The following is a 57,326-nucleotide window of genomic DNA, read 5'->3' on the forward strand; positions in this document are numbered from 1 at the left end:
CCGCGACCTTGCTGTCCTTCGGATTGTTGGCCATGTTGTACATGTAGGTCCAGTTCAAAGCGAAGGCGGCATCGCCGTTTTCGAAGACCTTGCGGACGTCCTCTTCCAGGAATTCCTTGGAGTTCGGATTGGTCAGGCCCGAGGAATAGCTGGAGACCATGTATTTCAACGCATCGAGGCCGCCGCCGGTCTGGAAGGCCGGCTTGCCGTCCTTGAGGAAATCGCCGCCATAGGCGCTGACGAGCGTGGTGTAGTCGCAGATCGCGGCCTCGGCCTGCGACCAGCTCCAGGCGATCGGCGTGGCGAGCAGGCCCTTGTCCTTGATGGTCTTTGCCTGCTCGGTCAACTCGTCCCAGGTTTTCGGCGGCGCCTTGATGCCGGCCTTTTCAAGGATTTCTTTGTTGTAGAACAGGTATTTGGTGTCGAGGATCCACGGCATGCCGTAATATTTGTAGTCGTACTGCACGGTGGTCCAGGCGCCCGGCAGCACGCCCTTCTTCATCTCGTCGGTGACACGAGAGGAGACGTCGACCAGAACCTTGTTGGTGGCGTATTCGGCCGGCCAGATGACGTCGAAGAGGACGACGTCGTAACCGCCGCCGGACCCTTGCGCCAGCACCGTCTTGTCGTGCAGGCCTTCATAGGGAACGAATTCGAGATTGACCTTGATGTCGGGGTTCGCCTTGGCGAAGGCGTCGGTCATGGCGCGCACATCGGCCTCGCTATAGGCGGCCTGTGCCATGAAGAGCGCGTTCAGCGTCGTTTCGGCGAAAGCGTGCGGCGCAAAGGATGCGCCGATCAAGGCCGCACCGAGAAGCGTCTTGTTAAGGGATTTCAGCATTGCAGCCTCCAGTTTTTGACATTTACGCATTGCCGAGGGCGGACTTCGCCGCCCTCGGCGTTCGAGAAGGCGCGTGTTGAAAACGTGCCAGTCCATCATCTCGGAGCGTCGTCGGAGGCCTCGCTGGGCTTCCTGCGTTCCCTGGGACTCTCCGGTCCCTCATTAAGTCAAATGTATTGACTTAATACTTCTTCAACATTCTAATGGAGTCAAGAGGCAATTGCAGATGAATGACAGTCGACCGATCCGGGCCAAGAGCGGCACCAATCACGAAGGCACCAGCGCCCATAACCGGCGCGTGATGATCGATGCCCTAAGGATCAACGGTGCGCTTTCACGCGCCGATCTGGCGCGGGCGACGCGGCTGACCAAACAGACGGTGTCCAATATCATCGAGGAACTCGAACGCGACGGTCTCGTCAGTTCGCAGGAGGCGGTGCGGAAGGGCAGGGGCCAGCCCTCGACGCCCTACGGCCTGGTGCCCGAGGGCGCCTTTGCGATCGGTCTGCAGATCGACCGGCATGTGACGCGGGCGGTCGCCGTCGATCTGGTCGGCAGCGTTCTCGTGCGTGACGAGGCCGGCCTGCCGCCAGGCGGTCCGTTTAACGGGACGAAGGTCATCCTTGATCTCGTCGCCGGCGTGCGGTCGAAGCTCGCCGGGATCGTCCAGCAATCGGAAAAGCGGCTGGTCGGCCTCGGCGCCGCCATGCCCGGACCCTTCGGGGTCGCCGGCAGCGGCGACGATCCGTGGATGATGGAGGCTTGGCAGAAGTTTCCATTGCTGGAAACGCTGGCCGCCGGCACCGGGCTCGATGTCGGCCTGCAGAACGATGCGGCCGCGGCGGCGACCGCCGAACGTATGGTGGGAGCCGCCCATGGCCTCGACCATGCCGTCTGCCTCTTCGTCGGCTATGGCATCGGTGCCGGCCTCATTCTGAACGGCGAGCTTTACCGCGGCGCCAACGGCAATGCCGGCGAGATCGGCATGGCATTGCTGTTTGCCGACGGCAAATCGACGCCGCTCGAACATCGCGCCTCGCTCGCCTCGCTCTACCAGCATCTGTCGATCGATCCCGCCGATCCTGACCTTTATGCGCGGATCAACGAGCTTGCCTTAAGGGGCGATCACAGCATCCACGCCTGGGTCGAGGCGGCCGCAGCGGACCTGCGCTGGAGCATCCATCTCCTCGAGACGCTGTTCGATCCGCAGACGGTGATCCTCTGCGGCAGCGCGCCGGAAGCGCTGGTAAGCAGGCTGTTTGCGGCGATCGGCCCGCTGCTGCCGTCGATCGCCGAGCGCCGCGGCCGGACACTGCCGCGCCTGCAGCCGGGCATAGCCGATCCCTGGTCGGTGGCGCTGGGTGCCGCCGCCGGGCCGATCAGCCGTGCATTCGATCCACGTTTTGCCGCGATCCTGAAGGATTCCCTTCAATCCTGAGGCTGGAGCCAGTGTTGCACACCAGTGGAACGCAAAAAATGCCGGCTGTTGGCAAGTTTCGTTAGGAGGGTGCGGGCGAATAAATCCGTCCGGCCGAAATATAAATAAATATTGAACTCCCCCTAAAATTCCATTGTTTTGAATATAATAGAAATTTCCTCGTAATATGCTAAAGAACTCTTCGATATATCTATAAATATTTCTCCGATATCAGCGAATAACAATCGTGTGAATTTTTTATGACAACTGGATTTCGATCATTTCATGTCATGGAATATTCATTGGCCGCGGCAATTTGAACCCGCTAATAGGGCGTGCGCTGAAAGTGCGCATCCCTTTTACGTTCGAGGTTCTCATGCAAGCCAAGCTTCTCGGCGCCGTTGGCGCCCTTCTCGCTACAGCGTTTCTTGCTGGTCCCGCTGCCGCCGCCGATAAGACCAAGATCGACTTCTGGTTCGGCAACTCCGGTGACATTGCCAAGCGTGTCCAGGAACAGTGCGATCGCTTCAACCAGTCGCAGGCCGATTACGAAGTCGTCTGCACCAGCCAGGGCAGCTACGATGCGTCCTTGCAGAACACCATCGCTGCCTTCCGCGCCGGCAAGCAGCCGACCATCGCCCAGGTCTCCGATGCCGGCACGCTCGATATCATGCTCTCCGGCGCCTATTATCCGGCCAACAAGCTGATGGCCGACATGGGTTATACCGTCGACTGGAACGATTATTTCTCAGGTATATCGGGCTATTACGCGACCTCGAAGGGTGAGATGTACTCCTTCCCCTTCAACTCCTCGACCGCTCTGCTCTACTGGAACAAGGACGCCTTCGCCAAGATCGGCAAGGATCATGCTCCGGCAACCTGGAAGGAAGCAGGCGAAGACCTCAAGGCTCTGAAGGATGCAGGCTATGCTTGTCCGCTCGGCTTCGACATCTCCAACAACGAAGTCTGGCAGTACATCGAGCAGTTCGAAGCGGTCAACGGCGAAGCCATCGCCACGAAGAAGAACGGCTTTGAAGGTCTCGACGCCGAGCTGGTGTTCAACAAGAACCCGCTTCTGGTCAGCTATATCAAGGACCTCAAGTCCTGGTATGACAACAAGCTTGCCGTGATCAAAAACAAGGCCGTCGGCCAGACCTTCGTCGAAGCCTTTGCCGCCGGCGATTGCCAGGTCATCCTGACCTCGGTCGGCGACCATGGCAATGTTGGCCGCACCGCCAAGCAAGGCATGAACTGGGGCGTTTCCATGCTCCCGACCTACGGCGACGCAACCCGTCACAGCTCTTACGTCGGCGGCGCTTCGCTTTGGGTTCTGAAGGGCCATTCGGACGCTGAATACAAGGCTGCCGCTGCCTTCTTCAACTTCATCGCAAAGCCGGAAGAGGCTCTGACCTGGTCGACCGTTACCGGCTACATCCCGGTTCGTAACTCCGGCTTCGAATATCTCAAGAAGCAGGGCTTCTACGACAAGGCGCCTTATGCCGGCCGCGAACTCGCCATTCAGAGCCTGACCGCATCGCCTGCCGGTGACGCGGCTCCGCACGGCATCCGCCTCGGTGGCCTGCTGCAGGTCCGCACCGAAATCGCCAATGGTCTGCAGGCCATCTTCGTCAACAATGCCGATGTCCAGGCTTCGCTCGACGGCGCTGCCGCACGCGGCAATACGCTCCTGCGCCGCTTCCAGCAGACCTATAAGAACGTTCAGCTCCCCTGATCGCCCGATATATGCCGCACCCGGCCCGCGTCGCGCGCCGGGTGCGTCCTTGTAAGTTCCCTTATCGGCCGAGGATGCGTACTCGCCGCCCGCGTCTAAAGCGCGCCGCTCGCGCTTTAGATCTTTATTTCGGCGCATGTCGTTACCGCAAAACCGCTGCACACTTTTGCGCGACATGCTTTAAACCAAACCAGGACGAAAACGACCACTCATGGAAAAGCGCGTCACTTTCTCCTCGACGACGATCGGACTGCTCTTCGCATTTCCGATGCTGCTGCTGATCTTCGTCTTCTTCTATTGGCCAAGCGCGCAGGCGCTCTATTGGGCGTTCACGCTTGAGCAGCCATGGGGCGGCGGCAATGTCTGGGTCGGTTTCGACAATTTCAAACAGTTGCTCACCGATCCGATCTATTGGGACTCGATCACCCGTAGCATGATCTTCGGCTTCAGCTCGACGGCGATTGCCATGGGACTGGCGCTCATCCTGGCGCTTTTGACCGATCGTGAACTGCGCGGCCACAAGGTCTACCGGTCGGTGTTCATCTGGCCTTACGCAATTGCCGCTCCCGCTCTCGGGCTCGCCTTCCGCTTCATCCTGGCGCCGGAGGCCGGCCTGCTGTCGGTCATCAATCACGTCTGGCCCGGTCTCTGGAACCCGGCGCTCGACGGCAAGGATGCGATGATCGCCGTCATCGTCGCCTTCTCCTGGAAATATATCGGCTACAACTTCATCTTCTTCCTCTCGGCGCTGCAAGGCATTCCGCGCTCGCTGATCGAGGCGGCGGCCATGGACGGTTCGGGGCCGATGCGCCGGATCTGGGATATCCAGCTGCCCTTGCTGACGCCGACGCTGTTTTTCCTGCTCGTCATCAACATCACAGAGAGCTTCCAGGATTCCTTCGGTATCGTCGACGTCATGACCCAAGGCGGGCCGGCGCGCGCCACCGAACTCATGGTCTACAAGATCTATTTCGACGGCTTCAGAGGTCTCGATTATTCCGGCGCTGCGGCGCAGTCGATCATCCTGATGGTGCTCGTCGTCCTTCTCACCATCTTCCAGTTCCGCTTCATCGAGCGGCGCGTGCACTACAAGTGAGGTCGCGGACATGATCGAACGCACGCCGATATTCAACTTCATCTGCTATACGCTTCTTGCGCTCGGCATGGTGATCGCGCTCCTGCCTTTCGCCATCGTCATCATCGCGTCGACGCTGGATCTGGAAACGGTCAATCGCGTGCCGCTGCCGCTCACGCCGGGCTCGCATTTCTGGGAAAACGCCGAGGCCGCCTGGGTTCGCGCCGACCTCGGCAACAAGCTGTTCCACAGCATCATCTTCGCCACGACGGTCGGTGCCGGCAAAGTCATGCTTTCTTCCATGGCGGCTTTCTCGATCGTCTACTTCCGCTTCCGTGGCCGCTATGTGATTTTCTGGATCATCTTCATCACGCTGATGCTGCCGCTGGAAGTCCGCATCGTGCCGACCTATTCGATTGCGGCCAACGCGCTGCAGCCTTTCCAGACGATCCTCGACGTCACCGGGATAAGCTGGCTCGTCTCGCAGATCACCGGCATTCAGATCAAGCTCGAATGGGGTCTGCTGAATTCCTATCCCGGTCTCGTTCTGCCGCTGGTCGCCACGGCGACCGGCACCTTCCTTTACCGGCAGTTCTACCTGACGGTTCCGGACGAGCTGGCCGAAGCCTCGAAGATGGACGGTTCGGGCCCGGTCCGGTTCTTCTGGGATATTCTGCTGCCGCTTTCGCGGCCGAATATGATCGCGCTGTTCACCATCATGTTCGTCTGGGCCTGGAACCAGTATCTCTGGCCGTTGCTGATCACCACCGATCCGAATTTCGGCATTGCGGTGACGCAGTTGAAGACCCTGATCCCGTCCGAATTCGGCCTGCCCGACTGGAACGTCGCCATGGCTGGAACCCTGATCATCATGTCGCCGCCGCTGGTGCTCGTCATCCTGATGCAGCGCTGGTTCGTGCGCGGCCTTATCTCCACCGAGAAGTGAAGGAGTACTCCCTTGGCACCGATCTCCATTCGTGGCGTGAAGAAGAACTACGGCAAGACCCCCGTCGTCCACGGCGTCGATCTCGACATCCAGTCGGGTGAGTTCATCGTCATCCTCGGCCCGTCCGGCTGCGGCAAGTCCACGCTGCTGCGTATGATCGCCGGCCTCGAGGAAATCAGCGGCGGCGAAATCGCCATCGATGGCCGTGTCGTCAACCAGATGGAGCCGCGCGAACGCGGCTGCGCCATGGTGTTCCAGAACTACGCGCTTTACCCGCATATGAGCGTCGCCGAGAATATCGGCTATGCCTTGAAGGTGGCCGGCGTTTCGACGGCGGAGCGTACGCGGCGCATCGGCGAAGTCGCCAAGGCGCTCAGCCTCGAACCCTTCCTCGACCGTCGGCCGGCCGCCCTTTCCGGCGGCCAGCGGCAGCGCGTCGCCATGGGCCGCGCGATGATCCGCGAGCCGAAGGTGTTTCTCTTCGACGAGCCGCTATCGAACCTCGACGCCAAGCTGCGCATCGCCATGCGCGCCGAAATCCGACGCCTGCACCGCCGCCTCGGGGCCACCTCGATCTTCGTCACGCATGACCAGACGGAGGCGATGACGCTGGCCGACCGGCTGGTGGTGATGAATGGCGGCAGGGTGGAGCAGGTCGGCACGCCGGAAGAGGTCTATCATCATCCGGTCTCGCGCTTCGTCGCTGGTTTCGTCGGCACGCCGGCGATGAACCTGCTCGAAGGCACGATCAATGACGAGGGCGTCTTCGTCTACGACCAGAGCCGCAAGGTCGTGCTGCCGCGCGAGCGCGCCGCACCGCTTAAAGGCAAACGCGTCGTGCTCGGCATGCGCGCCGAAGCCGCCCGGCTGGTGGCCCCGGATGCGCCGGGTGCCCTCACCGCAACGGCCGATTTCATCGAAGAGCTTGGCGCAAGCCGTGTCGTCCACGCCGATTTCGACGGGCTGCCCTTTGCCGTGGCGCTGACCGAGGCGGTGAAGGTGAAGTCGGGAGATCCGATCGGCATCGCGATCGATTACGACCAGATCCACCTCTATGCCGCCGATACCGGCCGAATCATCGAGAACACTGCCATGAGCGGCGCCGGCGTCGTCCACGCCTGAGCGCGCCGCAACCGTTTCCGATCCCATGTGAGCGCCCGATATCAGCGATGGATCGGGTCGATCCACGGGACGTCTTCCGGCTTTTCGACCGGCTCGATGTCGAGATTGACGACGACCGGTTCCTGGCCCGAGCGGACGAGCACGCATTCCAGCGTCTCGTCGCGGCTGGCGTTGATCTCCTGGTGCGGCACATAGGGCGGAACATAGATGAAATCGCCGGGGCCGGCCTCGGCGGTATATTCCAGATGTTCGCCCCAGCGCATGCGGGCCTTGCCCTTGACCACGTAGATGATGCTTTCGAGATCGCCGTGGTGATGGGCGCCGGTCTTGGCGTTGGCATGGATCGTTACCGTGCCGGCCCAGATCTTTTCGGCGCCGGCACGCGCATTGTTGATCGCAGTCGCGCGGTTCATGCCCGGCGTCTGCGCGGTATTCGGATCGAGCGAATTGCCGGGAATGACCTTGACGCCATGTTCGCGCCAGTCGACATGATGGTGCTCGTGGTCGTCGCTCATACCTTGCCTCCCGCTTCGATCTGGTCAGTCTAGGCCGGCGCCGGGCGGCAGCCAAGCGGATTTGCCCGCACAATATCTCGGCGCCCCGATAGCTTCTGTGCACAAAGGAAAGAACGGACCCGATGAGCCACCTCCCGCAGATCGACTACGATACCGCTTCGGAAGAGATTCGTGCGGCGCATGACGAAGAAATCAGGCTGCGCGGACGGATGACCAATATGAAGCGGACGCTCTTACATTCGCCCGCCGCCCATCGCATCTACGCCGAATGGTTCACGCTGCGGGCCGAACTCGATCCTGCTGTCAATGACCGGGCGATCTGGATCTTCTCGCATGCAATCTCTAAGGCGGCGCAATCGAAAATCGCCATCACCTTCTTTCGTCGGGCGCTGATCAACAATGGTTTCAATCCGGACGCACTGGAGCTTTCCGAGGAGGAAGCGCTGCTCGACGCTTTCGGCAAGGCGATCGTTGCCGATTCCAACGCCGTACCCGCCGAACTCTGGGCGAAGCTGAAACAGCGCTACGAGATCAAGGTGCTTGTCGATCTCGTCGCCTTCGCCGGCATCATGCTGGCGACCGCCGTCTTCAACAATGTCGTCGACGTCGATTTCGACCCCGAGCTTGAAGCTTTCGCCGAAGGCGCCAATTCCGCCTAACCGAGTGCGGCGATCGCGCCCCTGACGGCGTCCGCGCCGGGTCTGGTCGGCCGGTATTCCAGACCGACGGCGCCGTCGTAGCCGTTGGCGAAGATCCAGTCGAGGCGATGGGCAAGGTCGATTTCGCCAGAGCCCGGTTCGTTGCGGCCGGGGTGATCGGCGACATGGACGTGGATGATGCGATCGAGGCGGCCATCGAGCACGTCCTCGGTGCGCTCGTCCATCACGGCGGAGTGGTAGATGTCGTAGACGATGCCAATCTCGGGGCGGGCGACGTCATCGATGATGTCGAGGCCTTCGCGGGTCGAATCGAGGAAATAGCCGACATGGTCGATGCGGATGTTGAGCGGCTCGACGCCGAGGCGCACACCGCTGCCTGCAAGAATATCGGCGCCGGCCTTCAGTGTTTCAGTCAGCGCCCGGCGCTGTTCTTGCCGGCTCAGGGCCGGGAGATCGTCGCCCGCCTGGGCAATCAGCACCGGCGCGCCGAGACGCCTGGCGACAGTGACGGATTCGGCAAGGCCTTTCAGCCAAGCCTGCCGGTTGGCGGCGTCGGTCAACGCGATCATCGGTTCGGCGACGAGGCTGGTGACGGCAAGGCCGGTTTCCTTCAGTGTCGCCTCGATCGCGTCCAGATCCTTGTCGCTCCAGCGCCAGAATTCGATTGCCGTCAGGCCGGCAGCATGGGCGCGGCGGATGCGGTCGGGAAAGCGGTCGCCCTCTTCGGCAAACAGCCACTCTATGCAGGCTGAATAACGTGGCATGAAAACTCCTCCCATCCTGTTGATGTAGGCATGCGACAGATCGCAGCCTCTCGCAAGAGGCGTTCGGGCGCTTGACGCCCGGGTTCATTGGCGGAACACTCAGCATATCAGGCCGGGATCTCCGGCCGTTGCGGAGGAAGACATGGATCTCGGATTGAAGGGAAAGACTGCCGTCATAACAGGCGCGTCGGTCGGTATCGGACTGGCGATCGCCGAGGGGCTGGCGGCTGAGGGCGCCAATCTCGTGCTGGCGGCCCGCGGCGGCGATCGGCTCAAGGCGGAAGCCGCCCGTATCGCCGAGAAGTACGGTGTCGACGCCATCGCTGTTGCCGCCGACGTGGCGACGGCTGGGGGAACCGAGGCGATCATTGCGGCGGCGGCCGAAAAAGGCGGGGCCGATATCCTCATCAACAATGCCGGCACCGGATCGAATGAGACGGTGATGGAGGCGCCGGACGAGAAGTGGCAAGCCTATTGGGACCTGCATGTGATGGCCGCCGTGCGGCTTGCGCGCGGCATCGCGCCGCAGATGAAGGAACGCGGCGGTGGTGTGATCCTGCACAACGCCTCGATCTGTGCCGTTCAGCCGCTGTGGTACGAACCGATCTACAATGTCAGCAAGTCGGCGCTGATGATGTTTTCGAAGACACTGTCGACCGAGCTCATCAAGGACAATATCCGTGTCAACTGCGTCAATGCCGGCCTTATCCTGACGCCCGACTGGATCAAGACCGCCAAGCAGTTGACGGCCGAAACCGGCGGCAACTGGGAAGGCTACCTGCAGAGCGTCGCCAACGAACACGCCGCCTCCAAACGCTTCGGCACGCCGGAGGAACTGGCGAATGTCTTCGTCTTCCTGAGTTCGGAGCGCGCGAGCTATTGCATCGGCTCGACCTATTTCGTCGATGGCGGCATGCTGAAGACGATTTGACGGCGGCCGCCGGCAGGGCTCGGCAAGTCGATCTTTCGCAAGACTGCCGGGCCGGCCTGTGGACGTTGCCGATACAAGCTATAAATAATAGCTATTTTGTTGTATGTTCACGCTTTTGACGCTATTTGCCTGCTATTGGCAGGATAAATACTGCGATTCTACAAGGCGACGACGATGCTGACGAAAAAGGGAAAATACGGGCTGAAGGCGCTGGTCGATCTGGCGCGGCTGGCGCCGGGCGAGACTGCCTTCATCAACGATATCGCGGCCCGCAACAATATCCCGAAGAAGTTCCTCGATACGATCCTGCTGGAACTGCGCAATGTCGGCATCCTGCGCTCGAAGAAGGGGCCGGGCGGCGGCTATTCGCTGTCGCGGCCGGCCTCGGAAATCCGCATCGGCCATGTCATCCGCACGCTCGACGGGCCCCTAGCACCGATTCGCTGCGCCAGCCGGACGGCGTACGAGGCCTGCGACGACTGCGCCGATCCTGAGACCTGTCAGGTGCGGCGCTCGATGACCGATGTTCGGGACGCGATCGCCGCCATTCTCGACAATATGACCCTCGAGCAATTCGTCGCCGACGGCGGCCGCATCGAAGGCGCTAAGGAACAGTTCCCGATCTCCGCCGCCAGCTGATTAGGCGCCACCGACCTTCGACATGTATTCGCCTGCGGTATGCACCAATCTATCCCGCGGCAGCGAAAGCGCGTGAATGCGGGCATTCCGCCAATGGCGGTCGAGATTGAGCCCGATGCCTGCTGATGTTCCCCCTGCAAGTTCGAACAGCGCGTTTGCGGTGTCGAGCGCCGTTTCCCCGGCAAGGATCGCCGCCGCCGAGGCGGAGAAATGCGCGTCCGCCATCGCTGCCTCGACAGGATTGACCTGGGCAATGTCGAGCTTGCGGCCAGCCCGTTCCAAGGCTGCCGCTGTCGCTTCGATGCGGATGGCGCGTTCGCCGATCCGGGGAAGAACCGTTGTGCTGCGATCGCCGATCGCGGTCATCAGGTCGCTCCATGCGGCTCGCGCGATGCCGAGGCCGACGCCGGCCTTGAGCAGCAGGCCGAGCGAGATGCCGGTCGAATGTCCGGACGAAGGGGCAGGCGCAACCGCATCGGCATTGACATGAAGCGTGCCGACGAGCGCCGTCGCCGATCCATTGGTGCGTTGGCCGAAGCCGTCCCAATCGTCGACCACCTGCACGCCTTCGTCATCGCGTGCGAGGTAGAGCGTCACCGGGCGGCTGGGCGGAGCGGTGGCGGCGGCGGCGATCCAGTCGGCGAACAGAATACCGGGCACTTGGCGCGTGCGCCCGCTGAGGCGATAGCCCGGGCCTTCGGCCGTAAGCTCGGCCTCGTCAGTAAAGGCGGCGCCGGCGAAGCGGTCGCCGAGCAGCACACGGGCAAACAGCGATGCCTTCAAATCCTCGCCGGCCTGGGTACGGAGCGTTTCCAGTGCGCAAAAATGATTTTCCAACGCCTCGCCGATCGAGGCGTCGCCCTCGGCGATGATCGCAACGATTTCGGCGAGCAGGGCGTTCGACACGTCGAGCCCTTCATGGTCAGGCGGTACGGCGATTGCCGTCAGCCCCGATACCGACAGCGCATCGAGCTCGGCAAAGGGCAGGATGCGGTTGATATCGCGTTCGCTCGCCTGGTGCCGGAATGCGGCAGCGTGGTCGCGGGCCGCGGATATCGCCTCCTCTTCGCTTTCGATGCGATGCGCGGGAGGCCTCAAGCTCTCATGAAACTGCGATACCGTTCCCATCGGTCACTCTTTCCTCGACGGATACAGGAGTGAGGGATTAGCCCTCGAATGATAAGACCGGTTTTTCTACAAAACCCGAATGGTTTGAATTTTCTTACCAGCTTGATTGCCCTGTTCTCCACGCTACTTACGGTGAAGTGGGGCTTCCTTGATTGAGAAACATGATGAGCGACTCTCGTGCTCGCAACAGCGAGGTTTCGAAAATGGCGCGCCAGCCGAGACCGCGTCTGACGCTGGATATTGCCGCTATCCCAACCTATGCGATCGGCGACATTCACGGCCGGTACGATCTGCTTGTGAAAGCCGAGGAAGCGATCCTGCGTGATGGCGCGCGGCTGCCCGGGCGCAAGCTGATCGTCACGCTCGGCGACTATATCGACCGCGGCCCGGAATCGGCACAGGTTATCGGCCATCTCATGGAGCCACCACCTGATGGATTCGACCGCATCTGCCTTGCCGGCAATCACGAAATCGCCATGCTCGACTATATCGACGGCTGGATCTCCTATGACGATTGGATGCAGATGGGGTCGGCGGAGCTGCTCAAATCCTATGGGCTCGATCCGGACCACCTGCCCCTGGTCTTCCCCACCGGCGCAAAACTCGATGCCTTCATCCGCCAGTCGTTGCCGCGTACGCATATCGATTTCATGCGGGCGATGCCTGTCCTGCTGGAAACCCCAAGCGTGATTTTCGTGCACGCCGGCATCAATCCGAAACTGCCGCTCGACAGGCAGACGGACGAGGATCTGGTCCTCATCCGCCAGCGATTTCTCGAAAGCCGGGTGCCGTTACCGAAACTCATCGTTCACGGCCATACGCCGAACGACAAACCCGATATACGGCCGAGGCGGCTCAATATCGATACGCGCGCCTATCGCAGTGGCAAGCTCACCGTCGCGCGCCTGTGGCAGGGCCAGGTGCATCTGTTTTCGACCTGACTTGCGCGCGTGTTTCTTCAGAGCCGGGTGGGTCGTCTCAGACGACCCCTTCATCGACCGGCTCCGTCTTTGCCGGTTCTACCGTAGCCGGCCGGTTGCGGCGCCAGCCGCGCAGCACGACGTAGAAGACCGGCGTCAGGAACAGACCGAAGATCGTCACACCGAGCATGCCCGAGAAGACGGCGGTGCCGAGCGACTGGCGCATTTCGGCGCCGGGGCCGGTGGCGATGGCAAGCGGCAGAACTCCGAAGATGAAGGCGAATGCCGTCATCAGGATCGGGCGCAGGCGAAGATGGCTGGCCTCGATGGCCGCTTCCACCGGCGACTTGCCTTCCTCTTCCGCCTGCCTGGCGAACTCGACGATCAGAATGGCGTTTTTGGCCGCAAGACCGATCAGGACGATCAGGCCGATCTGCGTCAGGACATTGTTGTCCATGCCCCGCAGGGAGACCCCGATCAGCGCCGCGAGCACCGCAAGCGGGACGATGAGAATGATCGCGAGCGGCAGAACCCAGCTTTCATATTGGGCCGCCAGCGCCAGGAAGACGAAGACGACGGAGAGGGCGAAGATGTAGATGGCCGTGTTGCCGGTGTGGGTCTCCTGATAGGCGAGTTCCGTCCATTCGAAGGTCGTGCCCTGCGGCAGGATCTTCGCAGCCAGCGCTTCCATCTTGGCGATGGCATCGCCGGTCGACGTGCCCGGCGTCGGATTGCCCTGAAGCGGCACCGAGACGTACATGTTGTAGCGCTGGACAAGCGCCGGGCCGCTGGCATCCTGAATGTCCATCAAGGTTCCAAGCGGAACCAGCGCGCCGGTTGCCGATCGAACCTTCAGGGCGAGAATGTCTTCCCTGTCCATGCGATATTGCCGGTCGGCCTGGGCGCGGACCTGGTAGACGCGGCCGAACGCATTGAAATCGTTGACGTAGGCGACGCCGAGATTGATGGAAAGCGCGTTGAAGATATTGGGGATCGGCACGTTCAGGAAGCGTGCCTTGTCGCGGTCGAGCGCCAGGAAGTATTGCGGGCTTGCATCGGAGAATGTCGTAAAGACGCCCGTCAGCCCTTCGGTCGTCGCCGCCGCACCCATCATCTGGCGGGCGAGGCCGAGCACGCGCGTCATGTCAGCGTTTTCGAGATCTGATATCTGCATCTTGAAGCCGCCGGAATTGCCGACGCCACGCACGGATGGCGGCGGGATGGCAATGATGAAGGCTTCCTGGATGCTTTGCAGCTTGCCGTAAAGCTCGCCGATGATCTTATTGGCGTTCTCTCCGCCTTCTTCACGTTCGGCAAAGGATTTGAACGGAACGAAGACGACGCCGGCATTCGAAGCATTGGTGAATGTCGCCCCGCTGAAGCCGGCAAATTGCACGGCGTTGCCGACGCCGGGCACGGTGCGGGCGATATCGCCCACCTGTCTGACGACGGCATCGGTACGCGCAAGCGAGGCGCCGTCCGGAAGCTGGATGACGATGATCGCGTAACCCTGGTCCATGGTCGGGATGAAGCCGGCGGGAACTTTCGTTCCCATGTACCAGGTGGCCCCGAGCAGGCAGACGAAGGCGGCCATCGCGGCTGTCAATCCCACCCAACTGCTGACCAGATGCCGAACGGTCCATGAATAGCCCGAGCTCAGCCGATCGAATCCACGATTGAAGCCGTTTGCAAGTCCTCTTCCCAGGCGCGTGGCGACGTTCGTGCGCCTGGTTTCGTGGTCATGGGTTTTCAGCAATATGCCTGCAAGGGCGGGCGACAGCGTCAGCGAATTCAATGCGGAAATTGCCGTGGTGACAGCGATCGTCACCGCGAACTGCCGGTAGAACTGGCCTGAGATGCCGGGAATGAAGGCGGTCGGCACGAATACGGCAATCAGCACCAGCGAGATGGCGACGACGGCAGTTCCGACTTCGTCCATCGTGACGTGGGATGCCTGTTTTGGCGTCATGCCGCGGGCGAGATTGCGCTCGACATTTTCCACCACCACGATCGCGTCGTCGACGACGATCCCGATCGCGAGCACGAGGCCGAACAGGGTGAGCATGTTGAGCGAGAAGCCGAAGGCCAGCAGGACGGCGAAGGTGCCGATCAGCGATACAGGGATGGCAATGATCGGAATGATCGCCGTTCGCCAGGATTGCAGGAAGACGAGAACGACAATCGCCACCAGGATGGCCGCCTCGGCGATGGTTCTATAGACCTCGGTGATCGAATCCGAGATGAATTCGGTCGTGTCGTAGACGATGCGATATTCCAGGCCCTGCGGGAAATTCTGCGAGAGGTCCTTCATGATCGACTGGACCTGATGGGCGGTGTCCAGGGCATTGGTTCCCGGCCGGGCGAAGATGCCAAGAGCAACGGCCGGGTCATTGTTGAGATAGCTGTTGGTGACGTAATCCTGCGCGCCGAGTTCGATACGGGCGACATCCTGCAACTGCACGAGCCGGCCCGATGTCGTCGATTTCACGATGACATATCGGAACTCGCGCACATCGGAGAAGCGTCCATCCGTTCGCACCGTATATTCGAACGCATTCTTGCCGGTCACCGGCGGGGCACCGATCTTGCCTCCGGACACCTGGACGTTCTGGTCTCTCAGCGCGGCGACGACGTCATCGGATGTCATCCCGTAGGCGGAGAGTTTTTCCGGATCCAGCCAGATTCGCATCGAATACTGGCGTTCGCCGAAGAGCTGCACGTCGCCGACGCCGTCAAGGCGAACGAGAACGTCACGGATTCGGTTGCGGGCGTAGTTCGAGACATAAAGCTGGTCATAGCGGTGCGACGGCGACAGCAGATGCACCACCATCATCAGATCGGGCGAGCTTTTGTCAGTGGTCACCCCAAGCCGCTGGACTTCCTCGGGAAGACGGGGCAGGGCGATGGAAACGCGGTTCTGAACGAGCACCTGCACCTTGTCGAGATCGGTGCCGAGCTTGAAGGTGATCGTCAGCGACATGGCGCCGTCGGCGCTGGAATAGGACGACATGTAAAGCATGTCTTCGACGCCATTGATCTGCTGTTCGAGCGGGGTCGACACGGTATCGGCGATCGTCTGCGGATCGGCACCCGGATATGACGTGCGCACGACGATGGTTGGCGGCGCTATCTCCGGATACTGGGATACCGGCAATTGCGTATAGGCAATGCCGCCGACGACCAGAAGAACGATCGAGATGACGGCCGCAAAGATCGGCCGGTCCACGAAAAAATGAGCAAATCTCATTGTCCGTTCTCCGCGCCGGCGGTTTCGGGCGCAGTGTCCTGCCGCTCCTTGGGCAGTTCGGTCATCTGAGGTGTGATCTTGGTACCCGGCCGGGCGCGGATCAGGCCGTTGACGATGATCGTCTCGGTCCCGTCAAGGCCTTCGCGTATGACGCGGTAGCCATAGAGCCGGGGTCCGGGTCTCACCGGCTTGGTCGAAACCGTGCCGTCCTCGGCGACGACATAGACGACGCGCTCATTCTGGTCGGAGCCGATTGCCTCGTCGGGAACGAGAATGGCCTGGTAGGTGTTGGAGGCTTCGACCTGTATGCGGCCGAAGAGGCCGGGCTGAAGGACGAGATCGGGGTTGGGGAAGCGGGCCCGCAGACGAATGGTGCCACTCTCATTGTCGACCCGGTTTTCGGCGAAATCGAGCTTTCCCTTGAATGGTTTTGCATTGGGATCCGAGATCGTGACGGAGACATCCAGACCGCCGCCGCCCTGTTGGAGATCCTTGCCGAGCTTGCGCGCCGTGTCGGCGAAATTCAACAGGCGGCGCTCGTCGACGTCGAAATAGAAATCGATCGGATCGAGCGAAACGATTGTTGTCAGCACGGTCTGGTCGGTCTGCACGAGGTTGCCGGCCGAAATCAGCCGGCGATCGATGCGGCCGCTGAGCGGCGCCTTGATCTCGGTATATTCCATGTCGAGAGAAGCGCGATCGGCTGCGGCCTGCGCGCCGCGGACATTGGCCTCGGCCGAATCGAATTCGCGGCGGCGATCATCCAGCGTCTGCGCCGACTGGCTGCCGCTCGAAGCAAGCGATTGCGTGCGCTTATATTGCGCATCGGCAAAGACCAAGGCGGATTGCGCCGATTCGAGTGCGGCCTTTGCCTGATTGAGCGCGGTGACGAACGGCCTCTGGTCGATGACGAAGAGCAGGTCGCCCTGCTTGACCAAGGCGCCGTCCTGGAAATGGATTTCCTGCAGGTACCCACCGACGCGCGAGCGAACGGAGACTTCGTCGACCGGCTCGAAGCGGCCGATGAATTCGTCGCTGTCGACGACATCGCGCACAACAGGCTTGGCGACGGTGACGGGCGGGGGCGGCGGGGCGCTCTGAGCCAGCGCGGCCAAAGGCATGAATGCGGCGATAGAGCCAAACACCAGCATCTGTCGAAGCGCGTAGGTCATACCAGTCCTCCAATCTTGGCAGCCGATTAACTAGCCGCCAACCTCAAGATGAAGTGATGCTGTTCAGGTCTTGCTGCTTTGAACGAAGGCCTCTGCCCCCGGGGATTTCTCCGGCGTCCGATCCCTTGGAAAGGAAGGCCGGCAGGCAATGTCGATCAGAAAAATCGTAACCCTATGGAATTGGACTATAAACGGCAGCGGCGAAAAATTGCAAATGCCAATTGGTTACGATTTTCGAATCCATCAAAACTTCACAGAGCGCGTCAGCTCTCCACAATCTCGTCTCTGCCCGGCGGCAGGGCGCCGAGTTCGGCCCAGTCGAGTTCCTGTTCCAGCATGTGAAAGACATCGTCGTCGATCTCGCCGGCGCGGCGCATTGCCGCCAGTCTGCGGCGCTTCGCAACGATGACATTGCGGCGCTGCTTGTCGAGCCGGCTGACCTCGCGCGGATGTTTCCCGTCCACGGCGATCTCGCGCTCGGAGGTGTACACGTCGCGCAGGATGCGGGTGGATTTGTCTTCGCCGCCGGCGAGTTCGGCAAGTGCTGCATCGATCAACGTGACACGGGCTCTGGCGAGGTCGCGGTCCACGGAGGTGTCCGGTTCGAATTTCAGGAAACGGATCAGCGGCCCGAGCGTCAGGCCCTGGACGATGAGCGTGCCGAGAACGACGGCGAGCGCGCTGAGCAGGATGATGTCGCGATCGGGGAAGTCGATCGGCAGGGCGAGCGCGGTGGCCAGCGTGACGAGGCCGCGCATGCCGCACCAACCGGCAAGCAGGCTCGTCGCGAAGGTGGGAACGGCCTGTTTCGTGCGCCCGCGCGCGGCAAGAAAGTTGATGACGCGGTTATAAAACAGCACCCAGGCCAGCCGGACGAGAATGACCGTGACGAAAACCATGGTGGCGAAGGTGATTGCGAAATCCAGGCGGCCGGGATCGAGGTCGAGGACGATCTGACGGGCCTGCAGGCCCATCAGCAGGAAGGCCAGCACGTTGAGCAGAAAGACCGCGGCCTCCCAGACCGAATAGGAATGGATGCGGTGGCGGGCCGTCTGCCGCTCGGGCATGTAGCGGGCGATGACCATCGCGTAGACGACGATCGCCAGTATTGCCGAAAAGTGTAGCCGCTCGGCGATGATCCACGTGCCGAAAGTGGCGACGAATTCAAGCAGGGTGCCGCCGAGCGTGCCGGCGAGCCTCAGGCCGACGACCATGTAGAGACGGCCCATGAGGTAACCGAGGATGAGGCCGCCCGGCACGGCGAGCGCCAATTCCGCCAGGGCACCGGCGAAGAAGGCGGGGCTCGCGGCGGCTGCCACCGCGGCGCTGAAGATCAGGAGCGCGACGGCGTCGTTCAGGAGGCTTTCGCCCTTCAGGATCACATAGGTCTGGCGCGGCAGGGTGAAGCGGTCGAGCATGGCGGTCGCCGCCGCCGCATCCGGCGGCGCGACGATGGCGCCGAGTGCGACGGCCGCGGCAAGCGGCAGGCCGGCGATCGTCACGCTGACGGTGGCGACGGCGGCGGCCGTCAATATCACGGCGATGGCGGCGAGCGAGAGGAGTGGCAGCCAGTTGTGCCTCAACGTCCTCGGCGGCAGATCATAGGCGGCGTCGAAGAGCACGGGCGCGATCAGCAACGCCAGCGCAAGCTCGGGATCGATTGCGACCTCAGGCGCCCAAGGCACGGCGGCGACGATGACGCCAGCGATCGCCAGCATTGTCGGATAAGGGATCCGGAACTTCCTGGAGAATTGCAGAAAGACGATCGCCACCAGCAGCAGCGTCAGCATGCTTTCGAAGAACGCCATCGAGCTCCCCAATGCGGCGCCTCCGGCGGAGGCGACGACTACAGGCAGAATTAGGGCGGAGCTAGGCCGCGGCTACCGTCTGGCGTCTGCAACCGGCGAAAGGAAGAACTGCAGGACAAGCCTGAGCCGGCCTGCGGCATTTTCGCCGCTGCTTCCGAATCTGGCATCCCAGCTCTTGTGTGGCGTGCATGCTCAATATATGTACCGATATCATAAGTATGCTTATAAATAATGATCGCAGGTTTTCATGAGCGCCACTCCGACCCTTGGCTTCCTTCTCCACGACGTCGCACGGCTGCTGCGCAAGCGGTTCGAGCAGCGCGCGAAGTGTCTCGGGCTGACCCGGTCGCAATGGCAGACGCTTGCCTATCTCTCGAACAATGAAGGCATTCATCAAGGCGGCCTTGCCGAAATCCTCGAAGTCGAACCGATCACACTGGTGCGCATTCTCGACAAGCTCGCCGAACGCGGGCTGATCGAGCGCCGCCAGCACCCGACCGACCGTCGCATCTGGCTGCTCTACATGCGCGACGAGGCGCACCCGCTGCTCGCCGAAATGCGTGAGCTCGGCGACACCACCCGCGCAGAAGCGTTGGACGGCGTCTCCGTCGAGCAGCGCGAGCAGCTTTTCCACATCCTATCCGTAATGAAGACGAACCTGGTTCAGGCATGCCGGAACCCGGTTGACGAGAACGAGACGAACGATGGCTGATAAATTCCCCCTCCGCGTCGTTGCCGACGCCAATGCCAAGACTCCTGTCGAAGAAACGGAAGCGAAACAGCAGGAAACGGTAGCCGAAGCGCCTTCATCCAATTCAGCGCCGGCTGCCGCCGTGGCTGCGCCTGGCGGCAACAAGGTCCGCCGCCGGCGCAGTCTCACGCGGCCGATCCTGTTCGCCCTGCTGCCGGTGGCGCTCGTCGTCGGCGGTTACTATTACGTCAATGGCGGCCAGGTGATGTCGACCGACAACGCCTATATTCAGGCCGACATGGTCGGGCTTACCACCGATGTCTCGGGTATCGTCGAGCAGATCGACGTGCATGAGAACGAGGCGGTCAAGGCGGGGCAGGTGCTCTTCAGCCTGCGGCCGGATTCCTTCAAGATTGCGCTCGATGGCGCCAAGGCGCAGCTCGGCGCGCAGCGCAACCAGATCATGAATCTCAAGGCCAGCTATCAGCAGTCGCTTGCCGAGATCACGCAGGCGCAAGCCGATCTGCCCTATTATCGGGATCAGTTCGATCGGCAGCAAAACCTCGTCAACAACGGCAGCGCGACGCAGTCGGCCTATGACGAAGCCAAGCATAATCTGGAAGCCGCTGAGCAGAAGGTTACCGTCGCCAAGGCGGAAGCCGCAACGACGCTCGCCCAGCTCGGCGGCTCCGCCGATCAGCCGATCGAGGAGAATCCGCTCTACCTGCAAGCCAAGTCGAATGTCGACAACGCCCAGCGCGAACTCGACCACAGCGTCGTCAAGGCGCCGTTCGACGGCATCGTCACCAATGTCAACGCGCTGCAGGTCGGCTCCTATCTGCAGGCGTCGCAGCAGGCCTTCTCGCTTGTTGCCACCGATCACCTTTGGATCGCCGCCAGCCCGAAGGAAACCGAGCTCACTTACGTCAAGCCCGGCCAGACGGCCGAGATCTATGTCGACACCTATCCCGGCGTGAGATGGAAGGGCAAGGTCGAGAGCATCAGCCCGGCCTCCGGCTCCAGCTTTTCGCTGCTGCCGGCGCAGAATACCACGGGCAACTGGGTGAAGGTCGTGCAGCGCATTCCGATGCGCGTCAGCATCCAGGAAACCGAAGGCAAGCCGCCGCTCCGCGTCGGCATGAGCACGGTGGTCGATGTCGAGACCGGCCATGTCCGCGGCCTGCCTGATTTCGTCAACAAGCTTCTGGGCCGGCCTCAGGGCGGGGATCATGAGTAGCGCTTCTGCATCTGCGGCGACGCCGGTTGCCAATCGCGGTGCGATCACGGCCTGCGTCATTCTCGCCGTCATCATGCAGGCGCTGGACACGACGATCGCCAACGTGGCGCTGCCCTATATCCAGGGCAGCGTGTCGGCCTCCGCCGACCAGATCAACTGGGTCTTGACCTCCTATATCGTCGCGGCGGCGATCATGACGCCGCCATCGGGCTTTCTCGCCGCCAAGTTCGGCCGCAAGCGCGTGCTGCTCGTCGCCATCGCCGGCTTCGTGGTTGCTTCGGTGCTCTGCGGCCTGGCGCAATCGCTGAACCAGATCGTTGCCTTCCGCCTGCTGCAGGGCCTGTTCGGCGCATCGCTGGTGCCGCTTTCCCAGGGCATCCTTCTCGATATCTATACCGTGGAGGAGCGCGGCTCGGCCATGGCGCTTTTCGGCGTCTCGGTCATGGTCGGACCGGTCCTCGGCCCAGTCATCGGCGGCTGGCTGACCGACAATATCAGCTGGCGCTGGGTGTTCTACATCAACGTGCCGATCGGCGCGCTTGCTTTCGCCGGTATCGTCATCTTCGTTTCGGAAACGAAGAGGGATGCGCTCGCCAAACTCGATTGGTTCGGCTTCGGGATGATGAGCCTGTTCATCGCCGCGCTGCAGCTCTTCCTCGACCGCGGCGAGCAGCTCGACTGGTTCTCCTCGGGCGAGATCATGCTCGAAGCGATCGTCTGCGCCGCCGCATTCTATCTGCTTCTGGTGCACACGCTGACCGCAGAAAAATCCTTCGTCAATCCGAAGCTGTTTCTCGACCAGAACTTCACGGTCAGCATGATCTTCATCTTCGTGGTTGGCGTCACCTACCTCGCATCGCTGGCGCTGATGACCCCCTATCTGCAGACGCTGATGGGTTATCCCGTCATCACCGCCGGCATCGTCATGGGGCCGCGCGGGCTCGGCACCATGCTGTGCATGTTCATTGTCGGGCGGCTGATCGGCAAGGTCGATACGCGCTTGCTGCTGGTGCTCGGTCTCGGCCTAACCGCCTGGGCGATGTACGACATGACCGGCTGGACGCCCGATGTTTCGCAATGGACGATCGTCTCGGTCGGCTTCATCCAGGGCGCCGGCCTGGGCTTTCTCTTCGTGCCGCTGACGACCATCGCTTTCGCGACGCTGCCGGCCCATATGCGCGGCGACGGCACCGGCCTCTACAATCTGTCGCGCAACATTGGTTCGGCGGTCGGCATCTCGATCGTCTCGGCCCTGATCGTCGAGAACACGCAGAGCAACCATGAATCGATCGCGGCCTATGTGACGCCGTTCAACCATGCCTTCAACGCTGTGGCGGCGCAGGGCCTCAGCCCGGTAACGGCGGCGGGGCGTGCTTCGCTCAACGAGATCATCACGCTGCAGTCGACGATCATCGCCTATATGGACGATTTCAAGCTACTGATGCTGATGTCGCTTGCGGTCATCCCGCTGGTGCTCTTGCTACGCAAGCCGAAGGCGCCGCCCGCCGTCGACCACAGCGCAGTCATGGAATAGTCAGCGAAACGGCTTGCTGAGATAACGCGATCCCTGAATGCCGAAGCGCCACGGAACTTCGGCATTCTTCGTAATGCCGATGCGTTTTCCCGAAACTATAGGCACCGGCGCGGAGGGCGTGAGTGTGTAGGGCGGGCGGTCGAGCAGTCTGTCATTGATCTCGATATCGATGCCGAGCGCCTGACAGAGCTTGCCGGGGCCGCTGCAGAGCGACGTCAGCGCATCGGTGCCGCGTCGCTCCATCATCACGGGGATTCCGGTTTCCGGCTCCAGGGCGCGGATGAGGGCCGCCGAGCCCGGATGGCAGACGAAGTTCAGGCACCAGTACATGCCGTAGATGCGGTAGATATAGACATTGCCCGGCTTGCCGTACATGGCGCCGTTGCGCTTGGTCGGGCCGCGGAAGCTGTGCGAGGCCTCGTCATCGGGGAAATAGGCTTCGGTCTCGGTGATGCGTCCGCCGACGCCATTCACGGTCAGATGGCAGCCGAGCAGGTCGCGGGAGACGGCGATCGCATCGCGCTCGAAAAATGCCCTGAGGCTTTCGCCGGCGAGCGTGCCGGCGCCGATCGCGCCTGATATCGTTCCACCATCGGTCATATCAGACGCAGATAACATCCAGTGTGGCTGCCGTCATCCCAAAAGGCATCAGTGGCCGGCATTCGGATCGCGCATCGGGATCGACGACGATGTGACCGAGACCGGGTCACTCGCCGGGAAGGAATCTTCCAGACCCTCCTCCAGCTCTTCTTCGAGCAAGGCGGGATCCTTGCTGCGCGCGCCGTCGCTATGGGCCGGTTCGATGGCTGCTGCGAGCAGGGTCTTGGCGCGCATGGCGGCGTTTTCCGAGGTCAGCTCAGGCGTGCTCCGCAGCGTCACGGCAATGCTGTCTTCGCCTTCGCCGCCGAATTCGACGACGAAACCGTCTTCCGTCTGGTAGACGGTGATATCGTAGAGTGCCATGGCCGTTCTCCGAGGGCGCGCATATTAGCAGGGCGCATTTTAGTGAAGCGCGTTTTCGGAATTTTGTCGAGCGAAGACCTTCACCAGCCAGTCGATGAAGACGCGCACGCGCGGTGAAAGCTGGCGGTTGCGAGGGTAGAGCAGGGAAACCGGCGTCGGGGTCAGTGGAAAATCCTTGAGCACGTGGATCAGCGCTCCCTCGGCAAGGTCCTTTTCGGCGTGATAGCGCGGGATCTGGATCATGCCGAGGCCCATCCTCGCCGCTGAAATATAGCTTTCAGCGGCGTTGACGGCGACGGTGGCGGGAATGGTGATCTCACGCACCGTGCCGTCGACGATGAATTCGAGCGGCAACAGGCTGCCGGTGCTGCTGGACCGGAAGCCGACCATGCGGTGGCCGGCAAGCCGATCCGGGTGCTGCGGCAGGCCATGGGTGGCGATATAATGGGGAGAGGCGAGCGTGATCTCATCCAGCATGGCGACGCGCCGGGCGACCATGTCGCTATCGCCCAACGTGCCGACGCGCAGCACGCAATCGATGCCTTCGCGCACCAGATCGACCAGCCGGTCGCCCTCGCTCATGTAGAATTCGATCTCTGGATAAGTCTCGAGAAAGGACGGCAGGCTCGGCAGCAGGAAATGGCGGGCAAGCGTGCCGTGCACATCGACGCGCAGCAGGCCCTTCGGTTTGGCGCCGGCAAAAGCGCCTTCGGCATCCTCGATATCGGCAAGAATCGACAGGCAGCGCTGGTAATAGGCTTCGCCATCGAGCGTCGCACTGACATGACGTGTCGTGCGCTGGAGCAGGCGCACGCCGAGGCGGGCTTCGAGCTGCTTTACCGCATCGGTAACGGTCGAGCGCGGCAGGCCGGTGTCTTCGGCGGCAAGCGTGAAGCTGCGACGTTCCACGACACGGCAAAACACGCGCATGGCATCGAATCTGTCCATCTATTTGTTCGTTATTCCCGGATAGTTATGGCGAAGAATGCACGATTATCCGCTTTTGGGAAAGGCGCATCTTGTCCTCATCGAAAACGCGCTGCGGCGCAGGATGAAGGAGAAGGACAATGGCTTCCAACGAAAACGGCAAGGTTGCACTCATCACCGGTGCTTCCCGCGGCATCGGCGCAGCAGTCGCTCGACGCCTCGCCAGGGACGGTTTCACCGTCGTCATCAATTATTCCGGCAATGCGGCTCCGGCCGAGGAACTGGCCCGGGAGATCGAGCAGGCCGGCGGCAAAGCGCTGACGGCGAAAGCCGATGTCAGCGAGGCGCAGGCCGTCCGCCGCATGTTCGATGCTGCGGAAACCGCCTTCGGCGGGGTCGACGTGCTCGTCAACAATGCCGGCATCATGATGCTCGCGTCGCTTGCCGAGGCTGACGATGCCAATTTCGACCGCCAGATCGCCGTCAATCTCAAGGGTACCTTCAATACGCTCAGGGAAGCGGCCAAGCGCCTGCGCAACGGCGGCCGGGTCATCAACTTCTCGACCTCGGTCGTCGGTCTGAAGCTCGAAACCTACGGTGTCTACGCCGCCACCAAGGCCGCCGTCGAAACACTGACGGCGATCATGGCCAAGGAGATGCGCGGCCGCAACATCACCGTCAACGCCATCGCGCCCGGCCCTGTGGCCACGGATCTTTTCCTCAGCGGCAAGTCGGACGAACTCATCGCCCGCATGGCGAAGATGAACCCGCTGGAACGTCTCGGCACACCCGAAGACATTGCATCTGCGGTTGCCTTTCTCGCCGGCCCGGACGGCGGCTGGATCAACGGCCAGACGCTGCGCGCCAATGGCGGGATGATCTGACGACAGACCGGCGGCGGCTTCCAGACCGCCGTCATCGCAATTATGTGAACGTGATTGCGGAATTTTTCCTTACAATCCTGCGGAGAGTGCGTATATCTGTTTTATCGCGAGAGAGTGGAATTCCCTGCCGCTCTCTTCCGAACCTCCGGAGCCTGCCGCGCCCATCTGCGGTGCGACAGGCTTGATGTTCAAAGTTGTAAATTGCGGCCCGTCGAAGGTTTTCCCCTGCCTTCCGGGCCGTATTTGTATTGGCGCTTAGACGTCGTTCAGTCTCGCCTCTCCCAGAAGCTTCACCAGCCAGTCGACGAAGACGCGCACCTTGTTACTGAGATGGCGGTTCGGGGGATAGACGACGTAGAGCGGCAGCGCATCGCGGCGCCAATCCGGCAGCACGCGCACGAGCTCGCCCTTCGCAATCGGCTCGCGCGCCATGAAGATCGGCACCTGCGCGATGCCGAGACCCGTCAATGCAGCTGTCAGATAGGTGCGGCTATCGTTGACCGAGGCGATGTAACGCGGACTGGTCTCGATCACCTCCTCGCGCCGGCGAAATTCGAAGGGCAGCGTTCGGTTGTTTTGGGCGCGGAAATAGTTGACGGAGTAGTGGTCAGACTCCAGATCCTCCGGCCGCTCGGGCATGCCGAATTTCTGGATATAGCTCGGCGAAGCACAGGTGATCATCTCGACTTCGGAGACGCGTCGCGCAATCAATGACTGGTCGGCCGGCGTGCCGGCGCGCAGCGCGCAGTCGACATTTTCCGCAAGATAGTCGACCGTGCGGTCGCCGACACCGAGGTCGATGCGGATATCGGGATAACGCTGATAAAAATCGCAGAGTGCGGGAACGACGATCCAATCGGCGAAAGCACCAGCCATCTCGACGCGCAGCCGCCCGCTCGGCAGGCTTTGTGAATTGGAGAGGCTGCCGTCGAGTTCTTCCAACTCCGAAATAATCTGGGCGGCGCGTTCGTAATAAAGCGCGCCGTCCGTGGTTACCATGACCCGGCGCGTCGTACGATTCAAAAGCTTGGTGCGCAGATGCGCCTCAAGGCCCTGGATGAGATTGGTCACTGTTGCCTTGGGCATGGCGAGCATGTCGGCGGCGCGGGTGAAATTGCCCGTCTCCACGACGCGAATGAAGACGCGCATTGCCGAGAGTTGATCCATCGGTTTCAAATCCGCAGTTTGCGTTGCACCATTGTTCGAGATCTGGAACAGTGTTATCGCGATATAGCTTCTTATTCCTTGGTTGGAATAACAATATCTTTTTTATGGAAAATGCAAGCGGCAGCTGTTGTCTGCCTGCGGCCGACGCAAAGAGACCGGAAGCATGACGGTGGAATGGAAAGATATGTTGCTGGATAAGGTGGCCATCGGCCCCGTTTCCGCACGCATCTACCAGGGCGCCGATTACGGCAAGGGGCCGCCGATCGTGCTTTACCTGCATGGCGGCGCCTTTCTCGACAGCGAGAAGAACGTCGACCGGCCGGTGGCGATGAGTCTGGCCAAGGCCGGCGCCATCGTCGTCGCCGCCGACTACAGCAGCCTGTCCGGCAATCTGTTTCCGCAGGCGCTGGAAGTCTCTTTCTCGGTTTTCACTTATCTCGCCAACAAACGCGCCGGTCTTGGCGACCGCAAGTCGCTGCTCTTCGTTGCCGGCGAAGAGGCAGGCGGCAATGTCGCTGCCGGTGTGGCGCTGAAGGCGCGCGACCAGATGCCGGATGCGCTCGACGGCCAGGTGCTGATTTCGCCGCTGCTCGATCCCTTTATGGGTACGTCGTCGATCCGCAAGGCCGAGGCCATCGGCATGCGCCAGCGCTGGACGGAAGGCTGGAGCCATTATCTGAGCGGCGGCGGTTGCCATCCTTATGCGGCGCCGTGCCTCTGTTCGCGTATTTCCGGCGTCGCGCCGGCGCTGATATTCACCGCGGAGGATGATCCTCTGCACGACGAAACAATTGGTTACGGTGCCCGCCTGAAACAGGCCGGCGTCGGTGTGCGCCAGCATGTTCTTCCCGCCGGGACGGGCTGGCCCTCGATTTATGGTGGGAAATCCGACGGAGCGCCCGACTGGCAGGAAAACGTCAGCCGCCATTTCGGAAGCTTCCTTCGGGACGTAAGCGTCCAACCGCAATTGCATTGAAGAAGACCTGATATTTCGGCGGCCTGGGGCCGCAAGGAGAGTACTCATGACGTCCAGAAGTAAGCGCTGGGCCCTGTTGGGCGCCGGCATAGGCCTTGTTGCGTCCGTTTCCGGGGCCGCATTGTTTTTCGAACTGCCGATGAGCACGACCGCCACGGCCGCTTCCGCCCCCGCGCAGGCTCCCGCTGTGCCGGTGACGGTTGCCGTCGTTGCGGCGCGCGACGTGACGGCCTGGGAGAATTTCTCCGGCCGTCTCGAAGCGGTCGACCGGGTGCAGGTGCGTTCCCGTGTTGCCGGCGCCATCCTGTCGGTGGCTTTCCGTGAAGGGGCGCTGGTCAAGCAGGGCGACCTGCTCTTCACCATCGACCCGGCCCCCTACCAGGCGAGCGTGGCGCAGGCGCAAGGTCAGGTCGCTTCGGCCGAAGCCAAGGTCAGTCTGGCTCAGACCGAACTCGACCGCGGCCGCAGGCTTTCCGACAATCGCACCATCTCCCAGAGCGATCTCGATCAGCGCCAGAGTTCACTGGCCGAGGCTCAGGCGGGGCTGCGTTCGGCGCAGGCCGCCCTGCAGTCGGCCCAGCTCGATCTCGATTACACCGAGGTGCGGGCTCCGGTTTCCGGCCGCATCGGCAAGATCGAGGTGACCGCCGGTAACCTCGTCGCGGCCGGTTCGACCTCGCCGGCGCTGACGACGCTCGTTTCCGTCGATCCGATCTATGCGAGCTTCAATGCCAGCGAAGAGATGGTGACGCGCGCGCTCGCCCAGCTTCCGCAGACGGACAGCGCCCTGCCTGCCGTCGAAGAGATCCCGGTCGAGGTCGGCACGCTGACCGACAGCGGTACCCCGATCAAGGGCAAGCTGCAGCTGATCGACAACGAGGTGGATGCATCAAGCGGCACGATCGGCGTGCGGGCCGTCTTCGACAATCCGGGCGGACGCCTCATCCCCGGCCAGTTCGTGCGGGTGCGCATGGGCCAGCCGAAGGCCGAGAACAAGATCGTCATCAGCGACCGTGCCGTCGGCACGGACCAGGACAAGAAGTTCGTCTTCGTCGTCGATGGCGAGAACAAGGTCGCCTATCGGCAGGTCCAGCTCGGCACGCTGGCTGACGGCCAGCGGGTCGTCGAAAGCGGCCTGAACGTCGGCGAAAAGATCGTCGTCAACGGTCTGCAGCGCATCCGTCCAGGCGCCGTCGTCGCACCTCAGATGGAAGAGAAGGTCGCGACCGCGCAGTAAAGACTTTGCCTTCCCCTCCGGGGGAAGGCCAACACCCGAAATGATATGACCCGCCGGCGGCTCCCAAACCGCCGGAGAGGGACGTTGTATCCATGTTCACCCCGGAGAGGGCTTTGATATGAACATCTCCAGATTCTTTGTCGACCGCCCGGTCTTTGCCGGCGTTCTTTCGGTCCTCATCCTGGTTGCCGGCTTGATCGGCCTGCGCGCGCTGCCGATTTCCGAATATCCGGAGGTCGTGCCGCCGTCGATCGTCGTGCGCGCCACCTACCCCGGCGCCAATCCGTCCGTCATCGCGGAAACGGTGGCAACGCCGCTCGAAGAGCAGATCAACGGCGTCGAGGGCATGCTCTACATGTCCAGCCAGGCGACATCGGACGGTGTGCTCAACGTGACCGTCACCTTCAAGCTCGGCACCGACGCGGACAAGGCGCAGCAGCTCGTGCAGAACCGCGTCAGCCAAGCCGAACCGCGGCTGCCGTCGGAAGTCCGGGCCCTCGGTATCACCACGGTCAAGAGCTCGCCCGACTTCATCATGGTCGTCAACCTCGTCTCTGACGGCGACAATCACGACATTACCTATCTTCGCAATTACGCGACGCTGAATATCAAGGATCGGCTCGCCCGTATCGCAGGCGTCGGTCAGGTGCAGGTCTTCGGCGCCGGCGACTATTCCATGCGGGTCTGGATCGATCCGCAGAAGGCGGCCGAGCATGATCTCGCCGCCAGCGACATCAGCAACGCCATCAGCTCCCAGAACGTTCAGGCCGCCGCTGGCATCATCGGCGCTTCGCCGAGCCAGCCGGGTGTGGACCTGCAGCTGAATGTGAATGCCCAGGGCCGTCTGCGCACGCCCGAGGAGTTCGGCAGCATCATCGTCAAGACGGGCGCCAATGGCGAGATCACCCGCCTTCGCGATGTCGCCCGCATCGAGCTCGGTGCTGCGGACTATACGTTGCGTTCGCTGCTTGACGGCAAGCCGGCCGTTGCCGTTGCCGTCCTTCAGGCGCCTGGTTCGAACGCGATCGAGATCGCGGACAATGTGCGCGCCACCATGGACCAGCTGCAGCTCGCCATGCCCCAGGGCGTCAAATACGAGATCGTCTACGATACGACGAAGTTCGTACGCGCCTCGATCGAGAAGGTCATCGACACGCTGCTCGAAGCCATTGCGCTCGTCGTCCTCGTCGTCATCCTGTTCCTGCAGACGTGGCGCGCCTCGATCATTCCGCTGATCGCGGTTCCGGTATCGATCATCGGTACCTTCGCGGTCATGTATGTCTTCGGCTTCTCGATCAACGCGCTCAGTCTGTTCGGGCTGGTGCTTGCGATCGGTATCGTTGTCGACGACGCGATCGTGGTGGTGGAAAACGTCGAGCGCAATATCGAACATGGCCTGTCGCCACGGGCTGCGACCTACAAGGCGATGAAGGAAGTCTCCGGTCCGATCGTTGCGATCGCGCTGGTCCTCGTCGCCGTCTTCGTCCCGCTCGCCTTCATCTCCGGCCTGTCGGGACAGTTCTATCGCCAGTTCGCGCTGACGATCGCAATCTCGACCGTCATCTCGGCCTTCAACTCGCTGACGCTCTCTCCGGCGCTGGCTGCTCTTCTCCTGAAGGGCCATGATCAGCCGAAGGACTGGCTGACGCGATTCATGGACGCCATCTTCGGCTGGTTCTTCCGCGGCTTCAACCGTGTCTTCGGCGCGGGTTCGAATGCCTACGGCAAGGGCGTGGGTGGGCTCTTGTCGCGCAAAAGCATCGTCATGGTGATCTATCTGGCGCTGGTTGGTGCGACCTACAGCATGTTCAGCACGGTCCCCGGCGGCTTCGTGCCGTCTCAGGACAAGCAGTATCTGATCGGCTTCGCCCAGTTGCCGGATGCTGCAAGCCTCGACCGCACGGAAGACGTCATCAAGCGCATGACCGATATCGCGCTGGCGCAGCCGGGCGTTGCCAATGCGATCGCCTTCCCGGGGCTGTCGATCAACGGCTTCACCAACTCCTCGAATGCCGGCATCGTCTTCGTGACGCTGAAGGACTTCGAAGAGCGCAAGACGCCGGATCTCTCGGGCGGCGCAATCGCTATGGCGCTGAACCAGAAATTCGGCGCCATCCAGGATGCCTTCATCGCCATGTTCCCGCCGCCGCCGGTCAATGGTCTCGGCACGACAGGCGGCTTCAAGCTGCAGATCGAGGATCGTGCCGGCCTCGGCAACCAGGCGCTCGACGAGGCCACGAAGGCAGTGCTTGCAAAGGCCTACCAGACGCCTGAGCTTGCGGGGCTGTTCTCCAGCTTCCAGATCAACGTGCCGCAGCTCTATGCCGATCTCGACCGCGCCAAGGCCGAGCAGCTCGGGGTTTCCGTCACCGACGTCTTCCAGACGCTGCAGATTTATCTCGGTTCGCTTTATGTGAACGATTTCAACGCCTTCGGCCGCACTTACAGCGTCCGTGTGCAGGCCGATGCGAAATTCCGCGCCCAGCCGGAAGACATCGGGCAGTTGAAGGTCCGTTCGGCATCGGGCGAGATGATCCCGCTTTCGGCGCTGCTGAAGGTGGAGCCAAGCACTGGTCCGGAGCGTGCGAACCGCTACAACGGCTTCCTCGCTGCCGATATCAACGGCGGTCCGGCACCGGGCTTCTCGTCCGGCCAGGCGCAGGCGGCAATCGAGAAGATCCTTCACGAGACCCTGCCGGCGGGCATCGACTTCGAATGGACGGATCTGACCTATCAGCAGATCCTTGCCGGCAATTCGAGCATTGTCGTCTTCCCCCTGGCTCTGCTGCTCGTTTTCCTCGTGCTGGCCGCCCAGTATGAAAGCCTGACGCTGCCGCTTGCGATCATCATGATCGTGCCGATGGGCGTTCTGGCCGCACTGACGAGCGTCTGGCTCACGGGTGGAGACAACAACATCTTCACTCAGATCGGTCTTGTCGTCCTTGTCGGCCTATCGGCGAAGAACGCGATCCTCATCGTGGAATTCGCCCGCGAACTGGAGTTCGAGGGAAGGACACCGCGGGAGGCCGCGATCGAGGCCAGCCGCCTTCGCCTTCGCCCGATCCTGATGACCTCGCTCGCCTTCATCATGGGCGTCGTGCCGCTCGTCGTCTCCACAGGCGCCGGCTCGGAAATGCGCGCCGCCATGGGGGTCGCGGTCTTCTCGGGTATGATCGGCGTGACCTTCTTCGGCATCTTCATGACGCCGGTTTTCTACGTGCTGCTGCGGCGGCTGACGGGCAACCGTCCGCTCGTCCAGCACAAGCCGGACGAACACAAGGAAGAAGAGGCGGAGGTTATCCGGCTCGCGGCGGAATAAACGGAATTCAACCTTCCTTTGTCGAGTAAATCGGGCGGGAACTTCGGTTCTCGCCCGTATCGTTTGGGGCGTTCGATAAAAATGCGCTACGTCCGTCAAAACGGTTTGCATCGCGGAACGAGGGGACTATCAAAGGTGGACAACGGTTTGGGAGGACTGAATGACGAGTTCGAGAAAAGGTCATGACGGCAGGCGGATCGCCTTTCTCGGCACCGGCCTGATGGGGGCGCCCATGGCTCGCCGGCTGCTTGCCGGAGGCTTTGCCGTCATCGTCTGGAATCGCGATTCCAGCAAGGCCGAGGCGCTTGCGGAAGACGGCGCGGTTTGCGTGAAAACACCTGCGGATGCCGTTTCCGGCGCCGACGTCGTCATCACCATGCTGACCAATGCCGGGGCGGTGGAGGACGTGTTGTTCGACCGGGGCGCGGCCGATGCGATGGCGCCGGGCACCGCCGTCATCGACATGAGTTCGATTGCCCCGCATTTCGCCCGCGATCATTCGGCGAGGCTTGCCGAACTCGGCATCCAGCATGTCGATGCGCCGGTATCCGGCGGTGTCGTCGGGGCGGAAGCCGGTACGCTCGCGATCATGGCGGGCGGCGACAAGGACGTGATCGACGGACTTGCGGATGTCTTTGCGCCGATGGGGCGGGTAACCCGCGTCGGTCCGAGCGGGGCGGGCCAGCTCGCCAAGCTCGCCAACCAGCAGATCGTTGCCGTGACGATCGGCGCCGTCGCCGAAGCGATGTTGCTGATCGAGGCGGGCGGCGGCTCGCCGGCGGCCTTCCGAGACGCCATTCGCGGCGGCTTTGCCGAGAGCCGCATCCTGGAACTCCACGGCAAGCGCATGGTCGAGCGGCAGTTTACTCCAGGCGGTTCGTCCAGCAACCAGCTGAAGGATCTGAACGCCGCCATGGCGACGGCCAAGACCCTGTCGCTGACGCTGCCGCTGACGGCGGCGGTGCATGCCGAATTCAGCGAATTCGTCGCCAACGGCAATGGCGAAAAGGATCACAGCGGCCTGCTTCTCCATCTCGAAGAGAAGAACGGCCGGCCGGGAGGAAAGCAGTGACGGACAGCCATTCGCCGCAGCGGCGCCTGCGCTCGCAAGATTGGTTCGACAATCCCGATCATATCGACATGGCGGCGCTCTATCTCGAGCGTTTCATGAATTACGGCATCACGCCGGAAGAGCTGCGCTCCGGCAAGCCGATCATCGGGATTGCCCAGAGCGGCAGCGATCTCACGCCTTGCAACAGGGTGCATGTCGAACTTGCCAAACGCGTGCGCGACGGCATCCGCGACGCCGGTGGCATTCCAATCGAGTTTCCGACGCATCCGATCTTCGAGAATTGCAAGCGCCCGACGGCCGCACTCGACCGCAACCTCGCCTATCTCGGTCTCGTCGAGATCCTCTACGGCTATCCGCTCGACGGCGTTGTGCTGACCACCGGCTGCGACAAGACCACACCTTCGGCGATCATGGCGGCTTCGACGGTCGATATTCCGGCGATCGTGCTCTCCGGCGGCCCGATGCTCGACGGCTGGCATGAAGGGGAACTGGCCGGCTCCGGCACGGTGATCTGGCGGATGCGGCGAAAATATGCGGCAGGTGAGATCGACCGGGAAGAATTCCTGCAGGCCGCACTCGATTCGGCTCCCTCCGTCGGCCATTGCAATACGATGGGCACCGCTTCGACGATGAATGCATTGGCCGAAGCGCTCGGTCTTTCGCTGACAGGCTGCGGCGCCATTCCGGCCGCCTACCGTGAGCGCGGCCAGATGGCCTACCGCACCGGGCGGCGCGCCGTCGAGATCGTGTTCGAGGATCTGAAGCCGTCGGACATCCTGACGCGCGAGGCTTTCCTCAATGCGATCCGCACCAATTCGGCGATCGGCGGCTCGACCAACGCGCAGCCGCATCTGGCTGCGATGGCCAAGCACGCCGGCGTCGAACTCCATCCGGACGACTGGCAGGTGCACGGCTTCGATATCCCGCTGCTGGCCAATGTCCAGCCGGCCGGCGTCTATCTTGGCGAGCGCTATCATCGCGCCGGCGGCACGCCGGCGATCATGTGGGAACTGCTGCAAGTGGGGAAACTCGATGGTAACTGTCGCACGGTGACCGGCAGGACGATGGCCGAGAACCTGGAGGGCAGGCAAGCGCGCGACCGCGAAGTCATCAAGCCATTCGCCGAGCCGCTGAAGGAGCGGGCGGGCTTCCTCGTTCTCAAGGGCAATCTCTTCGATTTCGCCATCATGAAGATGAGCGTCGTCTCAGAGGATTTCCGCCGGCGCTATCTTCAGGAACCCGGGCACGAAGGCGTCTTTGAGGGCAGGGCGGTGGTCTTCGACGGTTCCGAGGACTATCACAAGCGCATCAATGAACCCGAACTCGGCATCGACGAGAATACCATCCTCGTCATCCGCGGCGCCGGGCCGATCGGCTGGCCGGGTTCGGCTGAGGTCGTCAACATGCAGCCACCGGATCACCTCCTAAAGCGTGGTATCCGCAGCCTGCCGACGATCGGCGACGGTCGCCAATCGGGCACGGCGGACAGTCCCTCTATCCTCAACGCCTCGCCGGAAAGTGCGGCCGGCGGCGGCCTCGCCTGGCTTCGTAGCGGCGACATCATCCGCATCGACTTCAACGAGGGGCGCTGCGACATGCTGGTCGATGACGCCGAGATCGAACGGCGCAAGGGTGAGGGTATTCCGCCGGTACCGGCGGATGCGACGCCGTGGCAGCAGATCTACCGTCGAACGGTCACGCAATTGTCGGACGGCGCGGTGCTGGAGGGGGCGACGGAATTCCGCCGGATCGCGAAAAACCCGCCGCGGCACAACCATTGATCTCGAGATACGGTAGACTGCAAGTTCCTTGATCCAAAAGGGGAAAGTCGTAACGAACAGTTCACCTAGTCACGAGTTCGATCATCAAGACAAGGCTTCATTAATGCCGGCCTGAGACCATATTGCAGTTATGCAAGCTTCTAAGGCTAGACCGCGTTGCCAGAAAATAAACCCACACGATCCGAACAAGAGTTTCAGGATCTTCTGCGCCGGCTCGAACTCGCTCTCGATGCATCGCGGATCGGTGTCTGGGAGCACAGTATCGCGAAGAACGGGATCTTATGGGACGCGCAGATGCACCGGCTCTACGAGACCGGCGAGTCGTTCCGGGAGGTGCCGGCATGGCTCTGGTCGAATGCCATCCATCCCGACGATCGCGAGCAGGCCGAACGCGACTTCGACCACGCGATTGCGACACGGGGCGCCTATAATTCGCAATTCCGGATCGTGCTGCCGAGCGGCGAAATCCGCCATCTGCGCTCGCGCGCGCATTTCTACGTGGATGCGGAGGGGTCGCCTTCCTTCATCGGCGCCGAATGGGATGTGACTGCCGACGTACAGCTCAACGCGGAGCTGGCGCGGCAGAAGCTGGTGGCCGAGGCGAGAGCGCTGGCGCTCGAGGAAAGCAATGCGCGCATCGAGCATGTCGCCGATCACGATTATCTCACCGGCTTGTCGAACCGGCGCCTTCTCGACAAGCGGCTCGCGGAGCTGCCGGCCGACAAGAGCATCACGACGCTCGCGGTCCTGCATCTCGACCTCGACCAATTCAAGCAGATCAACGACAGCCACGGTCATGCGGCCGGAGACGCCGTGCTCAGGGCGGCAGCTCTTCGCATTACCGCTGCCATTCCCGCGAATGGCATGGTCGCCCGCGTCGGCGGCGATGAATTCGTCATCGTGCTGGTGAATTTCACCGATCTCACGGAACTGAAGCTGATCACCGAGGACCTCCAGCGCCGATTGCGCAAGAAGATCCGCTTCGGTCAGGAGATGCTGCAATCCGGCGCCTCGATCGGCGTATCCTGGAGCGGCGATCGGCGAGCGCGCAACCTGCTGGCCGAATCCGACCTGGCGCTCTACCAGGCCAAGAAGCTCGGGCGCAATCGCGTCGAATTCTTCACGCGGCAACTGCAGGAGGATCTGCGGGCCAAGCGCCGGCTAGCCGAAGAGCTGAAGCTCGGGCTGGAGCGCGGAGAGATCGTTCCCTATTATCAGGTGCAGCTCGACGCTAGGACACGGGAGGTCATCGGCTTCGAGGCGCTGGCGCGGTGGAAACATCCGGAAAAGGGTGTGCTCGCCCCGGGGATATTCCTGAAGATTGCCGATGAGCACGGACTTGCGGCGGAGATCGACGCGGCGATCCTCAAAAACGTTCTCCAAGACCGGCTGTTCTGGCTGTTGCGCGGCTTTGCGGTTCCGCGCATCGCCGTCAATATCTCGGCGTCGCGCCTTGCCGATCCGGCATTGCTCAACAAGCTGAGGAAACTCGACATCCCGCCCGGTGTGATCGTTTTCGAACTGGTCGAAACGATTTTTCTCGACGACAGCGACGAAAAACTGCTCGAGCATATCGGCGATATCAAACAGATGGGCATCGACATCGAGATCGATGATTTCGGATCGGGCCATGCCTCGCTCATCGGTCTCGTCAAGCTGCGGCCGAAGCGGCTGAAGATCGACCGGCAGCTCGTCACCGAGGTCGTCAGCTCCGCCGAGCAGCGGCGGGTGGTGGGGTCGATCGTGGAAATCGCCAAGGCGCTCGATGTCGAGGTGATCGCCGAGGGCATCGAGACCGAGGCGCATGCCGTCGTGCTGGCGCAGCTCGGCTGCGACGGCCTGCAGGGTTATGCCTTCGGTTATCCCGCCCCGGCCGCAGAGACCGACCGTCTTTTCGCATCGACGGCGAGCGGCATCGAAAAGCAGAAGACCGCGACGGGCGGTTGAACGGCCGGTGATCCTTTTTGCCGGCTGGCGAAAATGATTTCGGCCGGAATGCTCTCCTCGCCTTTCGGATCAGGCAGGCGATATCCTGTCGGCGCGGCACTTTATTTGCCGCGGCAGGAAGATAAATGGGACACAAGTAATTTGCTTGAGCTTGCAACCGCATTGTTTCATGGTAAGGCGGAAACGAAGCTTTCTGCATTGCATCGAAAAATGATTATACGCGTCGTCAACACCATGAGCGCGGTTCTCCATCATTGACAGATGCAATCGGGGCGCTTGGGGCCTGACAATTGCTTTGCCGTTGCTGGGATGGACTTGCGGGACATTCAATCTGGGAAGGTCGCATGAATTCGGAATTTGCCGTTCGTTCGATGCGGCCCGGCGAACTGGAACTCGTACTCGAATGGGCGCGTCAGGAGGGCTGGAACCCGGGCCTCGATGATTCGCTTGCATTTCTCGAGGCCGATCCGTCGGGATTTTTCGTCGGCTCCATCGGTGAAGTCCCCGTCGGATCGATCTCGGTCGTCAAGTATGGCGAGAGTTTTGCCTTCCTGGGCCTCTACATCGTCCATCCCGATTTCCGCGGCAAGGGTTACGGCAAGGCGATCTGGGAGGCCGGCATCGCCAGCGCGGGAGACCGGACGATCGGTCTCGACGGCGTTGCCGCACAACAGGACAATTACCGCAAGGCGGGCTTCGAGCCTGCCTCTTCCACCATTCGCTACGGCGGTGTCGCCACCTCCTTGCCGGTTTCGACGCTGGTCGCGCAGCCGGTGCTCGATTCGCGTCTCGAAGGCCTGCAGCGGTATGATTCGGCGATCTTTCCGCAGCCGCGCGATGCCTTTCTTGCCGCCTGGTGCACCGGCCGCAAGGGCCGTCGCTCGGCGGTGGTGCGTAAGAGCGGCAAGATCCGCGGTTACGGCACGATCCGCCGCTGCTACGAGGGCTACAAGATCGGCCCGCTCTTTGCCAACGATGCCGACAGCGCCGCGGCGCTGCTTGCCGAATTGATCCCCGAGGCGAAGGGGGCTGCGATCTTCATCGACATTCCGGCGGAGAACCACGAGGCGGTCGCGCTTGCCGAAGGCCTCGGCCTTCAACCGGTGTTCGAGACGACGCGCATGTATCGCGGGCCGGCGCCGGCCATCCCGCTGAAACACGTCTTCGGTGTGACGACGCTGGAGCTTGGTTAGGGCCTAATCCAGAGGTGAGGCGGTTACGGTCGGAGCCGAGGCTTTCGGCCGGCCCTTTTCGGCGATTGCGATGCCGCCCAAAGTCAGTACCAGCGCGATGACATGGAAGGACTGCAGCGTCTCGCCGATCAGAGCTACGGAGAGCAGCGTCCCGAATACCGGCACGAGATTGATGAACAGCCCGGCCCGGTTGGCGCCGATGGCTACGACACCCTTGATATAGAGGATCTGCGCCACCAGCGAGGGGAAGATCGCCGTATAGAGCGTGATGACCCAACCGGCCTGGTCCGGCCACTGTGCGGCGCCGCGTTCGGCCTCCCAGATGAGCAGCGGCAGCGAGGTCAGCATGGCGCCAAGCGCCGGGACCGCCATCAGCGTTCGCCAGTCGAGTGGCGGCTTCCAGCGCAGGAAGATCGTGTAGACCGAATAGGCGGCAATGGCGATCAGCATCAGTCCGTCGCCGCGGTTAAGGCTCAATTGCAGCAGCGTTGTGAGGTCGCCATGGGCGGCGGTCAGAGCAACGCCGATCAGCGTCATGCCGAAGCCGAGACATTGCGCCAGCGAGATGCCGGTGCGGAAGAACATGAAATTCAGCAGGAAGATCAGCATCGGGATGCCGGCCTGCTCGATGGCGACGTTGATCGCCGTCGTATATTGCACGGCCGAATAAAGCATCGCGTTGAAAAGCGTGTAGCCGATGACGCCGTAGAACAGCAGCAGCGGTAGGTTCTTCCTGACCACCGGCCAGTCCTTGCGCAGTTGCGGCACCGAAATGGCGACGATCACCGCCACGGCGAGGAACCAGCGCAGGAAGGTCAGCATCATCGGGCTGACATGCCCGAGCGCGAGTTTGCCGGCGACGGAATTGCCGCCCCAGCAGAGGGTGGCGATAACGAGGCAGATATAGGCCGTGGCTTGCAAGAGCGTTCTTCCCGTCTTTCTGCGGTCGTCGTCCGGCGTTTTGTGACGGGCAATAGCCTGCCGGCTGCTGATTTGTCACGTAAAAAGCCCAATCTACTGTGACAACAGGGTCGCTTTCCAAAAAACAAAGCTTTATAGATGCGCGGGTTTGAGCAGGTGCGCGGTTCAGCGCCGGTAACAGGAAGAGTTGGATGACGAACGTAGTCGTGGTCGGTTCGCAATGGGGTGACGAAGGCAAGGGCAAGATTGTCGACTGGCTTTCGGAGCGTGCGGATATCGTTGTGCGCTATCAGGGCGGACACAATGCCGGCCATACGCTCGTCATCGACGGCACGAGCTATAAGCTTTCGCTCTTGCCGTCCGGCGTCGTGCGCCCGGGCAAGATGGCGGTAATCGGCAACGGCGTCGTCGTCGATCCGCATGCGCTGATCGCCGAGATCGGCCGGCTGGAGGCGCAGGGCGTGACGGTTACGCCTGACAACCTGCGCATCGCAGACAATGCGACACTCATTCTTTCCCTGCACCGCGAGCTCGACGCGATGCGCGAGGATGCTGCGTCGAACAGCGGCACCAAGATCGGCACGACACGCCGCGGCATCGGTCCGGCCTATGAAGACAAGGTCGGCCGCCGCGCCATCCGCGTCATGGATCTTGCAGATCTCGAAAGCCTTTCCGGCAAGGTCGACCGTATTCTGACGCACCACAATGCGCTTCGCCGCGGCCTCGGCGTCGCCGAAGTCAGCCATGAAGCGATCATGGAAGAGCTGACTTCGATCGCCGATCGGGTGCTGCCGTTCCGTGACACCGTCTGGCTCTTCCTCGACAAGGAGCGCCGCAAGGGCTCCCGCATCCTCTTCGAAGGTGCACAGGGCAGCCTGCTCGATATCGACCACGGCACCTATCCCTTCGTGACGTCGTCGAACACCGTGGCCGGTCAGGCCGCGGCCGGTTCCGGCATGGGTCCCGGCTCGCTCGGCTATATCCTCGGCATCACCAAGGCCTATACGACACGCGTCGGCGAAGGCCCGTTCCCGACCGAGCTGAAGGACGCGATCGGCGAGTTCCTGGGCGAAAAAGGTCATGAGTTCGGCGTGGTGACCGGACGCAAGCGGCGCTGTGGCTGGTTCGACGCCGCGCTGGTGCGCCAATCGATCGCCACCAACGGCATCACCGGCATCGCGCTCACCAAGCTCGACGTGCTCGATGGCCTCGAGGAATTGAAGATCTGCGTCGGCTATATGCTCGACGGCGAACAGATTGATCATCTTCCCGCAAGCCAGGGAGCGCAAGCTAGGGTCGAACCGATCTACATCACGCTGGAAGGGTGGAAGGAATCGACCGTCGGCGCCCGCAGTTGGGCGGACCTGCCGGCACAGGCGATCAAGTATGTTCGCCAGGTCGAAGAGCTGATCGGGGCGCCTGTCGCGCTCCTTTCCACCAGCCCGGAGCGGGATGACACGATACTTGTGACCGATCCGTTTGAGGATTAAGCTCACGGGTCACTGTGGAGGATGGTTCGGTAGGGTACCGGACTTCTTGAGAAAGTACTGATGGCGGATTTTATTGCAGTTATTCGGCGGGCCGTCGACGGCTTGGCTGAAAATACCCCCGAAATGCGGGTGAAGGTCTACGAACGTGCCCGCGGCGCAGTGCAGCGGCAGCTCGAGAACATGAAGCCGCGTCCGCCGGAAGCCATGCTGCAACGCCAGCTCGAAAAGCTCGAGGCCGCCATCCGCGAAGTGGAAGGTGAACACTCCGAGGCGCTGTCGCTCGACGAGCCTGTTGCCGCCGCCACCGCGCTGGATTCCGCAGAAGAACAAGCGCTTCACGACGAAAGCGAACCGGCGCCTGTGCCGGAGACTGATGTCGAGGAGCCGGTTGACGAAGCCTATGCCGAGCCGCAAGCGGCCGAGGCCGCCGACGAGCCCGGTCACGTGGAAGCTGCCTCGCCCGAGGAAGCTGAGGAAGAGGTCGCTGCCGAGGAACCCCTTTCCGCGGAAGCATCCGTTCCCGCGGAAACTCCTGTTCCCGCGGAAGCTCCTGCTTCCGCCGAGACATACTGGCATCCCTCGCATGAGGAGGAAGCGCCGGCCGAGGAATGGCATGCCAGCGAGGCGCGCGACGTCGCTGCCGAGGATGTGCCGGCCGAACATGACGGCTGGGAGCCGCCCGTCGGGGATCACGACGAACAGGCCGGCGACTATCATGCGGACGAGCAGCATCCTGCGGAAGCCGAAGAGGTTGCGGCGGAACCGGTGGCGGTGGAGGCTGACGAGCCGGAAGTCGAGGAGGCTTACGAGCCCGCCGAGCCGCTTCAGCCGGTCACGCGTGGCATAGATCACGCGTCGAACCGGCTGGTTGAGCCGGTCGCCGATTTCGATCGCCCGCAGGAGTTCGTCGAGCACAGCCGCGAGGAGCCGCTGCAGGCCGACGCCGTGGCGCATTTCGATCCCGTCTGGGCCGAGCCCGCCGCCGAGACGCCGGCTCCGGCGCCCAAAGATGCGGAGACCGAATGGGCGGAAGAGGAACTCAGGCAATATTCGCAGACGGCGCCGATCACCGCGGATGCTTCGGCGCGCGCCTTCGAGGAGGTGATATCGAGCCTCGAAAATGCGGCCCCCGCCGCCGTCATGCCGGCTGCCAAGGAAAGTTTCTCCTGGGAGACGGCCGCTTTCGACGATCTGCCGCCGATCGAGGCCGGCAGCAATAAGAAGACGCCGGTCGCTTCGCATTTCGACGATGTCGATATCTTCGCAGAAGTGCACAACGGCAAGCCGGCGCCTGCCAGCGCCGCGCCGAGCGAGGACTGGCGCGAGGCGAAGGCGCTGCGCGGCTACGACCGTCGCGGTTCGGTCGCCGCTGACGACGATGACTCCAATCCGGCGATGGATATCGATCAGATTGTTGCGTCCAAGCTGCAGGGCAAGAATTTCCGGATGGAGCCGAAGCGCCGTCGCTTCGGCCTCGGCACCGTGATCACGCTCCTCTTCGCCCTCATCCTGATCGGTGGCGGCGCCTATGCCGGCTGGATGAACAGAGAGGCGCTGGTGGCGATGGTCGACGGGCTTGTCAGTTCGGCACCGTCGCAGGCGACCCGGAACGAGGCGGCAACACCGCCGGCTGGCTCCGCGACGCCTGCCCAGCCTGAGCCAGCGACGCCTGCTCAGCCGACCACGCCAGGAGCGCAGAATACGCCAGTGGCACCGCCGCAGCCGAACCCGAACCCGCAGGTGGCGTCAATGAACAATGACGGCGCCGCGGCCAATTCGAAATTCACTCAGCGGCTGCTGACCGATGGGACAGAGGTCGACAGCGGACCGGCCACGGTGCCGGGAACGCCGACGGCAGAAGGAAAATCGGTCGCCGAGCAGAACGTCGCGGCAGCCGATACGCCGGCTGCCAGCGCACAGGGCGATGCGGCACCCGCCGAAACGCTGACGCCGAACGGTCCGGCGGCATCGCCGCAGCAGACCGCGCCCGTTGGTTCGTCGCAAAAGATGTTCCTCTATGAGGAGCGCATCGGCCAGAGCTCGCCGACGGCAATCGAGGGATCGGTCGTCTGGAGTGTGCAGCACGAGGCCGGTCAGGGCGGACGGCAGGAGGCGACGGTGCAGGGCAATGTCAGCGTGCCCGAGCGCAATCTCTCGGCTCTCATCACCTTCAAGCGCAATTCCGATCCGTCGCTGCCGGCAAGCCATCTCGTCGAGGTGGTCTTCTCGGTGCCGCCGAATTTCGAAGGCGGCAGCATCGACAGCGTCCAGCGCATCTCGATGAAGCGCACGGAGCAGGACCGTGGTGACGCGCTGATTGCGGTTCCGGCCAAAATCACCGACGATTTCCACATGATCGCGCTCAACGACTATCCCGATGCGCGCAAGGCCAATCTCGACCTGATGGCGACCCGTAGTTGGATCGATATGCCGATCACCTATCGCAACGGCCGCCGCGCGCTGCTGACGATGGAAAAGGGCGACACCGGAACGAACGCCTTCAACACCGCGATCAAGGAATGGACCGCCCTCGGGGATGTGTCGACGAGCCAGTGATGGTTTTTTCCGCAATGCCAACTTTATCGGACTTTGGCGGCTGACGAGGCTGCGAAAAGCGAATGAAACAGAAAAGGCGGGCCGCAAGGACCCGCCTTCTTCAATTCTATCACGCGGCAGGTTTATGCCGTGGCTTCGACGACGCGGACGGCCTTGGCGCGTTCCAGCGCTTCCTTGCGGACCGCATCCTGCACCTTTTCGAAGGCGCGGACCTCGATCTGGCGGACGCGTTCGCGGCTGATGTCGAATTCGGTCGAAAGGTCTTCCAGGGTCACCGGATCCTCGGCGAGGCGGCGAGCCTCGAAGATGCGGCGTTCGCGCTCGTTCAGCACGCTCATCGCTTTTGCCAGCATGCGCCGCCGGGTGTCGAGCTCATCCTGTTCGATCAGCACGTCTTCCTGGCTGTCATGGTCGTCCACCAGCCAATCCTGCCATTGGCCGCTATCACCTTCGGCAGCCTTGATCGGCGCGTTCAGCGAAGCGTCGCCGGAAAGGCGGCGGTTCATCGAAATGACCTCCTCCTCCGAGACGTTCAGCTTGGTGGCGATTTCCGAGACGTGCTCCGGCTTCAGGTCGCCGTCGTCGATCGCCTGGATGCGGCCTTTCAGCCGACGCAGGTTGAAAAACAGGCGTTTCTGGTTGGCGGTCGTGCCCATCTTTACCAGCGACCACGAGCGCAGGATATATTCCTGGATCGAGGCCTTGATCCACCACATGGCGTAGGTGGCGAGGCGGAAGCCGCGCTCGGCATCGAACTTCTTGACGGCCTGCATCAGGCCGACATTGCCCTCGGAGACGACTTCGCCGATCGGCAGGCCGTAGCCGCGATAACCCATCGCGATCTTCGCGACGAGGCGAAGATGGCTGGTGACCAGCTTGTGGGCGGCGTCGCGATCGCCATGCTCGGCATAACGCTTGGCGAGCATGTATTCCTGCTGCGGCTCGAGCATCGGGAATTTGCGGATTTCGTCGAGGTAACGATTGAGACCGGCTTCGCCGGCGGTAATGGACGGCAAGGTATTTCGGGCCATAGTGCACCCTCCTAAAGTGAATTCCGGCTCCCGATGGAAACGCGTTCTCGCGTTAAAAAAGGCAAACCGGGACGTGCGGCTCTACTGTGAGCCCGCACTAAATCCATATACAGATAAGTGTGGCGAAACGGCGGTTCAAGGGTGCCGCTCACGCAGGTGTGAGTTGGAAGAGGGGTCTCTATCGCCGCAGTGCCTCGACCAATTCCACCATATCATCCGGCAGCGGCACTTCGAAATGCATGATTTCGCCGGTGCGGGGATGCTCGAACTGCAGCATGAAGGCATGCAGCGCCTGGCGGTCGAAACCGTTGACGACCTTACGGATCTCTTCGGGCAGAAGATTGACCTTGGTCTTGAAGCCGGCGCCGTAAACCGTGTCGCCGAGCAGCGGATGGCCGATATGGGCCATGTGGACACGGATCTGGTGGGTGCGCCCGGTTTCGAGGTGGCACTCGACCAGCGAGGCGAACGCGGTGGCGTCCGGCTTTTCGTGGAAGCGTTCGACCACCGTGTAGTGCGTGATCGCCTCGTCGGCGTCATGACTGTCGGGGCGCTTGACGGCGCGGCGCGTGCGATCGCCGGTGGCGCGGCCGAGCGGCGCGTCGACGGTGCCCGTCAGCGAGCGCGGCCGGCCCCAGACGACTGCCTGGTAGGCCCGCTCCAGCGGCATGGTGCGGCCGTGGTCGGCAAATTGAAGCGAGAGGTGGCGATGGGCGATGTCGTTCTTGGCGACGACCATGACCCCTGTCGTGTCCTTGTCGAGACGGTGGACGATGCCGGGGCGGCGCACGCCGCCGATGCCGGAGAGCGTATCGCCGCAATGGTGGATCAGTGCGTTGACCAGCGTTCCTGTCCAATTGCCGGGACCGGGATGGACGACGAGACCGGAAGGCTTGGAGATGACGATGACGTCGTCGTCCTCATGGAGGATAACGAGCGGGATGTCCTCGCCCTGCGGCGTCGGGTCTTCCGGCTCGGGCAGCGTGATCTCGAAACTATCGCCGGTGCGCACCTTGCGCTGCGGGTCGGTGACGGGTTCTCCGCGCAGAAAAACCTGGCCGTCCTTGATCAGCGCCTTGATGCGGCTGCGTGAAAATTCCTCGCCAACCTGCGCCGTCAGCCAGGCGTCGAGCCGGCCTTCGGCGGTTTCATCGGCAGTCAGGACTTTTCTATTGCCGGCTGCTTGTTTAAAGGGGTCGCTCAAGACGCTTCTTCTCCGACGTATTTTTTTAGAACGGGACGCACAGATGACAGCAATCGAGCCAGACGACCAGGAAGAGAAGCCCCTTGATCCGGCGATGGAAAGTGTCCGGCGCAAGATGGTCCGCCTGCAGATCGTTTCCGGCGCCATCATGTTCGTGAGCCTTATGGCGGTCTTCGGTGCCGTTGTCTACAAGACGATGCGCGACGATCCGAAGGAGACGGCAGCAACCGTTGCCGCCTCCGGCGTGCCCTCGGATGCGCCGCTTGCCGCGACCGTTTCTCTGCCGCTCGGCTTCAAGGTGCAGTCGACCTCGTTGTCTGCCGGGCAGATCCTGTTTTACGGCGAAACCGTCGAGGGCAAGAACAAGGCCCTGGTCTTCGACCTCAGGACCGGCCGTACCGTCGCCGACGTCACCGTCGCGGGCAATTGAGGTCGGCATGGCCGCCGTCCCGATCGCCATCGACAGCGCCGACGATCCGCGCCTCGCCGAATTCCGCGACATAAGAGAGCGCGACCTGACGGGTCGCGAGAACCGCTTCATCGCCGAGGGCACCGTCGTGCTGCGCATGCTTGCCGAGGCGCATGCGGGAGACCGCGGCTTTTTCGCCGAAAAGATTCTGCTGCTGCGCAATCGCGTCGAGGGCGTGCTGCCCATCCTGGAGCGGTTTCCGGCCGATGTGCCAGTCTATGTCGCCGAGGCCGATGTGCTTAACGGCGTCGTTGGCTTCCATCTGCATCGCGGCGTTCTCGCGCTCGGCCGGCGGGAGGATGGCGGAGAGGGTGCCCTTCTCGCGGCGCTGCCGGAACGGGCGCTGGTGCTGGTCGGCTGCGGCATTTCCAATCACGACAATGCCGGCTCGATGTTCCGCAATGCGGCCGCCTTCCGGGCGGATGCGGTGCTGCTCGACGAAACTTCCTGTGATCCGCTTTACCGCAAGGCGTTGCGTGTTTCGGTCGGTTCGGTGCTGAGCGTTCCACATCGGCGCGGCGGCAAGGCGCTGGATGTGCTCCTGGCGCTTGCCGAACGGGGCTTTGCCATCTGGACGCTTTCGCCGCACGGCAAGACCGATATACGCGCCATTCCGGCTTCAGCGCGCATGGCGCTGGTCGTCGGCACGGAAGGGGAGGGCTTGCCCGAGGCGCTGCTTGCGCGTTTCCAGAGCGCCCGCATTCCACAGTCGGAGGACCTCGATAGCCTCAACGCTGCGACGGCGACGGGGATCGCGCTGTTTTCCATGGCTTCCGCGATGGCGCGGATCTAACCGGGGTTATCTGGCAGATCGGCATGATGGCGCGCCGCCGCGCGTCCTATCGGACGCGCTCGGGATCGGCGATGATTGCGGCCGCCCTGTCGGCAAGGCTGATGCGATCGTTTGGGTTCTTTTCCGCGGTATCCGCCAGCAAGGTACGGATCGGCGAGGAGGGACCTTCGTTGAGGGCGGTCAGCGCCACCATGTTGGCGGCGATCGAGGCGATCTCCTCGCGGATCGCGCCATCGCGCCCGGATACCGCCTTTGCCTTCTGCAGGCGCTCGGCAAGGGCGGCGCTGCGTGTGCGGACATCCTCGCCGATCTCGGCGATGACGTCGGCGGTGTCGAGCGCGGATACTGTCGTGTCTTCGGCCGTCACTTCCGCCGGCAGCTCGGCGGCCATCCCGGCAAGGCCGGCGTCGCGCAGCACCCGGTTGACCTTGCGGATCTCGGCATTGGCGGCCTTCAACTGTTCCTTCAACTTGGCAATCTCCTGCAAGCGGCGGGCGACCAGGGTTTCCTTTTCGGCGGCGGAAGCGCTCTCGCGCGCGGCCTTGTCTTCCAGGCGGATCACCATATGCTGCTGCTGCGTCAGTTTCTGTTCGGCGTCCCTGGCGCGCTTCTGCAAGAGAGTCACGTCCTGGCGTAAGGTATCGCGTTCGTCACGCAGCGCGTTGGCGCGGAATTTCAGGCTCTCCGCCTCGGTGTCGCGCGCGGCCAGGTCGATCCTCAGCCCATCGGCCTGTTCACCGAGCTTGCTCAGTCGCGTCCTCATCGTCGCCAGTTCGCTTTCCTTATTGGCAGCGGACTGCTCGGCAATATGCAAATTGGTCTTCAACTGGCTGATATAGTTCTCGTCCTTGCGCAGATGCGAGCGTTGCTCGGCCGCTTCGACATGCATCTCGCCGATCTGGGCCTGCAATTCGCCGATCTCGGCGGCAAGCCTGCCGGCGTCGACGGCGAGTGCATCATGGCGAAGCTGGAGCGACAGGGATTTCTCGCGCTCACGCAGAAGGTCCTGGGTGGTGCGGGCGTTCTCGGCGGCATAGAGCGCGCGGACCATATCCTTCTGGGCGCGAACTTCCTGCGGGCTCAGCGGCATGGTCGCCTTCAGCCGGTTCTCGGTATACCAGACGATGCGGCGATGAACGGCGGGCGAGACCAGAAAGACGAGGAACGCCGCGGTCAGGAAGCCCAATCCGAACAAGAGAGCATATTCGATCACGGCGCGGCCATCGGTAAGAAGGTTGATACGGGGTCAGCCGCGATGATTAAGCGCGCATGATGCGCATGGCAAGGCCGCCGGTGCGGGCGGCCGCGGATTCCAGCGGCTTGGCGGCCTCAGAAGGGGTTCCAGGTTGGCGCCTGGGTGATCTTGAGATAGCCGACATTGACACCCAGGCGGGCGCCGACACCGGTGCGGATCGGCACGACCAGCACGTCGTTGTTCTTGAGCAGCGTCATGCCGAAGCCGGCGATCACATAGGCCGAGCCGCTGACGCCGCCGAAGCGGGCATAGATGCCGTTGATGGAGGGCAGGTCGTAGACCAGCATCATCACCCGCGAGCCTTGGCCGCCGTAATCGAGGCCGAGCGAGGGGCCTTGCCAGTAGAGATTATGTTCGCCGGCATTCTTGGTATTCAGCTGGCCTTCGCCGTAGGTCAGACCGGCGATGAAGGCGCCGCCGCCTTCCTGTCCGAGGATATAGCCGTTCGGCAGGCCGTATTTCTGGAAGGCGCTCTCGACCACTTTGGCAAGCCCGCCGCTGGCGGAGCCGAAGAAGGAGTGGCCGGCATCGACGATTTCCTGCATCGTGTACTGGCCGTTGTCCTGGGCGGCGGCCGGCCCGGCAACCATCAGCGAGGAGAAGACGAGGGCCGAAAGCAACCTGCAGAAGCCGATGAATCGGTGCGGAATTTGAGGGCGCATGGTGTCATCCGTTCGTCGTTTGGCTGAGAGCGGGCAACCGCTCGCGGCGATTGGTGCATTTTGCGCCGATGATCTTAACAATCGGTTTACCAAATATGGTGTCATTATGGCATCGAGTACGATCGCAAACTTCGCGCAATTTTGATGAAGCATATTCCGGGCGCGATGAAATTGCCGCCCCTCAGGAGACGATGATGTCCAAGAACCCCAATCTCACCCTGTCCGGCCCGGATCTGGCCGCGCTTCTCTGCAGCCGCGTTTGCCACGATGTCATCTCGCCCGTCGGCGCGATCAATAACGGGCTGGAACTCCTGGATGAGGGTGGCGCCGATTCCGATGCGATGGACCTGATCCGCACCAGTGCGCTCAACGCTTCCGTCCGCCTGAAATTCGCACGCCTCGCCTTCGGCGCGTCGGGCTCTGTCGGCGCCTCGATCGACACTGGCGAGGCCGAGCGCGCCGCCAAGGATTTCGCCATCGCCGAGAAGAAGACCGAGGTGATCTGGAACGGACCGCGCGCCATCGTCGCCAAGAATCGCGTCAAGCTGCTGCTCAACCTCTTCCTCGTTGCCTATTCGGCCATTCCGCGCGGCGGCGTGCTTGAGGTAACGCTCGAAAATCCCGAATTCGATGCCAGGTTCACGCTCACGGCCAAAGGCAAGCTGATGCGCTTGCCGCCGAAATTCGTCGAGATATCGACCGGCACGATCGAGGAGGCGATCGACGCCCATTCGATCCAGCCCTATTATACCGTTCTTCTGGCGCAGGAGTGCGGAATGATGCTCGATCACAGCGCCAGCGCCGAAGAACTGGTGTTCACCGCGGTGGCTGCGGCCGCCTGATTTTTGCGCGTAAAACGAGTATCGGTGTTCGCGCGGTAACGATTCCTTAGCCTGATCGACCTATGCTTGGCTGCTGTTTAGAGGCCTTTGCAAGGACAGATGCAGGGGTAAAGGAGTCGCCATGCAGAGATTCATGATCACCGATAATTCGGACATCGTCCGCAAGGTCGGCAAGCGCATTCTCTCCGAACTCGACTTTCTCGTCAGCGAGGCCTCCAATGCCGGCGAGGCGCTGCAGCGCTGCCAAGCGGAGCTGCCGGAATATCTGATCGTCGATTCCGGCATGGAAGGCGCTCTCGACCTCATCGCCGCCATCCGCGCCATGGACGGCGGCAAAGAGGTCAAGATCTATTACTGCGTCGTCGAGGCGGATCTGAAGAAGCTGATGGCTGGCAAACGGGCTGGCGCCACCGACTTCCTGCTGAAGCCGTTCGATCGCAAGATCCTGACCGCCGTCTTCGGAAACCGCGCGATCGCCGCCTGACGGCAGATCTCATCCCGCCCAATCGGCGACCTTGGAGCATAATGCCGAAAGTGCAAGCGCGTTCGGCCGCCGCAACGCTCTATTTTTTTGACCGAAAGACAGGGAATTTCAGGCCGATCCAGCCTGAAATCCTCTCCGTCACGGCGGCTTGTTGTTGCCGGCAGAAACGAAAAATCCCGCCGGAAAGGCGGGATCTTCGTTTATCCGATAAGGGGGATCGGAAAATCAGGCGGTTTCGGCGTATTCGGCCCCATCCGGCTCGCGAAGAACGTAACCACGGCCCCAGACGGTCTCGATGTAGTTGGCGCCGCCGGCAGCGTTGGCGAGCTTCTTGCGCAGCTTGCAGATGAAGACGTCGATGATCTTCAGTTCCGGTTCGTCCATGCCGCCGTAAAGGTGGTTCAGGAACATTTCCTTGGTGAGGGTGGTGCCCTTGCGGAGCGAAAGCAGCTCCAGCATCTGGTATTCCTTGCCGGTCAGGTGGACGCGCTGGCCACCGACTTCGACAGTTTTGGCGTCGAGGTTGACGATCAACTCGCCGGTCATGATGACCGACTGGGCGTGACCCTTGGAGCGGCGGACGATAGCGTGGATGCGGGCGACGAGCTCGTCCTTGTGGAACGGCTTAGTCATGTAGTCGTCGGCGCCGAAGCCGAGGCCGCGAACCTTGTCTTCGATGCCGGCCATGCCCGACAGAATGAGGATCGGTGTCTTGACCTTGGACAGCCGGAGCGTGCGGAGCACTTCATATCCGGACATGTCGGGCAGGTTCAGATCGAGAAGGATGATGTCATAATCATACAGCTTGCCCAGATCGACGCCTTCTTCACCGAGATCGGTGGTATAAACATTAAAACTTTCTGATTTCAGCATCAACTCGATGCTCTGCGCCGTAGCGCTGTCATCCTCGATGAGAAGTACCCGCATAATTATCCCCTTTACCGCCGCCGAAAGGTGGTCTGGCCCCCTACACGATACCGAACACGCTACGTGATTTGGAAGCTGCCACGAAATGGTTAACAAATTCTAATTCACTCTGGCAAGGAGTATCGAATTTATTAAATAATTTTTCCATTTCTCTGTTTTCCAATAGGAATCTCAAAAAGGCTCTCCTCAACTTTTACATTAGGAAAAGGCGCTAAGTGATTCATCCGACTCGCCAATGAAAAGGTTCGAACTTCATGCCTCGGCATTTACCGACCCTTAAATCATCGGGCCTATCATTAACGATGCCCGTAAACGAAAGGTTACCAGCGGTAGGTATTTGTTAATATCGCAGGAAATTTTTTAGCAAACCGTGTCAAAGCGGCGCGCAGGGCGGTTTCAAGTTGAGCCGGGGTCTCGCATCACGGGAGTAATGCGTATGAAGTCGCGAGAGAGTCTCGTTCGCCTGAAGGAATTTCAGGTGAACGAAAAACGACGTCAATTGCAGCAGTTGCAGATGATGATGTCCGAATTCGAACGGATGACGAAGGATCTGGAGAGCCAGATCGTCGTCGAGGAAAAGAAGTCCGGTATTTCCGACCCGAATCACTTTGCTTATCCGACCTTCGCCAAGGCCGCGCGTCAGCGGGCCGATAACCTGCAGGTTTCGATCAAGGAACTGAAGATGCAGGAAGAGACGCTGGAAATGGCGCTCGAGGAGATGCAGGCGGAATATGCAAGGGCGACGGCGCTGGAAGAGCGTGACGGCGGCGCCCGCGCAAGGGCGTAAGAAAACGGCGGGCGCCGGCTTCGGCGCCCTGGGATCGCCACTGAGAAGCCATGTATGATGGGCACGCTGTCCGTCATACATGGCTTTTGGTGTTTGCCTGACGGTGTCACTCCCACCGGCGACGAGATTCGTCACCGACGGCGAGGATTTGCCTTATGGACGTCGTGCTCCCAAAACCGTTGCACGGTTTTGGGAGCACGCTTCAATTCACGACATCCTTCCATTCCGGATGGCGTTGCGCCTGCGCCTTGAAGAAGGGGCAAAGCGGAATGATCTTCCAGCCGCCGGTACGGGCTGCTTCCACAGCATGGAGCGCCAAGGCCTGGCCGACACCCTTGCCGCGCAGCGCATCGGGAACGGCGGTGTGATCGATGATGACGAGCGTCGGCGATGTGCGTGAATAGGTCATCTCAGCCTCATGCCCTTCGACCTCGGCCGCATAACGGCCGCCGGAGGCGCCTTCCTCATTTCGAATGTCCATTGTCTTTCCTCGCAGCGAATATTGTCGTAGCGGACCGTGACACGGCGGCGCGGTCGTGCCAAGCCGTGGAAGGAATAGGGACAGGAGACGGAGTGTTCATGCAAAATATCGGATCGATACGAGGCTCAGGGCAATGAGTGCACTTTCGATGATCCGTCCGGTCCTTCTCGTGGCGGCGCCGTTCTTCCTGGCACTCGGCCTGGTTTTGCCGCTGGTCCGTTTCGAGACGCTGTATTTTTTCGACAGGACGCCGTCGCTCATCGAAGTCGTCGTGTCGTTGTGGCAAGGCGGGGATGGGCTGCTGGCGGCGATCGTCGCACTGGTTTCGATTCTGCTGCCGCTTCTGAAGATGATCGGGATCGCTGCAGAGGCAACGGCCGCCGGCGGCGGGGCCGGCAGTCTGTTCTATCGTCGAGTCGTACCGCATCTGTCCAAGTGGTCGATGATGGACGTGCTGCTGGTTGCGATCGTCATTGCGGCGGCGAAGACGACGGGGCTGGCGGATGCTTTCACGCAGCCCGGTCTCTGGTGCTACGCGGCCTCGTCAATGATTTCGGGCCTTCTTCATTCCCTCATGGGAGATGCGTCCGGCCCGAAATAAATGTCGTCGATGCTGGGGATTGATCAGTGACGATATTGCTGGATGCGCGTGGTGCGCAGGCCGGCGAGACCGTGACTGTTGATCGACGATTGCCAGGAGAGGAATTCTTCGACTGTGAGCGTGTAACGCTCGCAGGCCTCTTCCAAGCTCAACAAGCCACCGCGGACAGCCGCGACAACCTCTGCCTTACGGCGAATCACCCAGCGCCGCGTATTGGGCGGCGGGAGATCCGCGATCGTCAGGGGGCTGCCATCGGGGCCGATGACATATTTTACTCGGGGACGTATCATTTCGGTCATTGGACTCTCTACACAACGCAAGACCACGAAGCCCACTCTAGCCTGCCACATTTAAAAATTGCCTAAACCCATCGTAAGACTTTGATAACAAATTTAGACGCCCCGCCCTGGTCGGTGATTGGCGGCGGCCGCCTGCCGTTACGTCAATTTGCAGCTTGGGAGGCATGCCGGATAAATATCACCCCAATTTCCCTGGATGATCTTATCAGCGCGGCAACATAGGAATGAGGGCGAGACCCCTCGTCTCCCTTCTTTCCGCTGTATCGGTACTGTTCGTGCTTTTTGAACTTCGATCCTTTGGATGCGGGGGCAGAAGCCGTCTTTGCCGATCCTCAGGCGTGAGCTTCCTGCTGCCGGGCAGCGGGGCCGATCCGAAGCCGGCCATACGAGGATATGAAGATGACAAGACGTGAGCGCGCAGCCGACGACTGCGCTGTGGATGCGGCATTTTCGCCTTCTGAGGCCGATGGCGGCGGGTTTCGCTGAGCGACGGCAAGGAACGGCTTGGCGGGGTGGCGAAGCTTGCGGGCTTCGACTTCCATCTGTTCTCGGCTTTCCGGCGGAGAGACCCTACCGCCTTCACCGGAAACCGGTTGATCAGCACCTTGCCGCAAAGCCTTGTCGGTTTTTACGGGGTTGCCGATCTCTTCCATTGCAGCAAACTGGTGAACGAGATGAAACGACGATAATGCCGATCTTCTGCGAGGAGGGGGCGTTTGCGGGCAGTGCCGCCAATCGGGAAAACCGCCGTCTCAACACGCTCTTTCCGATGCTTGAGGTGAAGAACACCGTCGCCTTTCCGCCACCCGTCATTGACCTGAAACGATACATCTTCACCTTTTCAGGTGGCTGTCCCACTCCTCACACAGGAATGGGCGATGGTGCTGCTGTATGGGCGCATGGAGCTTCTAGGCTCGCGGCGCTGTCATACGCAGCCGCCCGAGCAACGACGAGATCGCGGTCGTTCTCGATCTCTCGTCGTATACGGTGGCGGGGTTATCTGAAGAGCGCGATCCGCAAGCTCGATTCGGTCAGCTGCAGACAGGCGGTTGCCACGGCATTCCAGTACCGGGTGCTCATAAAGCGCGTTGCACCGCGCTTTGGGTCTTTGTCCTATGCAGATCGCCCAAAACCGCTACGCAGTTTTGGGCGATCTGTGTAAGGCAGCAGATGTCTGGGCTGAAAAGCTTAAAAGCGGGGAAGCTTAGAAGCCCTTTCCGCCGGTCAGCTCCGACACGACGGTTCCAGCAATGATGCGCATATCCATCCAGATCGAAAAATTTCCGACGTAATAGAGATCGCTGACGATGCGGGCGCGTGCTTTGGCCGGACGGTCGGTCGGGCCGCGCAGGCCGCGCATCTGGGCAAGGCCGGTCATCCCAGGACGCATCGCGTGGCGCTGATGGTATTCCGGTACGAGCTCTTCGTAGAGCATGCCGCCGGCGCGCATCCCGATTGCATGGCAACGCGGACCGACGACCGACATATCGCCCAGCAGCACGTTCAGCAGCTGCGGCAACTCATCGATATTCGTGCGGCGCAGAATGGCGCCGATACGGGTGATGCGTGGATCGTTCTTCACCGTCTGGGCAATGCCGGAGACATCGCAGAGATCGGTGCGCATGGAGCGGAACTTGTAGACCTTGATGGCCTTGCAGTTCTTGCCCCAGCGGGTCTGCTTGAAGAGCACCGGCCCCGGGCTGTCGAGCTTGATCAGCAGGGCGACGAACAGGAGGAAAGGCGCGAGGACGAGGAGGGCGCTCAACGACGAAACAATGTCGAACGCCCGCTTCAGGACCAGATCCACCAGCGGCGCTTGGGGCGCATCGCTATGGATAACAGGGGTCTGGATCTTCAGGCTCGGCTGCTGGTGGCGGCTCGGCCGGAAGGACTCTGTCGAAATGCTGTTGTTTAGTTCCGTGATGCTCAAGGATCGTACTCTGTTGTCTTCGAGGGGCGCGGCGGCAATAGGCGATCAATGGTTAACCCTGTCACCAGGGCTGCACTCAGGTCTTGGTAACCCTACTAAAACGGAAAAATGCGACAATTGTGTAATGGTGTCCAGAGAAATATCGCATCGCAGCAAATCTTTCGCAATTGCGTTAAGTTGAGGCAAGCTCATGATATTTCGTTAATAATTGGAATTTTGTCAAAGTTTCTAGGCCCTTGGCAGGGGTTCGCAGGGGGCCGGCGGCGCGTCGTTTCGACACGTGACCCAGGTCTCTTAAGCGTATTTGTTAACGGAACACGAGGCGAAATTTTTGTGATGAGGATATCGATCACTGCCGAAGCCGTGTCGAAATGTGACAAAATCAAGGCGGGATTGATGGCGGGCAGCGTCTTGAAACGATGCAAAGCAACGAATTCGTCCCCAGACTCGCTTGATAAGGCCCGATAACGCGAATCACTTCACGGTTGGAAACGGGATCGCGGCCACGCTTCCAGGAGGGACGGCTTGCTCAGTTGGCGCGCGCCAGAGGCCGGCCGCGGATTGTCGCGACAGGTCTGAACTCATGGTTACGATGCAGAAGAATCGCGCCGCCTGCCGGTATTCAGCGATTTCTAAGGATGGTCACGCCGGTTCGAGGACGCGTTTCCTGCCGCCCCAGGAGATGAAGTTCGGGTTGGCGAAGTCGAAATCGGCGGCCTTTCCCGTCTTGCCGTAGGTCAGCAATGTTCCGTCCAGTGTCACCGTCGAGCCGCCGGCAGCACGCAGCACCGCATCGCCGGCCGCGGTGTCCCACTCCATCGTGCGGGTGAAGCGCGGATAGACGTCGGCCTTCCCTTCGGCCAGCAGGCAGAACTTCAGCGAGGAGCCGATATTGGTACATTTAAAGATCGCGTGGTCGGCGAGGAAGCTTCCGGTCTCCGGGCTGTTGTGGCGAAGGCTTGCAAGCGCCAGCCTGTCGTCCGGCTGTTCGCGCACCGTGATTGCACTGCGTGCGCTAACGGTGAAATCGTCGGCGACGACGAGCCTCTCGGCGTGGCCGCACTCTCCGGAGAAGGCAAGCCCGAGCGCCGGCGCATAGACGATGCCGGCCACCGGGGCGCCGTTCTCGATATAGGCGATGTTGACGGTGAATTCCTGCCGTCCTTCGACGAATTCACGCGTGCCGTCGAGAGGGTCGACCAGGAAGAAGCCTCGGCCGCTGATGTCGGGCACCTTGCCGGCAGCGACCGATTCTTCCGCCACCACGGGTATCTCGGGATAATCTCTGGCGAGATGAGTAAGGATGATGCGTTCGGCCTCCTCGTCGGCGACCGTGACCGGACTTGCATCCGCCTTCATGGCGACGGGGAAACCTTCGCGCAGGACCGTCATGATGGCCCTGCCGGCTTCGAGCGCCGCCTTTTCAAATGTCCTCAGCATTGTCCTTTTGCCGTTCGCCATGCGAGCCGAGCACCCCACTGTCGCTCGTCCGCAAACCATCCCTGTCACACCATATACCTATCAAAGATTGATATGGTGTTTCCCGTTGCGCTTCGCACCCTTACACGTAAGGCAGTGATGCTACCATAAGTTCCCAGTCCTGTCAGAGGAGATGGTGGTCGGTCGCTCATGAAATGGCATTCGGAAAAGCGCCCGGCCTGAGGTCTGAATTTGCGTCATCTTCCAATTTTGTGGAATAGCTTGCACAGCAGACGGCGCAAGAAATCGGTGGCAACATTGCCGAACTTTTAACCGCGCGGCGATTTCTGGCTAAAAATCCGCCGCTCCATGCCGTTTTTATGTGGATTTTGGTTCAAAACGAACCATTTAGCCCTGTTCTGACAAGAATCTGTCGGAATAAATCCTTTTTGTCTTCACATTTCCAACGAAACCGGTATGCATTCGGCCTATGAGGTTCCCTGAAACGGGGAACCAAAGAACCAAAAAGAGATGCAGTGTCTTCCGCTCGCATCCAGGGGAAAACGACATATGGAGTATTTCGTCCAGCAGCTCTTCAATGGGCTGACGCTCGGATCCATCTATGGCCTTGTGGCTATCGGCTATACGATGGTTTATGGCATTATCGGCATGATCAATTTCGCCCATGGCGACATCTTCATGCTCGGTGGTTTCGCCGCTCTTATCGTCTTTCTCGTCCTCACATCCATCTTCGCAGGTCTCCCGGTGGCAATTCTGCTGCTGGCGATGCTTGTCGTCGCGATGCTGATGACGAGTTTATGGAATTGGACGATCGAGCGCGTCGCATACCGTCCCTTGCGCGGGTCTTTCCGCCTGGCGCCGCTGATCACGGCAATCGGCATGTCGATCACGCTGTCCAACTTCATCCAGGTGACGCAGGGTCCGCGTAACAAGCCGATCCCGCCGATGGTGAGCTCGGTCTACCAGTTCGGCAACATCTCGATATCGCTGAAGCAGATCATCATCATCGCGATCACGGCGGTGTTGCTGACGATCTTCTGGTATATCGTCAATCATACTTCACTCGGCCGTGCCCAGCGCGCCACCGAACAGGATCGCAAGATGGCCGCATTGCTCGGCGTCAATGTCGATCAGACGATCTCGATCACCTTTGTGATGGGGGCGGCGCTGGCTGCTGTCGCCGGCACGATGTATCTGATGTATTATGGCGTCGCTTCGTTCGCCGACGGCTTCACGCCGGGTGTGAAGGCATTTACCGCAGCCGTTCTCGGCGGCATCGGGTCGCTGCCGGGCGCCGTTCTCGGCGGGCT

At 61.6% G+C, this 57,326-nt stretch carries 49 protein-coding genes and 1 pseudogene (2 of these 50 running past the window's edge); 29 read left to right on the forward strand and 21 right to left on the reverse strand.

Features of this window, described 5'->3' with window-relative positions; genetic code table 11:
- A protein-coding gene (locus EEQ99_RS26675) for an extracellular solute-binding protein (RefSeq protein ID WP_127431347.1) crosses the window boundary here: on the reverse strand, nt 1–841 show its 5' portion. It extends 398 nt beyond the left edge of the window; only the first 841 of its 1,239 coding nucleotides appear in the window; it begins with the start codon at nt 839–841; its stop codon lies off the left edge, out of view.
- 226 nt (nt 842–1,067) lie between these two features.
- Between EEQ99_RS26675 and EEQ99_RS26680 the strand changes: the two genes are divergently transcribed.
- The 5 genes from EEQ99_RS26680 (at nt 1,068) to EEQ99_RS26700 (ending at nt 7,133) form a co-directional block, all read left to right on the forward strand.
- A complete protein-coding gene (locus EEQ99_RS26680; RefSeq protein ID WP_097544925.1) occupies nt 1,068–2,279 on the forward strand; it encodes an ROK family transcriptional regulator in 1,212 nt (403 codons plus the stop codon).
- Between the two features lie 355 nt (nt 2,280–2,634).
- The gene (locus EEQ99_RS26685; protein ID WP_127431348.1) at nt 2,635–3,990 is read left to right on the forward strand and encodes an extracellular solute-binding protein; all 1,356 of its coding nucleotides are present in this window, start codon (nt 2,635–2,637) and stop codon (nt 3,988–3,990) included.
- A 211-nt stretch (nt 3,991–4,201) separates the two neighbouring features.
- Nucleotides 4,202–5,086, forward strand: coding sequence for a carbohydrate ABC transporter permease (locus tag EEQ99_RS26690; RefSeq protein WP_127431349.1), 885 nt, complete (start codon nt 4,202–4,204; stop codon nt 5,084–5,086).
- 10 nt (nt 5,087–5,096) lie between these two features.
- Nucleotides 5,097–6,011 carry an ABC transporter permease subunit gene (locus EEQ99_RS26695; protein ID WP_025570018.1) on the forward strand — a complete coding sequence of 305 codons (915 nt, stop codon included), beginning with the start codon at nt 5,097–5,099 and terminating at the stop codon, nt 6,009–6,011.
- A 12-nt stretch (nt 6,012–6,023) separates the two neighbouring features.
- Nucleotides 6,024–7,133, forward strand: coding sequence for a sn-glycerol-3-phosphate import ATP-binding protein UgpC (locus EEQ99_RS26700; protein ID WP_063474371.1), 1,110 nt, complete (start codon nt 6,024–6,026; stop codon nt 7,131–7,133).
- A gap of 41 nt (nt 7,134–7,174) precedes the next feature.
- Here EEQ99_RS26700 and EEQ99_RS26705 read toward each other — a convergent pair whose 3' ends face one another.
- A complete protein-coding gene (locus EEQ99_RS26705; RefSeq protein ID WP_047618592.1) occupies nt 7,175–7,648 on the reverse strand; it encodes a cupin domain-containing protein in 474 nt (157 codons plus the stop codon).
- A gap of 122 nt (nt 7,649–7,770) precedes the next feature.
- Between EEQ99_RS26705 and EEQ99_RS26710 the strand changes: the two genes are divergently transcribed.
- Nucleotides 7,771–8,307 carry a carboxymuconolactone decarboxylase family protein gene (locus EEQ99_RS26710; protein WP_047618595.1) on the forward strand — a complete coding sequence of 179 codons (537 nt, stop codon included), beginning with the start codon at nt 7,771–7,773 and terminating at the stop codon, nt 8,305–8,307.
- Here EEQ99_RS26710 and EEQ99_RS26715 read toward each other — a convergent pair.
- On the reverse strand, nt 8,304–9,071 hold the full coding sequence (locus tag EEQ99_RS26715; protein ID WP_047618597.1) for a TIM barrel protein: 768 nt from the start codon (nt 9,069–9,071) through the stop codon (nt 8,304–8,306). The genes EEQ99_RS26710 and EEQ99_RS26715 overlap by 4 nt on opposite strands.
- A gap of 142 nt (nt 9,072–9,213) precedes the next feature.
- Between EEQ99_RS26715 and EEQ99_RS26720 the strand changes: the two genes are divergently transcribed.
- On the forward strand, nt 9,214–10,002 hold the full coding sequence (locus tag EEQ99_RS26720; protein WP_047618598.1) for an SDR family NAD(P)-dependent oxidoreductase: 789 nt from the start codon (nt 9,214–9,216) through the stop codon (nt 10,000–10,002).
- 174 nt (nt 10,003–10,176) lie between these two features.
- Nucleotides 10,177–10,641, forward strand: a complete 465-nt coding sequence (locus tag EEQ99_RS26725) for an RrF2 family transcriptional regulator (protein ID WP_026188508.1) — start codon at nt 10,177–10,179, stop codon at nt 10,639–10,641.
- Here the strand turns inward: EEQ99_RS26725 and EEQ99_RS26730 are convergent, their stop codons facing one another.
- The gene (locus EEQ99_RS26730) at nt 10,642–11,769 is read right to left on the reverse strand and encodes a monooxygenase (RefSeq protein ID WP_127431350.1); all 1,128 of its coding nucleotides are present in this window, start codon (nt 11,767–11,769) and stop codon (nt 10,642–10,644) included.
- Nucleotides 11,770–11,933: 164 nt separating this feature from the next.
- Here EEQ99_RS26730 and EEQ99_RS26735 point away from each other — a divergent pair, with 164 nt between their 5' ends.
- The gene (locus EEQ99_RS26735; RefSeq protein ID WP_174824506.1) at nt 11,934–12,710 is read left to right on the forward strand and encodes a metallophosphoesterase family protein; all 777 of its coding nucleotides are present in this window, start codon (nt 11,934–11,936) and stop codon (nt 12,708–12,710) included.
- Between the two features lie 37 nt (nt 12,711–12,747).
- Here EEQ99_RS26735 and EEQ99_RS26740 read toward each other — a convergent pair whose 3' ends face one another.
- The 3 genes from EEQ99_RS26740 to EEQ99_RS26750 all read right to left on the reverse strand — a co-directional run bounded on the left by EEQ99_RS26740 (nt 12,748) and on the right by EEQ99_RS26750 (nt 18,916).
- Nucleotides 12,748–15,936, reverse strand: coding sequence for an efflux RND transporter permease subunit (locus EEQ99_RS26740; protein WP_063474375.1), 3,189 nt, complete (start codon nt 15,934–15,936; stop codon nt 12,748–12,750).
- Complete coding sequence (locus EEQ99_RS26745) at nt 15,933–17,108, reverse strand: efflux RND transporter periplasmic adaptor subunit (RefSeq protein WP_048338375.1); 1,176 nt, start codon at nt 17,106–17,108, stop codon at nt 15,933–15,935. The genes EEQ99_RS26740 and EEQ99_RS26745 overlap by 4 nt, the downstream gene beginning before the upstream one ends.
- Nucleotides 17,109–17,371: 263 nt before the next feature.
- Nucleotides 17,372–18,916 (reverse strand): cation:proton antiporter, encoded by a 1,545-nt coding sequence (locus tag EEQ99_RS26750; protein ID WP_063474376.1) that lies wholly within the window; start codon nt 18,914–18,916, stop codon nt 17,372–17,374.
- 247 nt (nt 18,917–19,163) lie between these two features.
- Here EEQ99_RS26750 and EEQ99_RS26755 point away from each other — a divergent pair, with 247 nt between their 5' ends.
- Genes EEQ99_RS26755 through EEQ99_RS26765 form a run of 3 tightly spaced genes read left to right on the forward strand, consistent with a single transcriptional unit; the run spans nt 19,164 to nt 22,378 of the window.
- The gene (locus EEQ99_RS26755; RefSeq protein ID WP_127431351.1) at nt 19,164–19,628 is read left to right on the forward strand and encodes a MarR family winged helix-turn-helix transcriptional regulator; all 465 of its coding nucleotides are present in this window, start codon (nt 19,164–19,166) and stop codon (nt 19,626–19,628) included.
- Nucleotides 19,621–20,844: an HlyD family secretion protein gene (locus tag EEQ99_RS26760; RefSeq protein WP_127431352.1), complete on the forward strand. Its 1,224-nt coding sequence runs from the start codon at nt 19,621–19,623 to the stop codon at nt 20,842–20,844. Before EEQ99_RS26755 ends, EEQ99_RS26760 begins: the two co-directional genes overlap by 8 nt.
- The gene (locus EEQ99_RS26765) at nt 20,837–22,378 is read left to right on the forward strand and encodes a DHA2 family efflux MFS transporter permease subunit (RefSeq protein WP_127431353.1); all 1,542 of its coding nucleotides are present in this window, start codon (nt 20,837–20,839) and stop codon (nt 22,376–22,378) included. Before EEQ99_RS26760 ends, EEQ99_RS26765 begins: the two co-directional genes overlap by 8 nt.
- On the opposite strand, the gene EEQ99_RS26770 is transcribed toward EEQ99_RS26765, so the two are convergent.
- The 3 genes from EEQ99_RS26770 to EEQ99_RS26780 are packed head-to-tail and all read right to left on the reverse strand — an operon-like array spanning nt 22,379 to nt 24,289.
- Entirely contained in the window at nt 22,379–22,996 is a 618-nt protein-coding gene (locus EEQ99_RS26770; RefSeq protein ID WP_047618616.1) for a DNA-3-methyladenine glycosylase, read from the reverse strand.
- Nucleotides 22,997–23,026: 30 nt separating this feature from the next.
- Nucleotides 23,027–23,341 (reverse strand): hypothetical protein, encoded by a 315-nt coding sequence (locus tag EEQ99_RS26775; protein ID WP_063474380.1) that lies wholly within the window; start codon nt 23,339–23,341, stop codon nt 23,027–23,029.
- 39 nt (nt 23,342–23,380) lie between these two features.
- On the reverse strand, nt 23,381–24,289 hold the full coding sequence (locus EEQ99_RS26780) for a LysR family transcriptional regulator (protein ID WP_047618621.1): 909 nt from the start codon (nt 24,287–24,289) through the stop codon (nt 23,381–23,383).
- Between the two features lie 119 nt (nt 24,290–24,408).
- Between EEQ99_RS26780 and EEQ99_RS26785 the strand changes: the two genes are divergently transcribed.
- Nucleotides 24,409–25,152 (forward strand): SDR family oxidoreductase, encoded by a 744-nt coding sequence (locus tag EEQ99_RS26785; protein ID WP_047618623.1) that lies wholly within the window; start codon nt 24,409–24,411, stop codon nt 25,150–25,152.
- Nucleotides 25,153–25,407: 255 nt separating this feature from the next.
- On the opposite strand, the gene EEQ99_RS26790 is transcribed toward EEQ99_RS26785, so the two are convergent.
- Nucleotides 25,408–26,319 carry a LysR family transcriptional regulator gene (locus tag EEQ99_RS26790; protein WP_047618625.1) on the reverse strand — a complete coding sequence of 304 codons (912 nt, stop codon included), beginning with the start codon at nt 26,317–26,319 and terminating at the stop codon, nt 25,408–25,410.
- Nucleotides 26,320–26,482: 163 nt separating this feature from the next.
- On the opposite strand from EEQ99_RS26790, the gene EEQ99_RS26795 reads away from it, so the two are divergent.
- The 7 genes and pseudogenes from EEQ99_RS26795 (at nt 26,483) to EEQ99_RS26825 (ending at nt 37,844) form a co-directional block, all read left to right on the forward strand.
- Nucleotides 26,483–27,295, forward strand: coding sequence for an alpha/beta hydrolase fold domain-containing protein (locus tag EEQ99_RS26795; RefSeq protein WP_063474684.1), 813 nt, complete (start codon nt 26,483–26,485; stop codon nt 27,293–27,295).
- Nucleotides 27,296–27,341: 46 nt separating this feature from the next.
- A complete protein-coding gene (locus EEQ99_RS26800) occupies nt 27,342–28,532 on the forward strand; it encodes an efflux RND transporter periplasmic adaptor subunit (protein WP_047618627.1) in 1,191 nt (396 codons plus the stop codon).
- Between the two features lie 118 nt (nt 28,533–28,650).
- Nucleotides 28,651–31,851, forward strand: a complete 3,201-nt coding sequence (locus tag EEQ99_RS26805; RefSeq protein ID WP_127431354.1) for an efflux RND transporter permease subunit — start codon at nt 28,651–28,653, stop codon at nt 31,849–31,851.
- A 160-nt stretch (nt 31,852–32,011) separates the two neighbouring features.
- Nucleotides 32,012–32,923: an NAD(P)-dependent oxidoreductase gene (locus tag EEQ99_RS26810; protein WP_063474382.1), complete on the forward strand. Its 912-nt coding sequence runs from the start codon at nt 32,012–32,014 to the stop codon at nt 32,921–32,923.
- Complete coding sequence (locus tag EEQ99_RS26815) at nt 32,920–34,704, forward strand: IlvD/Edd family dehydratase (RefSeq protein ID WP_047618635.1); 1,785 nt, start codon at nt 32,920–32,922, stop codon at nt 34,702–34,704. The genes EEQ99_RS26810 and EEQ99_RS26815 overlap by 4 nt, the downstream gene beginning before the upstream one ends.
- Before the next feature lie 130 nt (nt 34,705–34,834).
- Nucleotides 34,835–36,651, forward strand: a pseudogene (locus EEQ99_RS26820) (putative bifunctional diguanylate cyclase/phosphodiesterase).
- Between the two features lie 344 nt (nt 36,652–36,995).
- Complete coding sequence (locus EEQ99_RS26825) at nt 36,996–37,844, forward strand: GNAT family N-acetyltransferase (RefSeq protein WP_063474384.1); 849 nt, start codon at nt 36,996–36,998, stop codon at nt 37,842–37,844.
- Nucleotides 37,845–37,847: 3 nt separating this feature from the next.
- Here the strand turns inward: EEQ99_RS26825 and EEQ99_RS26830 are convergent, their stop codons facing one another.
- Nucleotides 37,848–38,765, reverse strand: coding sequence for a DMT family transporter (locus EEQ99_RS26830; RefSeq protein WP_063474385.1), 918 nt, complete (start codon nt 38,763–38,765; stop codon nt 37,848–37,850).
- A gap of 191 nt (nt 38,766–38,956) precedes the next feature.
- Here EEQ99_RS26830 and EEQ99_RS26835 point away from each other — a divergent pair, with 191 nt between their 5' ends.
- Both EEQ99_RS26835 and EEQ99_RS26840 read left to right on the forward strand, forming a co-directional pair.
- Nucleotides 38,957–40,255: an adenylosuccinate synthase gene (locus EEQ99_RS26835; protein ID WP_047618643.1), complete on the forward strand. Its 1,299-nt coding sequence runs from the start codon at nt 38,957–38,959 to the stop codon at nt 40,253–40,255.
- Nucleotides 40,256–40,315: 60 nt separating this feature from the next.
- A complete protein-coding gene (locus tag EEQ99_RS26840; RefSeq protein WP_127431355.1) occupies nt 40,316–42,811 on the forward strand; it encodes a hypothetical protein in 2,496 nt (831 codons plus the stop codon).
- Nucleotides 42,812–42,933: 122 nt separating this feature from the next.
- On the opposite strand, the gene rpoH is transcribed toward EEQ99_RS26840, so the two are convergent.
- Together rpoH and EEQ99_RS26850 are read right to left on the reverse strand one after the other, a co-directional pair.
- On the reverse strand, nt 42,934–43,842 hold the full coding sequence (gene rpoH, locus EEQ99_RS26845) for an RNA polymerase sigma factor RpoH (RefSeq protein ID WP_018243318.1): 909 nt from the start codon (nt 43,840–43,842) through the stop codon (nt 42,934–42,936).
- Nucleotides 43,843–44,020: 178 nt separating this feature from the next.
- Entirely contained in the window at nt 44,021–45,046 is a 1,026-nt protein-coding gene (locus EEQ99_RS26850) for an RluA family pseudouridine synthase (RefSeq protein ID WP_025554583.1), read from the reverse strand.
- 43 nt (nt 45,047–45,089) lie between these two features.
- Here EEQ99_RS26850 and EEQ99_RS26855 point away from each other — a divergent pair, with 43 nt between their 5' ends.
- Together EEQ99_RS26855 and EEQ99_RS26860 are read left to right on the forward strand one after the other, a co-directional pair.
- Complete coding sequence (locus EEQ99_RS26855) at nt 45,090–45,476, forward strand: hypothetical protein (RefSeq protein ID WP_025554582.1); 387 nt, start codon at nt 45,090–45,092, stop codon at nt 45,474–45,476.
- Between the two features lie 7 nt (nt 45,477–45,483).
- Nucleotides 45,484–46,308: a TrmH family RNA methyltransferase gene (locus EEQ99_RS26860; RefSeq protein WP_025554580.1), complete on the forward strand. Its 825-nt coding sequence runs from the start codon at nt 45,484–45,486 to the stop codon at nt 46,306–46,308.
- 46 nt (nt 46,309–46,354) lie between these two features.
- Here EEQ99_RS26860 and EEQ99_RS26865 read toward each other — a convergent pair whose 3' ends face one another.
- Together EEQ99_RS26865 and EEQ99_RS26870 are read right to left on the reverse strand one after the other, a co-directional pair.
- Nucleotides 46,355–47,521: a coiled-coil domain-containing protein gene (locus tag EEQ99_RS26865; protein WP_025554579.1), complete on the reverse strand. Its 1,167-nt coding sequence runs from the start codon at nt 47,519–47,521 to the stop codon at nt 46,355–46,357.
- A 116-nt stretch (nt 47,522–47,637) separates the two neighbouring features.
- On the reverse strand, nt 47,638–48,225 hold the full coding sequence (locus EEQ99_RS26870; protein ID WP_025554577.1) for a DUF1134 domain-containing protein: 588 nt from the start codon (nt 48,223–48,225) through the stop codon (nt 47,638–47,640).
- 194 nt (nt 48,226–48,419) lie between these two features.
- Between EEQ99_RS26870 and chpT the strand changes: the two genes are divergently transcribed.
- Nucleotides 48,420–49,067, forward strand: coding sequence for a histidine phosphotransferase ChpT (gene chpT, locus EEQ99_RS26875; RefSeq protein WP_025554576.1), 648 nt, complete (start codon nt 48,420–48,422; stop codon nt 49,065–49,067).
- A 121-nt stretch (nt 49,068–49,188) separates the two neighbouring features.
- Nucleotides 49,189–49,551, forward strand: coding sequence for a response regulator (locus tag EEQ99_RS26880; RefSeq protein ID WP_010069020.1), 363 nt, complete (start codon nt 49,189–49,191; stop codon nt 49,549–49,551).
- Between the two features lie 225 nt (nt 49,552–49,776).
- Here the strand turns inward: EEQ99_RS26880 and ctrA are convergent, their stop codons facing one another.
- The gene (gene ctrA, locus EEQ99_RS26885) at nt 49,777–50,478 is read right to left on the reverse strand and encodes a response regulator transcription factor CtrA (RefSeq protein ID WP_003542362.1); all 702 of its coding nucleotides are present in this window, start codon (nt 50,476–50,478) and stop codon (nt 49,777–49,779) included.
- A gap of 436 nt (nt 50,479–50,914) precedes the next feature.
- Between ctrA and EEQ99_RS26890 the strand changes: the two genes are divergently transcribed.
- Nucleotides 50,915–51,265 (forward strand): hypothetical protein, encoded by a 351-nt coding sequence (locus EEQ99_RS26890; RefSeq protein ID WP_003542353.1) that lies wholly within the window; start codon nt 50,915–50,917, stop codon nt 51,263–51,265.
- A gap of 202 nt (nt 51,266–51,467) precedes the next feature.
- On the opposite strand, the gene EEQ99_RS26895 is transcribed toward EEQ99_RS26890, so the two are convergent.
- The gene (locus tag EEQ99_RS26895) at nt 51,468–51,746 is read right to left on the reverse strand and encodes a GNAT family N-acetyltransferase (RefSeq protein WP_025602725.1); all 279 of its coding nucleotides are present in this window, start codon (nt 51,744–51,746) and stop codon (nt 51,468–51,470) included.
- Between the two features lie 55 nt (nt 51,747–51,801).
- Between EEQ99_RS26895 and EEQ99_RS26900 the strand changes: the two genes are divergently transcribed.
- Nucleotides 51,802–52,347 carry a paraquat-inducible protein A gene (locus EEQ99_RS26900; RefSeq protein WP_174824507.1) on the forward strand — a complete coding sequence of 182 codons (546 nt, stop codon included), beginning with the start codon at nt 51,802–51,804 and terminating at the stop codon, nt 52,345–52,347.
- 23 nt (nt 52,348–52,370) lie between these two features.
- Here the strand turns inward: EEQ99_RS26900 and sciP are convergent, their stop codons facing one another.
- From sciP to cysQ, 3 genes are all read right to left on the reverse strand, one after another.
- Nucleotides 52,371–52,646: a CtrA inhibitor SciP gene (gene sciP / locus EEQ99_RS26905; protein ID WP_007533628.1), complete on the reverse strand. Its 276-nt coding sequence runs from the start codon at nt 52,644–52,646 to the stop codon at nt 52,371–52,373.
- Between the two features lie 1,204 nt (nt 52,647–53,850).
- Nucleotides 53,851–54,576 (reverse strand): sugar transferase, encoded by a 726-nt coding sequence (locus EEQ99_RS26915; protein WP_025554731.1) that lies wholly within the window; start codon nt 54,574–54,576, stop codon nt 53,851–53,853.
- Nucleotides 54,577–55,218: 642 nt separating this feature from the next.
- Complete coding sequence (cysQ, locus tag EEQ99_RS26920) at nt 55,219–56,016, reverse strand: 3'(2'),5'-bisphosphate nucleotidase CysQ (protein WP_025554733.1); 798 nt, start codon at nt 56,014–56,016, stop codon at nt 55,219–55,221.
- Between the two features lie 549 nt (nt 56,017–56,565).
- Here cysQ and EEQ99_RS26930 point away from each other — a divergent pair.
- Nucleotides 56,566–57,326, forward strand: the 5' portion of a protein-coding gene (locus EEQ99_RS26930) for a branched-chain amino acid ABC transporter permease (protein WP_025554735.1). It continues 142 nt past the right edge of the window; 761 of the gene's 903 nt are visible here — the first part of the coding sequence; it begins with the start codon at nt 56,566–56,568; its stop codon lies off the right edge, out of view.

The sequence above is a fragment of the Rhizobium anhuiense genome, from assembly GCF_003985145.1.
GTDB classification, from domain to species: domain Bacteria; phylum Pseudomonadota; class Alphaproteobacteria; order Rhizobiales; family Rhizobiaceae; genus Rhizobium; species Rhizobium anhuiense.

Bases quoted from the DNA above. Each gene is read 5' to 3' on its own strand.
- EEQ99_RS26760 (WP_127431352.1), top strand. From the start codon at position 19,621: ATGGCTGATAAATTCCCCCTCCGCGTCGTTGCCGACGCCAATGCCAAG.
- EEQ99_RS26745 (WP_048338375.1), bottom strand. From the start codon at position 17,108: ATGACCTACGCGCTTCGACAGATGCTGGTGTTTGGCTCTATCGCCGCA.
- EEQ99_RS26800 (WP_047618627.1), top strand. From the start codon at position 27,342: ATGACGTCCAGAAGTAAGCGCTGGGCCCTGTTGGGCGCCGGCATAGGC.
- EEQ99_RS26730 (WP_127431350.1), bottom strand. From the start codon at position 11,769: ATGGGAACGGTATCGCAGTTTCATGAGAGCTTGAGGCCTCCCGCGCAT.
- EEQ99_RS26755 (WP_127431351.1), top strand. From the start codon at position 19,164: ATGAGCGCCACTCCGACCCTTGGCTTCCTTCTCCACGACGTCGCACGG.
- EEQ99_RS26890 (WP_003542353.1), top strand. From the start codon at position 50,915: ATGAAGTCGCGAGAGAGTCTCGTTCGCCTGAAGGAATTTCAGGTGAAC.
- EEQ99_RS26860 (WP_025554580.1), top strand. From the start codon at position 45,484: ATGGCCGCCGTCCCGATCGCCATCGACAGCGCCGACGATCCGCGCCTC.
- EEQ99_RS26690 (WP_127431349.1), top strand. From the start codon at position 4,202: ATGGAAAAGCGCGTCACTTTCTCCTCGACGACGATCGGACTGCTCTTC.
- rpoH (WP_018243318.1), bottom strand. From the start codon at position 43,842: ATGGCCCGAAATACCTTGCCGTCCATTACCGCCGGCGAAGCCGGTCTC.
- EEQ99_RS26785 (WP_047618623.1), top strand. From the start codon at position 24,409: ATGGCTTCCAACGAAAACGGCAAGGTTGCACTCATCACCGGTGCTTCC.
- EEQ99_RS26790 (WP_047618625.1), bottom strand. From the start codon at position 26,319: ATGGATCAACTCTCGGCAATGCGCGTCTTCATTCGCGTCGTGGAGACG.
- EEQ99_RS26715 (WP_047618597.1), bottom strand. From the start codon at position 9,071: ATGCCACGTTATTCAGCCTGCATAGAGTGGCTGTTTGCCGAAGAGGGC.
- EEQ99_RS26810 (WP_063474382.1), top strand. From the start codon at position 32,012: ATGACGAGTTCGAGAAAAGGTCATGACGGCAGGCGGATCGCCTTTCTC.
- cysQ (WP_025554733.1), bottom strand. From the start codon at position 56,016: ATGCTGAGGACATTTGAAAAGGCGGCGCTCGAAGCCGGCAGGGCCATC.
- EEQ99_RS26695 (WP_025570018.1), top strand. From the start codon at position 5,097: ATGATCGAACGCACGCCGATATTCAACTTCATCTGCTATACGCTTCTT.
- EEQ99_RS26725 (WP_026188508.1), top strand. From the start codon at position 10,177: ATGCTGACGAAAAAGGGAAAATACGGGCTGAAGGCGCTGGTCGATCTG.
- EEQ99_RS26780 (WP_047618621.1), bottom strand. From the start codon at position 24,289: ATGGACAGATTCGATGCCATGCGCGTGTTTTGCCGTGTCGTGGAACGT.
- EEQ99_RS26770 (WP_047618616.1), bottom strand. From the start codon at position 22,996: ATGTTATCTGCGTCTGATATGACCGATGGTGGAACGATATCAGGCGCG.
- EEQ99_RS26735 (WP_174824506.1), top strand. From the start codon at position 11,934: ATGAGCGACTCTCGTGCTCGCAACAGCGAGGTTTCGAAAATGGCGCGC.
- EEQ99_RS26765 (WP_127431353.1), top strand. From the start codon at position 20,837: ATGAGTAGCGCTTCTGCATCTGCGGCGACGCCGGTTGCCAATCGCGGT.
- EEQ99_RS26685 (WP_127431348.1), top strand. From the start codon at position 2,635: ATGCAAGCCAAGCTTCTCGGCGCCGTTGGCGCCCTTCTCGCTACAGCG.
- sciP (WP_007533628.1), bottom strand. From the start codon at position 52,646: ATGACCGAAATGATACGTCCCCGAGTAAAATATGTCATCGGCCCCGAT.
- EEQ99_RS26720 (WP_047618598.1), top strand. From the start codon at position 9,214: ATGGATCTCGGATTGAAGGGAAAGACTGCCGTCATAACAGGCGCGTCG.
- EEQ99_RS26895 (WP_025602725.1), bottom strand. From the start codon at position 51,746: ATGGACATTCGAAATGAGGAAGGCGCCTCCGGCGGCCGTTATGCGGCC.
- EEQ99_RS26775 (WP_063474380.1), bottom strand. From the start codon at position 23,341: ATGGCACTCTACGATATCACCGTCTACCAGACGGAAGACGGTTTCGTC.
- EEQ99_RS26740 (WP_063474375.1), bottom strand. From the start codon at position 15,936: ATGAGATTTGCTCATTTTTTCGTGGACCGGCCGATCTTTGCGGCCGTC.
- EEQ99_RS26705 (WP_047618592.1), bottom strand. From the start codon at position 7,648: ATGAGCGACGACCACGAGCACCATCATGTCGACTGGCGCGAACATGGC.
- EEQ99_RS26795 (WP_063474684.1), top strand. From the start codon at position 26,483: ATGACGGTGGAATGGAAAGATATGTTGCTGGATAAGGTGGCCATCGGC.
- EEQ99_RS26805 (WP_127431354.1), top strand. From the start codon at position 28,651: ATGAACATCTCCAGATTCTTTGTCGACCGCCCGGTCTTTGCCGGCGTT.
- EEQ99_RS26840 (WP_127431355.1), top strand. From the start codon at position 40,316: ATGGCGGATTTTATTGCAGTTATTCGGCGGGCCGTCGACGGCTTGGCT.
- EEQ99_RS26680 (WP_097544925.1), top strand. From the start codon at position 1,068: ATGAATGACAGTCGACCGATCCGGGCCAAGAGCGGCACCAATCACGAA.
- EEQ99_RS26710 (WP_047618595.1), top strand. From the start codon at position 7,771: ATGAGCCACCTCCCGCAGATCGACTACGATACCGCTTCGGAAGAGATT.
- EEQ99_RS26855 (WP_025554582.1), top strand. From the start codon at position 45,090: ATGACAGCAATCGAGCCAGACGACCAGGAAGAGAAGCCCCTTGATCCG.
- chpT (WP_025554576.1), top strand. From the start codon at position 48,420: ATGTCCAAGAACCCCAATCTCACCCTGTCCGGCCCGGATCTGGCCGCG.
- EEQ99_RS26750 (WP_063474376.1), bottom strand. From the start codon at position 18,916: ATGGCGTTCTTCGAAAGCATGCTGACGCTGCTGCTGGTGGCGATCGTC.
- EEQ99_RS26825 (WP_063474384.1), top strand. From the start codon at position 36,996: ATGAATTCGGAATTTGCCGTTCGTTCGATGCGGCCCGGCGAACTGGAA.
- EEQ99_RS26835 (WP_047618643.1), top strand. From the start codon at position 38,957: ATGACGAACGTAGTCGTGGTCGGTTCGCAATGGGGTGACGAAGGCAAG.
- EEQ99_RS26870 (WP_025554577.1), bottom strand. From the start codon at position 48,225: ATGCGCCCTCAAATTCCGCACCGATTCATCGGCTTCTGCAGGTTGCTT.
- EEQ99_RS26880 (WP_010069020.1), top strand. From the start codon at position 49,189: ATGCAGAGATTCATGATCACCGATAATTCGGACATCGTCCGCAAGGTC.
- ctrA (WP_003542362.1), bottom strand. From the start codon at position 50,478: ATGCGGGTACTTCTCATCGAGGATGACAGCGCTACGGCGCAGAGCATC.